We start from the raw sequence: 40,516 nt of genomic DNA, 5'->3' as shown, positions 1-40,516 counted from the left end.
CGTTCAGTTGAACTTGATAAAGATGAAATAAAACTTATCAGCTACATGAACTTCTTAACTCTTAAGCCCACTATGTACATTGCCAACGTTAACGATGATGGTTTCGAGAATAACCCATATTTAGATAAAGTTAGAGAAATTGCCCTAGCAGAAGGCGCAGTAGTCGTAGCCGTATGTGCCGAAATTGAATCTGAAATTGCTGAATTAGACGAAGAAGAAAAAGCCGAGTTTATGGCCGACCTAGGCCTAGAAGAACCCGGTCTAAACCGCGTCATCCGCAGTGGTTACGAGTTACTTACCTTAAATACCTATTTTACCGCAGGCGTGCAAGAAGTACGAGCATGGACTTACCGAGAAGGTTCTACTGCCCCCCAAACCGCAGGCGTTATTCATACCGACTTTGAAAAAGGCTTTATTCGCGCTGAAATCATCAGTTACGACCACTTCGTTGAATTTAAAGGTGAACAAGGTGCCAAAGACGCGGGTAAATGGCGTTTAGAAGGCAAAGATTACATAGTAAAAGATGGTGATGTGATCCACTTTAGGTTTAATGTGTAGCGTTTTAATCCCAGAATTAAATTAGCCCACTTCATAGTGGGCTTTTTTGTGACTGAAGGTAAGAGATTATTTATTCATGACTGATACGACCCTCCGGCTAGCTAGATATATGTCATCAGCTAACAGTCCAAATCCCATAAAAGCTGATTGAAAATCATATAATTGTGCAAAACATACTAACTCTTGCTTAGTATCTAACCAAACAGACATTTTTTGCAATAAAACGGTTGACGAAAAAATTCTAGATCAGCATAATACGCGCCACTTCGGAGACGGAGTGATTTAGTGGCTACATAGCTCAGTTGGTTAGAGCACATCACTCATAATGATGGGGTCGCAGGTTCAAATCCCGCTGTAGCCACCACTTTTATCTATTTATAGAATGAAAGTATGCGGGAGTGGTGGAATTGGTAGACACGCTGGATTTAGGTTCCAGTGCTTCACGGCGTGAGAGTTCGAGTCTCTCCTTCCGCACCATTTGTAAGACATTGTTGGGGTATAGCCAAGTGGTAAGGCAACGGGTTTTGATCCCGTCATTCGTTGGTTCGAGTCCAGCTACCCCAGCCATTCTTACAAAATAAATTGGTTTTTGTGATAGAAGGTTTTGATCCGCAGTTATATCGTTGATTCAAGTCCAGCTAACACAGCCAATCTTATAAATAAAAAAATGTCTGAGATAAATGGTTTTGATCCGCAGGAATGTCGTTGATACGAGTCCAGCTACCCCAGCCAATTCTTCTTTCAGATGTATATGGGTAACAATTGGTTTTGATCCGTGAGTTCGTCTTTGGTTCTAACCTAGCTTTCCCAGTTAACTTTTTACTAAACTGATTTAATTCAACATTTCATCAGTAAAAGTTACAAAACAATTTTTCCTGTTTTGGGGTATAGCCAAGTGGTAAGGCAACGGGTTTTGATCCCGTCATTCGTTGGTTCGAGTCCAGCTACCCCAGCCAAATTCTTATAATTCGATTTCCGATATTATTGTTTTGATCCGCAGCTATGTCGTTGGTTCGAGTCCAGCTACCCCAGCCAAATTCTTATAGTTCGATTTCCGATATTATTGTTTTGATCCGCAGTTATGTCGTTGGCTCGAGTCCAGCTACCCCAGCCATTTTCTTTCTAAATAATACGATAATTGGTTTTAATCCACAGTTATGTCGTTGGCTTGAGCTTCGAGAAACGAGCTAGATGCTTTAGGCTGAGTGAGCAAACCGGCTTAGTTCCTTTCATTCTTAGAAACCTCCTTTTGCTTTCACCTAGACATATCAGCCATTAAACGGCACACTTCTAGTATCAACTCAATAAGTTAAAGGTATCCTTTTGATTAACGAAATAGTCGCATTTATTAATAACATTCTTTGGGGCAACGGCCAGATATTGATCTACATGTTATTAGCGGCGGGCGTATGGTTCTCGGTAAAATTAGGATGTATTCAAATTCGCCACTTTGGTCATATGTTTTCGGTAATGAAAGGCAGCCTTAAAAGCGACAAGGCCGGTATAAGCTCCTTTCAAGCCTTGTGTACCAGTTTGTCTGCCCGTGTGGGCACGGGTAACTTAGCCGGTGTAGCAGTGGCGATTTCGTTAGGTGGCTCGGGCGCTATTTTTTGGATGTGGGTGATTGCGATTTTAGGCATGGCCACAGGTTTTGCAGAAAGTGTGCTTGGGCAACTGTACAAAGTGAAAGATGCCAACGGCGAGTTTCGTGGCGGCCCTGCTTATTATATTCAGCAAGGGCTAAACAAGCGCTGGTTGGCGGTGATCTTCTCGTTATTTCTATTCCTCGGTTATGGTTTTATTTTCAGTGCTGTACAAGCCAATACCATTACCGATGCCCTCAATCATGCATACAACATCCCTACCCTGTATTCAGGTTTAGTGATCATATCTTTAGCGGCGCTAATTGTGATTGGCGGATTACGGGCTATCGCAAAGTTTGCCGAGTGGGTCGTGCCTTTTATGGCGGTGAGTTACATCTTAGTGACCTTAGCTATCACCTTTTTAAATATCGATTTAGTGCCCGCTATGTTGTGGGACATCATTACCTCGGCCTTTGGCCTTCAGGAGGCCGGTGCTGGCGCTATAGGTGCGGCTTTTAAACATGGGGTGCAACGTGGGCTTTATTCTAACGAAGCTGGCTCTGGTAGCGTACCTCATGCCGCAGCAAGTGCCAGCCCTAATCCAAACCACCCAGTGTCTCAAGGATATGTGCAAATGTTGGGGGTGTTTATCGATACTATGATTTTATGCACCTGTTCTGCTGTGGTGATTTTGTTAGCGGGCGGCGCATCGGGTGAAGGTATGGAAGGCATACGCTTAACTCAAAATGCTATGAGTTCCCATTTAGGTGCCGGCGGCGGAGATTTTGTGGCCGCTGCTATTAGTTTATTTGCCTTTACTTCGGTTGTTGCCAATTATGCCTACGGCGAGAGTAACTTGCACATGTTCAAACTCGATAATAAAGCGGGCCGTGCAGCTTATACAGTTGGCTATCTGTTAATGATTTTATGGGGTTCAATGGCTGCCTTACCCGAGGTTTGGGCAGCGGCAGATATGGCGCTAGGATTAATGACAGTCATCAACATCAGCGCCATAGTGTGGATGACACCAACTATTGTTTCCATCAGTCAGGACTACTTTAAGAAACGAGAAAGTGGTAAAGAAATTACCTATAAAGCCGGGGACTGTAAAATTCAGGGTAAGTCAGAAGATGGTATTTGGTAGATTGCTATTATTCGTAGCTAGGCCGACTGTCTGCGAGCAAGTTGTCTAAGTCTTTTTGTGCTTGATGGGGATTATCCACATCCCCATCTTGTAACATTTCACATTGGTCATTGATCATTTGTTTAACGGTGACGGGGTAAAAGCGGCAATCTTCTGGTCGGTCATAGTAAATATCGCAGCTGTAAAAGGGCTTGTTGGGATGTTGGGGATTTTTTACTTCTCGTAAAAACGGGCACAAAGATAATTGTTTGCCACTTTGTGGCGAATACCAAATCAGGCCCTTTTTAACGTAAGCAGCAATATCGGGCTTGAATAACTGCCACATGTCGATATCTTGTTCAGATGCCGACAAGTCACCATTGCTGTATTTAATACAACATTTGCCGCAGGAATTACATGCTTGCATCAGCCAAGGCCATCACTAACATCATTATTTCCTGCGATTCGATTGTTTTTTCATACGCGCCGACTGCTCGGCTCTATCGTTTTGGCGTTTTTCTTTACGATCTTTTTTGTCAGGCGTCAGTGAGCCGGTTTTAAAGCGAGCTTTACGATCAACTTTATCGGCTGCTTTTTTAGCCTCCACTTTAGCCATTTCAATCACTTCAGCTTCAATCATTTGCGGCGTTTCAAGACTTACCCGCCCTAGTTTCCCCGAGCGCAATTCATTGATTAGCACCTCACAAATTTTATGCAGGTTCACCCTACCGCCTGCCATTAATGCCCCGCGGCGGGCGGCGGCGAGTTCTAAAAATTCAATTTCGGTATTGGGTATGTCGCTTAAATCAAAACGCGCTTTAAGCAACTCTGGGTAGGCTTTAATTAAATAATCGGCGGCAAAAAAGCCCACATCGTCGTATTCCATGGCGGTGTCTTTAATGGCACCTGTAGAAGCAAGGCGATAGCCGCTATTGGGATTTTCTAATTTAGGCCACAATATACCCGGTGTATCAAACAAGGTAATACCATTACCTAAGTTAATCCGTTGTTGGGTTTTAGTCACCGCCGCTTCGTTACCGGTTTTAGCAATCACCCTATCGGCTAAAATATTAATCAGTGTGGATTTACCCACATTCGGAATGCCCACTATCATAGTGTGAATCGCTTTTACGCTGGCCTCTTTTTCGGGCAACATTTTTCGGCATAATTCCAAGATTTGTTTCATCTTGGCCGGCTCTTCTGTAGTGGCGGCAAAGGTTTTTACGGATCTTTCTTTTTCAAGCGATGCTTGCCATGCTGCGGTGATCTCAGGGTCGGCCAAATCAGTCTTACTTAATACTTTGATACAAGGTTTATCGCCTCGAAGCTGAGCAATCATGGGATTTTCGCTCGAATAAGGAATACGTGCATCTAACACTTCTATCAACACATCGACTTGTGGCAATACCTCTTTTATTTCTTTTTGGGCTTTGTGCATATGCCCGGGATACCAATGAACTGCCATTTAATCTGCCTATTTAAATAATCTAAATTTCGTTAACAACACAGGTTATTCACGTTTATGTGCCGTAATGCATAACCAATTGAATAATCACCATCACAACTAACAAAGGTAGGATCCAGCGACCCAATTTGCCCATTTGTTCATTCGACATTCTAAAGTTAGAGCGTTCAACAACAGGTATAATCACCACTAAAGCTATAAATAACACCGCCAAAATAACTAATACTGTCATCTGTTTTCTGCTCTCAATTTTAAACTGTTGGAATGTATCATGCCGATTATAAGTTTACTGTATGCCCATGGCGTATTTCATGGCATTATTTTTTATGGGGCCTGCATGATTAGCTAATTTCAACCCTAGATTACGTAGCATTTTCAGGCCCAAATTATTGGTACTAAAAGTAGCATATAGACAATCCATGGCTGTCATCATGGCAAGATTATCATTACGGCGCGCTGACTCATATTGTTGTAACCAAGTTGGAACATATTGAGGATCTAAAAGCCTTGTTCTGTCGTATATTGCAAGACCATCTTTAATGACAGCAAGTAATGCACTCACATCTTTAAACCCTAAATTAACCCCCTGTCCCGCCAATGGATTGATGGTGTGGGCGGCATCGCCAATAAGTAGCGTGTTTCCCTTGAAATATTGATTAGCATGCATACGTGTAAGCGGAAAACTAGCTAATTCTAGCACCTCAAAGTCTACTAAATCAGCAGGAAAATGTTGCACTATAAGTTGTTTTACCTTTTCTTTAGACATTGATTTTAACTGCTTGATACTAGCAGGGTTGTGATACCAAACAAGGGAAGCAAAACCATCATATAAAGGTAAGAATGCCATTGGGCCATCGGGTGTGAATTGCTGCCACGTGATGTCTTGCTGTGCAACATGAGTTCTAATTTGAATACCCAATGCTTGCTGGGCATATTGCCAGCCTTGAACACCTATATTAGCGGCATCTCGCACCACCGATTGAGCACCATCAGCAGCAATCAGCATTTTGGCTTGAATAAGCTCACCATTGTCTAACCTTATCTCGGATATCTCATTAGACGCTATACCAGTAATACTCAAGTTTTCAAAAAAAGTAACGTTTTGCTTGGTGTGAATGCTCCTATGTAAACCTAATTGCACTACTCGATTTTCAATTATGTGGCCTAAATGAGGCTGGGCAATCGAGCGACTATCAAAGTTAGTACGACAAGACGGGTTATCCCATACCGAGAGTCTCTTGTAAGGGCATAACCTCATGCTCTTGATATAATCCCATGCACCTAATTCATTTAACAGGTTTTCAGAAGTCAAACTAATTGCAGACACCCGCATATCGGGAGGTTGTTCAGGCGAAAAAGGTTGGGGTATAGCAGGCTCAATAAGTGCCACGCTAAACCCCAACTTGGCTAAACCTAGCGCCATGGCAGAGCCCACCATGCCTCCTCCCACTACACAATAATCAAACACGTTATTTTTCCTTGTTACTAGTACGGCTTATTCTAACAAAAATGCCAGAGAACTTTTTCCAAAACAGCTTATCTTTGCTTGGGCCTACCTAATGCCGTCAATGCCGAACCTGCAATTACAACAGCTGCGCCTATATAGGCCCAATAGTCTAAATTGCTGGCGGTAAAATGTCCCGGTAACCATTTTACGGCCACTGTCATGCTCAAGAATGTAAAGATGGGCGACATAGCCAAAACCGCACTGACTTTAGACGCAGGCCATATATTAAGAGCTTCGGTAAAAGCGCCATAAGCAACTATGGTGTTGGCACAACAAAATAGCAAAGCCAATACATGGATCATCTGCATATCCATTAATAGCGATACCCTAGAGAAAGGCAATAACACACAAAATCCAATAATATATATGGATAAAGTTAATTGTTTTGCCGTTAGACTTCGTAATAGTGTTTTTTGCATCAAGGCGTAGGCGGCCCAAGTCGTGGCTGCAAGCAAAATGACAAATACCCCCACGCTAAACTGACTAACTGAAAGAAACAAATCTGCCAATCGATCATTAAAAAACAACATCAACCCCGAGAAAAGCAACAAGGCGCCACAGATCTCAAGGCGGGTTAAACGCTCTTTAAAAAATACCACTCCTCCTAACATCAGCATAAATGGCGCGATTTGCATTACAATCTGCGCTGTTTCGGGATTGAGGTACTCTAATCCCTTAACATTCGACACATAATTCACGACTAAAAACAAACTCGCCACAAATAACAAGGTACCTTTGCGGCCTGCAAGCGCCGCTAAACGTGGTAAAGATTGATGTTTCCACAAGACAAAAAACACAAATACCCCGGCCACAAAAAAACGGTATAAGGTAATAGTGATAGCGTCCATCTTTTCTAAACTTAGTGTTAAAAAAACGGGTAATACGCCCCACAAAATAGCAGTCGTTAGGGATAACAAAAATCCGTACCAATGTTTTGTTCTATCTAAGTTTGTAAGCTTCATAGCTTTCCCAAATAAGTCGTAATTTACCGTTAAAAAATTTCACTAACCCGCTAATTTTTATACAAATAATCTTGTTTACAAAGGAGTTGCATTCTACCCTAGGTTAAACCAATTTGTACAAGTCACATTGAAGGGAAAGTCATGAAAAAAGTTGCCATTTTAACATCTGGGGGGGATGCTCCCGGAATGAACGCCTGTATTCGCGCCATAGTGCTTACAGCCGAGCATTATGGACTTGAAGTGATTGGATACAAACATGGTTACAACGGCCTTATCGAACAAGAGTACAAACTGTTGGCTCCAGTTAATGTAAACAATATAGGTCAAAGAGGCGGCACCATATTAAAAAGTGGACGTTGCGTAGATTTTCATACCGAAGAATATGGTAGAGCCGCAGCCAAAAACCTACTGGATTTGGACATTGATGCTTTGTTTGTCATTGGTGGCAATGGCTCTTTTCGTGGCGCTCATCATCTAAGTAAATACTACAATGGACAAGTGATTGGACTACCCGGCACTATTGATAATGACATCAGTGGCACTGATGCCACTATAGGCTATTACACGGCTATTGAAACTGCCCTTGACTCTATTGATAAGGTTCGAGATACCGCTGATGCTTTTGAACGCATATTTCTCATCGAGGTAATGGGCCGACATGCAGGATTTATTGCATTAAGTGCAGCTGTGGCTTCTGCTGCAGACCGAGTCATTGTTCCTGAAGATTGCGGAGATATTGAAGTAGAAGTTGACAACTTAATCGAGCATTTGCAAGCCGTTTATCGGGTTCGAGGTCTATCCAGCTATATAGTCGTGACTAGTGAAAACTTATTACCCGGCGGTGTAATAACGCTGGCAAACATGATCTCTGAAAAAACTGAAATCGAATGTCGCCCTGTAATCTTAGGCCATGTACAACGTGGAGGCTCACCTGTGAGTCAAGACAGAATTTTAGCGGCAAAATTAGGTGCTTATGCAGTTGAACAAGCCATTGAAGGGCATAATGCTGTAATGGTGGGTGAACACAATAATCAATTAGTCACCCTGCCAATTGAAGTCAGTTGGCAACAACAAAAACCATTAGATAAATACTTACTCAAGGTCCAAAGACAGTTGTTAAATCTATAATTTAATCATTTCTTTAACGCGGTCTCTATGACTGCGACTAACCTTTAGTTCGGTATCGTTATCCAATATTAGGTGATACTCACCACTAATATGACTGACCATCTTTCGCACGAACTTAATGTTTACAATTGCCGAACGATGAGCTCGAACAAATTTTTTGGGATCTAAGTCTTTTTCTAACTCTTTCATAGTGCGGCGCATAATGTGCGTCTGCCCTATAGCGTGAACACACATATAATCACCAGCGGCATCAATCCATTGGATATCATCGACCGCTACACGGGTCACTTCTGAGCCATCTTTTATGGCTAAAACATCTGGAAACGGATTTGCAGTAATCCGCTCACCGCTGGCTAATTTTCGTAAAATGTCTTCACAATCATCGCCTGTTAAGTCAGCAACCAACCTAGTAAGCTTTAAGTTATTGCCGTCCTGTTGCTTGCGTTCCAGTGTTAAAAAGACTTTATCCACCGCGTCTTTCAAACGCCTTTCATCTACGGGCTTTAAAACATAGTCCAAGGCATGTATGTCAAAAGCTTTAATCGCATAAGAATCAAATGCGGTAACAAACACGATCAAAGGGATGGGTTGTTGCAATTCTTGTAACTTATTAATCACTTGAAAACCATTAAGCCCTGGCATTTGAATATCAAGAAAAACTAAGTCAGGTTGCAACTGCGGAATAAGCGTAACGGCTTCTAAGCCATTCTTACATTCGCCTACAATATTAATATTATCATATTCAGCTAAACGCAAAGCTAAGCCTTTACGGGCCAAAGGTTCGTCGTCAACAATTAGCGTGTTAATTTTCGGTTGTGTTGTCACTAGAGCCATCACCTTTTTCGAAAGGAATGCGGATATTAATTTTAATCCCCGCAGGATAATTATGAGATATCACAAAAGAATAGTTTTTAACATATAAAGCGGCCAATCGCTCCTGAATATTATGCAGCCCCACTCCACTACCTTTACTTATCGGTAATTGCCCATTTTTAATGTCAGCGCCGGGGCCGTTATCACTTACATTAAGCATTAAGTCTCTACCAAATGTTTTGGCAGAAATACTGATTTGCCCACCTTCTTGCATTTTGGAAATGGCAAACTTAATTGAATTTTCGATAATAGGCTGCAAAATCAAACTAGGCACTAAGGCATCTTTAGTTTCTTCTTCTATATCCCAAACCACCGTAAGGCGATCTTCAAACCTAACCTTCTCAATTTCAAGATACAACTCTAAGGCTTGGATCTCTTGGATAAGTGGAATTCGCTGAATAGGATCTTTGTCGAGGGAATACCGTAAAAAGTCACTTAAACGACTGACCATAGCCTCGGCAGTTTTGTTTTCTTTCATCAGCACAAGGGTTGAAATGGCATTTAATGTATTAAACAGAAAATGGGGATTTAATTGATATCTCAGCATTTTAATATGGGCTTGATGGGCCATTGAAGAGGCTTTCAGTACGTTTTGTTTTTCCTTTAACAACATTTGGTAATTTTTCACACCAAAATAAGCGCCTGTCCAGCACCCAATCATAATGAGTGAGTTTATGGTGCCCCTGAAATACCAATACCATTCATCTGGCCGAAAACCTTTTTTGTATATCTCCCAATGATTCACATTTTTAACCATGGCCCAAAGCAGCGCAATCACATACAGACTTATCGCAACCAACAGCAACATTTTTAATGGTGATAATGTTAGCGCTTTACGGTAGATATATCGAAGAGGAATAGTCAGTAACCAACCCGCATAGGCATTAAGTATGATGACAAACAACCAAATACTGCGCATTTCGTGCATAAATGAACCAATCCAATACACTATGGCAAAGCCGCACCAGCCCGCTGTATGCAAAGTCCAGAACAACCGCTCTCGACTATCGACTAATTTTTCCCATTTTGGCACAACTATTCTCATCCACTTATACATGGCGCCAGTATACAAAAAACAGACCAAAGAAACGCCACCTTGGTCTTAGATTTAGAGGGTTCTATCGCAACTTTCAGGTAGGATGTAATTCTTACTATTAATATTGGATGTTTAAGCGCTTTAACCAATGTACCCACCACCAAGCTGGGCCCACCAGTAGAAACTGCAGATCTTTTAGGAAACTAGGTTTTTTGCCTTCGATATGATGCCCTACAAATTGCAAAATCCACATTACAATAAATAACACCACACTGAATTTCCAAACGGATATATCTAACGCTATCAATAGCTTAATTCCAAAAAATGAAATAATTGAAAGCAGTGTCATAGCTGCGCCTATAGGACCTGACAAACGAAAGTAATAATATAAAGTTGGAATAACCAGCACATGGGCCCAAGTAACATGGAAATAATCTAAAAACGCGGGAGTAGGAATGGCCCAAACAAGTGCGAGGGTGACAAAATAAATTGCAGGAACTGCAATTGCATGGATAAGAATATTGGTTCTGTTTTTATGACTTTCACCGTATTCATTAATCAAGAACTCTATTTGGCGCATGTAAACCTCATTAGTATTTTATTAACGCCAATTTAACAATTTCATCGCCCTGCGGCAATTAAAACCTAAGGGTTAATCAATTCAACCTTTAGGCACTGACTAACAGTAAATCCTGCAGCAGTTGATTAACTTCTTCTTCGGGTGTTTCAAACTTCACCCCATAATACAAATTAACTTCATCAGACTTGCTGTTCATAATAGTGCCTGTTAGATAAGTCATCTTATCTTTAGAGGCGGCAAAATACATATTTACTACTTGCCTGAGTTTAGGCCTTGTACCTCTTGCTCTTTTATCAATACTCATCCGACAGCCATTAGTAGAAATGTCTAATACAACAGAATCGCAGATAGTCGAGTTATTACCGGCGTCGACAATATTCGTAGCAATACGAGTTTGAGCTCTAGTTTCCGCTCGTAAATCATGGCTTTGGATTGCCGTAGGAAAGCTTGTAAAAATGATGTGGCTTGGATGAGTGACCACTAAAATAACCTGTACTTTAAAGGCAATTATTTCACCGGTTTCGTCCTCTAATATGTATCGAGCAATAACAGAGTTGCCTTCGGCAACACCTTCACTTAGGGCTCCCCACTTTTCTTCATCAGGATATCGAAAAATTACACACCGGTTACTATCCATGCCTATGAACTCTGTTCTGACCCTTTTAGTTTCCGATCCAACAGTTAATTGTAAATCAACAGGACTTCCTGGACGTGTCGAACGAATTTTCCTTAATTCTTCATTAGACAAGCCTACTTTCTCTTGCAAAATAGCCATTGGATTATATATTCCTTAAAAATATCTATTGTCGTCACAGATTTCTTTATCCTTAAACTGATGTTAAATAAAGTTTAAAGAAACAACAAGATAATGCAGTATAATTATCACCTAACTACATAAAAATAATAACATTTTTACCATATAGAGACTCACCATGCTTTCAAAAACGGCCACAATTCACTATCAAGTTAGTGTTTCATCTATTGCTGGACATCTGTTTGATGTCACGTTGCATATTAAAGAGCCAGACAAAAGCGGCCAAATCCTAACCTTGCCAGCATGGATCCCAGGTAGTTATATGATCCGTGATTTTGCCAGAAACATCGTTACTATAAGCGCAAAAGACGCCAACGAGACTGAGCTATCACTGCAAAAGCTCGACAAACAAAGCTGGCAAGTTCAAGCAAGTGATTCTGCATTGACTATTCGCTATCAAGTCTATGCGTTTGACCTATCGGTAAGAGGGGCCTATATCAATGACGAAATAGCATTTTTTAATGGTACGAATATGTTTTTGGCGGTGGTTGGGCAAACCGATCAACCGTGCAGCTTAACCTTGGAAAAACCCGCTCAAGCAGAATTATCCCATTGGAAGGTTGCCACCACTATGCCAACCAAAATGCAAGCAACACATACATTTGGAGAGTTTTACGCCGAGAACTACGACGCGCTAATTGATCATCCAGTGTTACTGGGTGAATTTGATATATTACCTTTCTCAGCTTCTGGCGTTGACTTCGAATTGATACTCGCAGGCGGGCATCAAGCGGACGTCAAACGCATCACCACAGACTTAACTAAAGTCTGCCAGCACCACATTGAATTCTTTAACGATATACCTCCGATTAACCGTTACCAATTTATCACCTTATTAACAGACAACGCGTTTGGTGGGCTAGAACATATAAGCTCAACCGCACTAATGTACAGTCGAAGAGATTTACCATCTTTATCCGAAGCCGCGCAAATGACAGAGGGTTATCGAGTATTTCTAAGTTTGTGTAGCCATGAGTTTTTCCATACTTGGCATGTAAAAAGGATCAAACCTCAAGAATTATTTGGCGCTGCATTAGACCAAGAACGGTATACGGAGCAGTTATGGATTTATGAAGGCTTTACTAGCTACTACGACGACTTTAGTTTACTTCGAAGTGGACTCATTACTCAGTCAGAATATTTAAAAGTGGTAGGCCAAAACCTCACTAGGCTGTTCCGCAACAAAGGGCGCTTCAAACAGTCCATAACAGCCTCTAGTTTTGATGCATGGACCAAGTTTTATAAACAAGATGAAAGCGCCATCAATAATATAGTCAGCTACTACAACAAAGGGGCGGTTTTGGCTATGTGTTTGGATTTAACCCTAAAACATCATAGCAAAGAAAAATTTTGCCTAGACGATCTAATGCGACATTTGTGGAAACATCACGGAAAGTTAAATATTCCTACCCCAACAGACGTCATTCAACATATTATCAGCAACGAGTTCGCCATAGACTTAACTGATTTTTTCCAATCTGCACTATATTCAACCGAAGAATTACCTTTTTACGCACTACTAGAGAAATTTGGCGTTAAATGTCACTTTTCTGCCCGGGAAAGTATTGAAGACAAAGGCGGCTTGATGCCAGTTGCACCACTAAAAATTGAACTGGGTGCACAAGTAAAAGCGCGGGAAACAGGCGTACAAATCACCCAAGTGACTGAACAAAGTGCTGCATATATTGCCGGCTTACAAGTGGGCGATATATTGATCGCTTTGAATAAGTGGATTGTCAGTAAAGACAACTTAAGCTCGCACCTCAACTACCTTTCGATTGGGCAATCCGTTTTAGTTAGCATTATTCGAGACAAAAAGCTCAAGGAGCTTAACTTCACAGCCAAAGCGGCACCCAATGACACCATTGCCTTAGAGGTCATAGACCAAACACTGTGTAACGCTTGGTTAGCGTAAATACGAAACTCAACACCTAGGGTACGGGGTTATCTTTCATATTTTTAAGGCCTGCTAAAGCACAGGCTTTAAAGCTGAATTGAGTTATGAAACCTCATACCTAAGTATCGCTTTGTAGATTTTCCAACCGAAAAAAATACTATTTAATGGCCTCACTTAACGCAACAACAGTTGCACATTTACTAAAACACCGAGGAACTTAACCATGTTGAAAATAGTTAAAACTTCAATCGCAATCGCAACCGCTTCTTTAATCTTTGCTGGCAACGCACAAGCCGATGTAAGCGAAGCATTACAAAACATCTGTACTATTGTAAAAGCAGATGACAAAGGTGAACTACGTAAAAAAATGAAACGTGTTCAATCAGATTACAGCTTAAAGTTGAAAGATTACTACACAGGTGTGTCTTGTGGTGGCAACAGCCTTATCCGTACCGCTATGCTTAACAATGCAGAAAAAACCGGTACTTTGATGGTTAAGAAAATGCCTAAAGGCGACTTAAAAGCACCAGAGAAAGACGGCAAAACTGTTTTGGCTTGGGCGTCAGAGAATGGCTTAGATGCATCACCTATTGTGGCTGCACTTAACGACCGAATTTAAGCTTATAGCTTCAAAAATTGTTCATGAATGAGCTAAATGTTCAACATGGAAGGTAAGCAGTTTCTGGTTAAACAGTAAGTTGCATACCCTAGGAAAACGGCCTCTTTTGAGGCCGTTTTTTTATATAGGACTTTTTGGCTATCGCACTATAGCCGCAGACTTAATCTGAATCCATACTGTATTATTCGTTTCCAGCGCCATGTTTTTCAGAGACTTTTGAGTCAAACGCGCCAGCAAATAACACTCCCCCACTTTTAAGCGAACTATTGACATAGCGGGATCTTGATCATGGATTATATTAGTAATTGTGCCAGATAAAACATTAAGAATGCTGCTGTCGGTATGGGGAGATAGCGTTAAGCTTACATCACTTGCCAGCACTCTCACTCTTTGGCGACTCGCTTGTTCACGTTCAACATAAGGTAACCACAGCTCACCTCCGTCAAAAGCCATTTTCATTAAATGCCATTGGTTATCGGTGGCCACTAGCTTGCAATCTAGCACCGCTCCTATTTCATGACTCCCTCCTAAAGGCAGCTCGGCATCAGAAAACAGTTCCGTGACCCCGCCTTGTGCAAGCACCCGTCCTTGTTGCAAAATCACCACATGCTCAGCCAAGCGAACTATTTCATCGACGCTATGCGTCACATACACAATAGGGATATTAAAACTGCTACGTAGTTTTTCTAAGTACGGCAAAATCTCTAACTTACGTGCAGGATCTAGAGACGCCAGTGGCTCATCCATCAATAGTAATTTAGGTTGGCTTAATATAGCTCTGGCAATCGCCACCCGTTGCCTTTCGCCACCAGATAACTGTTCCGGAAACTGTATTAATACATTTTCAATACCCATCACCTGAACCACCTGAGCGAATAAATCAGGATCCCCAACACAGTTGCTACGTTTAACGGCATACAATAAATTATCTTTGGCGTTTAAATGTTCAAATAGACTGGCCTCTTGAAACACGTAGCCAAGACTACGTTGATATGTAGGTATAAAAGTTGTGCCGTTTTGCCAAATATCGCCATTCACCCTTACACAGCCAACTGCGCTTTGTTCGAGCCCAGCAATACAGCGTAACAGTGACGTTTTACCCGAGCCTGAACCGCCAAAAATCGCGGTGATCCCTTGGCCAGGTATGGCGATATCAATATCCAGTACAAAGGACCTGCTTGTCGCCCCCTTATAATTCAATTGAAACTGTAATTGAATGCCATTTGCAGGTGAGTCGCAATTGGCTGACTTTCCAACCTTATCCGCCATATAGCACACCTAAGGCTTTTCGCTTGCGCTGAACAGTATATAGCATCAGTAACACTCCAAATGAAAATGCTATCATAAGCCCAGATAACCCATGGGCTTGGCCATATTCTAATGCCTCGACATGATCATAGATCTGTACCGATACCACCCGTGTTTCATCGGGAATACTGCCACCAATCATCAAAACAATGCCAAACTCCCCGACTGTATGCGCAAAACCCAGAACGCTGGCGGTGATAAAACCCGGTTTAGCTAAAGGCAATACCACGGTAAAAAATCGGTCCATAGGCCCTGCTCCTAAGGTAGCTGCCACTTCCAAGGGCCTATGACCTATAGCTTCGATGGCATTTTGAATCGGTTGCACCACAAAAGGTAACGAATACAGCATAGAGGCTACAACTAAGCCCCAAAACGTAAAAGGTAAAGTGCCGAGTCCGAGCGCCTGAGTAAACTGACCAATGGCGCCATTTGGCCCCATAGCTACTAGTAAATAAAACCCCAACACAGTAGGCGGCAGCACTAAAGGCAATGCCACAATGGCACTGATCGGCCCTTTAAGCCAAGAGTGAGTTTTCGCTAACCACCAAGCAACAGGCGTGGCGAAAAGAAGCAACAATAATGTCACTGTAGTGGCAAGTTGTAGCGTTAAATAAATGGTAGCGATATCGGCATCTGAAAGACCCATTAGTCTGGCTCCTTTTTCATAGTATTTGCCACAAGATAGCCATATTCGGCAATAATGGCAGCGGCCTTGGTGCTATGTAAAAAATCTAAAAATGCTTTCGCCCCTTGGCTTTGGGCCGCTCTTTTCAGCACCACTACATCTTGTTTAATAGCCGGGTGCATTGCGATGGGGACTATCCAATATGCGCCCTGCGGGACTCTTTTTGCCCCTAACAGCTGGGACAATGCCACAAAGCCCAAATCCGCATTACCTGAGTCCACAAACTGGTAACTTTGTGCCACGTTTTCACCTATCACCCAATTGGCTTGGGTCGCTGTTGTTAATCCTAAATTATCCAGCACTGCAACAGCTGCCTCCCCATAAGGGGCGAGTTTCGGATTAGCTAGAGCCAACTTATTGAATGCACCTTGTTGTAATTTTTGTTCGATTTTATTTAAAAAGTCAGGGTGAGCACTCCACAGCGCTAGGCGGCCAATAGCATAAGTAAAACGGCTACCTCTACTCACTAGCCCGTCTCGTTGTAATGCCGCTGGTTTAGCTTGATCGGCAGAAAAAAATAACTCATAGGGTGCGCCGTGCTTGAGCTGGGCATAAAATTTTCCAGAGGATCCCACAGACATCACGATCCTATATTCAGAGGTTTTCTCAAATGCTGTCACTAGGCTTTGCATAGTCTTATTAAAATTTGCTGCCACCGCAATATGTACGGTTTTTGCCTCAAGATTAAGAGCTGCACCGGATAAAATAAGAGCGCCCAACCAATTTCTTATCTTCACGTACAAACTCATTTAATAAAATAGCCCCTAAAATGACGAGTTAGCTTGGGTCAAAAACAGCCGCTCTGCTTGGGTTGAGGTGCGGCCTAATATTGCGTTTCTATGAGGATAACGAGCAAACTTGCGAATAATATCACTATGCTTTATTTCAAAATCTAGAGAATTTTTTGAGCCATTTTCTGTGTATAACACTATAGCGAGATCATGGATCAACATAGACTCGCTGTGCATATAAGGCATATATAAAAAGTTCCTTTGACTTTGATTAAGTACTTTATCTGCCCCTTGGGCAATGGCTTCTTGCGCCAACGCTAGAGCCAAGGGATCTGATGCAAAAGACGCAGGCGTATCGCGAAACATATTGCGAGAAAACTGATCCAACACAATAATCTCTGCCAAGCGTCCTTCAGGGGTGCTCCGCCAATGAGATAATTCACAGCGATTTGCGGCCAAATGCAGATGGGCAAAACGTTGCTTAATCATCTGGTCAAATTGAAGATCTTTAGTCCACCACTGTGATGGCTCTATTTCTTCAAACCAAAATTTGAGTACCTCGTTACTTTCCGTCATGTTTTCTCGTACCTTATTTAGGCTTACCTAAGACACCTATTTATCTGACTCTGATAATAAAGTAACTTGCCGTTCAAGCCGCCGAATTTCACGTAATACCGACAAGCGATTGAGCTCCATAAACAGCCATAAGCGAGCAATGGCAAAAGCTACTACGGTTGATAATGTACCAGCTAGCCAGTTAATTTTTAAACTCAAATCTCCTTCGTTAACTAAGTGATAAGCACAATAAATGGCCATGGTGGCAAATATCAATTGCATACTGACAACGGCTACAAAAGTTAATCTGAATGTGCCTTTAAAGCTTTGCCCTATAAGTTGCAAGGCATTGGCTTGTTCTTCTGAAAACTCAGCTTGGGCCGATACTTTGGTTGATGACTTTGACATTTTTTACTTCTCCATACTATTTGCCTAGGCTGGCTAACACCATTGAATCCCACAGATAGTGTTATTCCAGCTGCAATAAATCTCCGGGCTGACAACCTAATGCCTCACACAAACTCAACAATGTAGAAAAGCGGATGGCTTTGGCTTTACCACATTTCAACTTAGACAAATTGGCCATAGTAATATCCACCTGTTGAGAAAGCTGCGTAAGGCTCATCTTGCGCTGTAATAGCAATAAGTCTAGGTTTATTTTTATGGTTTTATTCATTCAGTTCTACAACAAACTTAATTGGAATTTATTGATAATAGACATATATTTATCGATTATCAATAAACATATATTGCTAAATGATAAATGCATCACTATAGTTAAATCTAATTCAAACATAAGGAAGTTTACATGTACTCCATTATTCTTATTGCAGCTTTTCTACTTTTTAGCATTTTTGTTACTTGGTCAGCCTATCGTCTTGGCCAAAATAAAACAGAAAACGCCCGCACAGCGGCAATAATAGGATTTGTATTGGCCTTTTTTCCGCCCTTCGCTTTGGTATATTTGCTGATTTTGCTGCTCAAAAAAGATTCAGCCATAGTGTAAATATCTAAGACTTCACACTTTAGGCTTTATATAGGTTTGATACGCACTGGTACCCCATAAAGGAACAGTTGACAGACTGTGTTTAAAACTACCAGATGTTTCTTTGGTGGAATAGGACACATACATCAAGGTTTGACTCTGGTGATCATAAATACGGCGAATTTTCATACTTTTAAAAAAGATACTTTTGGACTTTTTAAATACCACTTCCCCCGACTTCGAGGTATCGATAGCCGCTAACATAGCTGTGGTTATTTCACCGGTTTGCCTACAGGCAATAGAGCTATCAGAAGGATCAGATAAGCTAAGATCGGCCTCGATACTGGCCACATGACAAGTCACCCCTGTAACAATAGGATCAACCAATGCATCGAGTTTAATATCCTGAGTGGTAAATGCCCCTAACGATATATCACCCACCTCATTATTATCACAACCCACTAACAACAATACCCCTACCCATACAGATTGCCACTTCATTAAGATTTCCTTTTTATTAAGTGTTAACACAGCTTGCTTGAATCACAAGTAAGCACTTATTTTATGCAATTTGCTATAGAATACTGTATATTCCGCCCTCATTTTTTAGCTTTGCACAGGATCAGTATGAAATTTTCTAACTTAGGTTTAGCCGAAGAAATCCAACAGGCACTCAAGATCTGTGGTTATACTGAAATGACCCCAGTGCAAGCACAAGCTATAGTACCAGCTCGTAGAGGCAAAGATTTATTGGTGAATGCCCAAACAGGCACGGGTAAAACTGCCGCTTTTGCCTTACCCATTTTGCAACAAATGCTGGATAAACCTAAAGATACTATATCGGGCAGCCCAAGGGCGTTAATTTTAACTCCCACACGAGAATTAGCCGAACAACTGGCCACCACTATCACTGACTACGCCCAATTTTTACCATTGAAAGTCACCGCACTTTATGGCGGCGTAAAAATGGGAGGCCAAAGCAATAAACTTAAATCTGGCGTAGATATCCTTATTTCAACTCCTGGTCGCTTACTGGAACATATAGAACTAAGTAACGTGAATTTAGCCAATGTTGAATTTGTAGTACTCGACGAAGCCGATCGCATGTTAGATATGGGCTTTATTGTTGATGTACAAAATATATTGCAATTCACCGCAAAAAAACGCCAAACCTTGTTATTTTCGGCCACTTCCTCACCTGCTGTTAACGAACTATCTCATAAACTGCTGAACAACCATGAAGTGCTGCGAGTAACTAAAATTAATGCCACAGCCGAGACAGTGTCTCATGTGATGTACCCTGTTGAAGAGTCACGGAAAATAGACTTATTTAAGGCCTTATTAAAAGAACAAAATTGGTTTCAGGTGTTGGTTTTTACTAGTACTAAACAACAATCTGATGAACTGATGGCGGCCTTAAAACGCAGTAAAATTGATGCGGCAGTATGTCATGCCGATAAAAGCCAAGGTGCACGACGCCGCGCAATTGCCGACTTTAAGTCTGGTAAACTACAAGTGTTGATTGCCACAGAAGTCGCAGCCCGAGGACTAGACATTCAAGGTTTAGATTATGTGATCAACTACAACCTGCCCTATTTACCAGAAGATTACGTACACCGCATTGGTCGTACTGGCCGTGCTGGCAACGAAGGTTATGCCATATCTTTTGTGAGCCGCGAAGAAGAAAACACAGTAGCACGGATAGAAAAGCTCATTGGCAGTAAAATAAAACGTATCGTAAAAGCCGGATTTGAAGTCAGCAACCGCGTAAGTCTATTAAAAAGTGTGGCCAAAAACACCCGACACAGCCGCAGCAATAAAGCCAGCGCCACTAAGATAAGCCGTGATAAGTCATCGCCCTATCAAGCCAAAAAATCAAAGGCGTCTAAAGCGAATAAAGCAAAAAAATAGCCGAATCCAACTTTTTATAAGAAATATCGAAAAGTGCAAGTCTCCGATTCTTTTTCAATATTGTATATCGCTCATTGTATTCATTTAAATTATGGGTAAGTAACTTACCCATAATTCGGATTAACCTATTAATTTTTTGCTACAAAGAACCTAGCAAGATCAATCGCCTTGACAAGATTTTGTTTCTTATCCCCATAACCTTTAACACTCAGGGCAAAGCGTTCGGTATCGGCGGCGACTTGCAACTCGCTTAATTTCGGTGCCCAAATCGCTTTATTGCCAAGACCTGTAATCCAATCATCAAATTTGACTTTAGTGGTATGGGCTTTCCCTTTAACGGTGACGGTCACCCCTTTAGACAGTTTAGCCACGGTATTTTCTAGACTCACAACCGCATCCTGTGCTGAAGCAAAATCTTGTTGCAATAGGGTCAAACTAACAGTGAAACTTGCCGGTGGCGGCGCGACTTGATCAAAGGGCTGCTTCATTGCCTATGCCATGGCCTTTTTTGTTTGAAATTGCAAAACTGCCCCATTCAGCGCCTCATAATCAGGTTTATTCCACGTCGCTGTACATAAGGTATGGGGAATATATTCAGAGCCTGGGCGAAAAGTGGCAGCACTGGCATGGCTGCCAAAAATACTCACTAGTGAACCCGATTTTAGCTTGTCACAAGCCTCATTCCCCATAACGTGCAGCGAACTGCTTAACAGTAAAAGGCCAACCAAACGTGAAATTAAATTATTCATATCTCCCCTCATCACTCCCTGCTAGACCCAAATATCGGTCTAGCAATCTTTACTTACCCTTTTTACATTAGCATTAATTATGTAAATGGGAATAAATCACCCGCAAGGTATTGTTTAATGAACGCTGCACCGTTGGCCATGAGATAGCAATGTTATCTACAAGGCCTTGACGGCAGTCATTCTCTAATCTAGTGACCACATCGGTCAGGGCTTCAGAATTCACCTTGTTAGCCACAATAACCAACTTGCGAGCCCCTCTTAAAATAGTGGTGACATCATCTTCGTCTACTGCAACGTCGGTTTCTTTGATGCCGTTTTCCAATTCATCCATGAGTTCATTTAAGGCAACGGGTAAAGGTTTAGTGATGTTTTGATTTTGTAAATAGGGTAATAAATCAAACCACACTGCAGGATTGCTAGGCATGGCAATTTTTTCGATCTCAGACGGCGCTTTGTTTTCTGCAACAGGCTGCTGTTCAAGGGCTTGTTGTAATTCTTCTTTGTGAGCTGTCAATAGCGCACTTTCTTGTTCTGCAAGTTTCGCCTGATTAGATTCAAGCTCTTGTTTGGCGTCTTGTAAGGCGTTTTCTTTGTCGCTTAGCTGAGATTGACTACTGTGTAAGTCTTGCTCAAGTTTTTGCAATTGTTTGGCAAGTTCTGCGTGATCGCTGTGCTGATCGCTCAGGCTTTCCTTACTGTCAGAATACTCTTTTTGTACGGCTTGCAATTGCTCGGTTAGTTGCGCTTGTTTTTCTTCTAATGAATGAATACTCTTTTCACTGCCTTGCAAGCTTTGCTGTTGCTTCTCAAGTTGTTGTTGCAACTTACGTTCATGCTCTTCCTGTTGCTGAATACGTTGTTGTAATTGCTCGGCTTCAGTGCGGGCATTATTCAATTCATCTTGCAGCTTTTGCTCGCCCGATTGGGTCTCTGACACTTGAGTTTCGGCTTCTTGAAGTTGCTCAAGGTTGCCTTCAAGCTTCTGCTTCATCTGACTATTTTGTTTTTCTGCTTCAACTAACGCTTGCTGAAGTTGTAGTTTTTGTTGTTCAATTTCTGCGTGATGTTTACGCCATTGTTCATCACTGCCTTCAATCATTTCCTTTTGCTTAACGGCGCGGCTTTCCACATCGGTCAGTTCAACCGTTAGCTGTTCAAGTTTCTGTTGCTGCTCTAAACGCGCCAATTTTTCGTTATCAGCTTGGCGTTTAATTTCATCTAAATTACCTTGAGTATTTTGTAATTCTTGACGTTTCGCTTCTACTTCATCTTGCAATGCTTGTTGTTGTTTTTGCCAATCTTGATCGCTTTGGGCAATTTTTTGTTGCTGTTGGCTGCTCTGTTTTTCCATTTCTTTGAGCTCGCCTTGGAGTTTTTCTAACAAGGCTTGTTGTTGTTCTTTTTCGGCCTTTTCAGCGGCTTTTTCTGCTTCTGTTTGTTGTTTAGTTTGCGACAATAATTGCTCAGTTTGTTGCAATTGTTCTTGTTTGGCTGTGAGCTCCTGTTGCACTTTTTGCTGTTGTAATTGCCATTCTTCGTCGCTTTTTGCCATCTGCTGTTGCTGTGCGGTATTCCTTGTTTCCATTTCAGTTAACTCGCCTTGTAATTTTTTGAACAAGGCTTTTTGTTGCTTCTTCTGAGCTTCAGTTTGCTCTTTGGCTTGACTCAGATTTTGTTCAGTTTCTTGCAATTGTTGCTGTTTGGCTTTCAGCTCTTTTTGCATAGTTTCTTGCTGTTTCTGGTATTCGCTGTCCCTCAAGGCAATTTGCTGCTGCTGTTTATTATTACGTTGTTCAACTTCCGACAATTCGGCTTGTAGTTTTTCAAATAAGGCGATTTGCTGCTCTTTCTCGGCCTTTTCTGCTTCACTTTGTTCCTTGGCCTGTTGCAAGGTGTTTTCGGTTTCTTGAAGTTGTTGCTGTTTAGCGGCTAACTCTTGTTGCACTTTTTGCTGCTGTGCTTGCCATTCTTGCTCAGTCTCAGCCATTTTTTGCTGCTGTTGCTGGCTGTTTTGCTCCATTTCAGACAACTCTTTCTGCAACACTTCTAACTGGTTTTGTTGCTGCTCTTTAGCCACTTTTTCTTGTTCGGCGGCTTGTTTAGTTTCGTCTAATGTTTGCTGAGTATCTTGCAACTGCTGTTGTTTTGCTGCTAACTCCTGCTCAAGTTGGCTTTGTTGTTTTTGCATATCGCCTTTTTGTTGATTCGACATTTCTTCGAATTTTTGCATCTCATTTTGTAAATGCTCAACATGGCGTTCTTTATTGGATAACTCCGACTCGGCTAATTTGTAGGTTTGTTCAAGGTTTCTGCGTTGCTCTTCTGCTTCTTCACTAGCTTTGCGTTGATCTATCAACAGTCGACGAAGTTTTTCACTGGTATCCCCTGAACTAGCTAACTCGGATTGCAATGTATTAATTTGTCCGCCAACTTCGTTTATCTGTAAATCTTTTTGTTCAATCGACTCCTTAAGTCCATCGATCTCAGCTACAAAGTCCTGCATTTTGGCTTCTTGACTCTGTTGTTCTTGCTTGAGATTTTCGGCATTTTTCTCACTTTCTATTAACTCTTGTTGCGCCGTTTTATATTTTTTCTCACTGCTCTGTAGGGCATCAGAAATTTCATTACGTTGCGCCTGTAAACCACTGACTTTTGCGGTTGACTCCTGTAACTGCGTCGCCAACTCGGTGTTAGCGTCTTGGGCTTCACTAAGCTGCGAGCGACTTTGATTATAATCTTGCTGAAGCTCTTGCAAGTTATCGGTCACACTCTGATGGGCTTGCTGCAAATCACTAAAGGCACTTTGTTTCTCAGATAAATCTTCTTGGGCTGCTTGTAGTCTTGATTCGGTATCGGCTAAGTTTTTCTCTTTAGAGGCGAGTTGGTCGCGACTAGAGGCAAGCTGATCACGGCTAGATTGAAGTAATTGTTGTTTCTCAGCCACTTCTTTCTCTGCCGCTTGATGTAAGTTAAGCGCTTGAATACGGGCTTCATCTGCCTGTTGTAGATCCCTAAAGTCGGTCCAAATACACAAAATTGAATCAAACTCTTGGCCCTTATACATAGGCACGTAAGTGGCTTGGCAAGGTAATAAGTCTTCCCCCACTTTATGCTCCCATTGCAGTGATTTTGCCTGTCCATCTAGCTTAACTTTTGTGACATGTCTTTCTAGCTCTGCTGATGCTTCTTGGTCTAGATTTAACGCTTCAGCATAAGGCGTACTGCCAAATAGTTCATGCTCGTCTTCTATATTGAAAAAAGCACAAGCAGCAGGGTTTAACTTACTAAAACCATCTTCACTTAATACCGCCATTGGCATACTACTGTGTTGCAACAAACCATCAAATTTGTCCTGGTGGAATTGCTCCTTGGTGCGATCGGATATCCAGCACAAGTACTCTTGGGTGTCTTTATTCAGTAAGTCAACATGGAGTTCACTAGGATGTAGTTCGTCACCCTTACCTTTTAGGTGCGCTACAAAATTACGCAACCTGCCTGACTTATGAATTTGTTTTGCCGCTTTACCAGCATTACTCGCGTCGTTAAATAATTGGTAAAAGGTGTCTTTTTTAAGCTCTCTTTCGCTTAGCCCGAGTCGGTCGGTCATGGCAATGTTGGCTCTAACAATGCGATCATCTGCATCTATTGTGGCAACAGCCACCGGAGCCAAATCTAATATAGTAATAAAATGTTTGCGTTCTTGTTCAAGTTGATTTTTGGTTTGTTTTAGTTCGGTAATATCTTGAATAACGCCCACTGAGCCGCCGCGTTTTTTATCCTTGCTCGAAAAGAATTTGAGTTTAATTTTAAGAGTATGCAATTCGCCATTTGGCAATTTTACGTCGAACTCTTTGTCGACACTGGCCTTTACTGCACTTACGTTAGTGGTTTTTTCCGAAGTCAAACGACTTAGTAATTCTTCAGGCAGTATTTCTAGCTCTTGTATGCTTTTGTTTTCAATTTTTGACAGTTTTAGTTTAAACATCATCTCAAAGGCAGCATTACAATCAGTGATTTTGCCTTGCTCATTGAGGAGATAAACGGGATTAGGACTGGTTGTGAGTAACGTTCTTACTTGTTGTTCGCTCGCCTGATGCAAGGTTTTTTGATGCGCCAGCTGTGACTGGTTATGCACCAGAAAATCTAAACGTGTGGTTTCGTCTTTATCGTTCTTTTTACGGCTAATGCCAATCAACCTTAAAGGAACTGTGTCTTGGTTTTGGGCTTCTTTGGGCGAGCTACCTTGAACGTTAGATTGGCCGGTCTGGCTCGCCAAAAACTCACAACTGATATCTACATGATGCTCTTTCTTACTGGTTTCCAGCGCATGCTCCCACTCTAGGGCGGCATTAGTGTTAAGCATTTTCTTAAGTTGATTGATTTCGCCTGTTAGCGGTTCTGGAGCTGATAACAAATCGGCAAATAGCTGGTTTGAGTTAAAGCTATTTTCTTCAAAGTCAATAGTGAGTTTAGCTATACCAGATTGCTGTAACCCTTGATTTAAGCTATTCAAATTAGCGCTTTGTTTATCTATTTGATGCTGATAATTACTGACATCGGCGAGGGAAATTACACTGGCTATCGCATTATTGACTTCAGACTGTTTACTAAACCCTAATTGCAAGTGGCGTTTACTGACGGTCACATAAGTTTGCAAGGGCACATATTGATTCGATCCTAACGCGCCACTAATGGCCTCTTGCACTTGTGCATCAAACACTTCAACTAAGGGTTTATTGATGAGTTTTTCTTCTTTACTGCCAAGTAAAAATGCCGCCACTCTATTAGCAAAAATGATCTCGCCAGCCTGATTAACATGCAGCATGCCTACTTTAAAATCGTTGAGCAGAGTTTGTTTATCGGTTAATTCTTTTTCGTGGTTAACTTGTTTTTCGAGTAATTGCCCCAGCTTAACCTTGAATATGATGACAAATGCCAGCAACAACACCAAGAGTACCGCTAGTCCTACTACCCCTATATTTATTGCAGTTGGACTTTGCGCAAGTACGGTTTGGCTTAACGCAAAACTCGCGGGGCTAACGAAAATCGACAAGATGAATAAAACCTTTAAAAACATTGTGTTCCAAACCCTGGGTGCCATTGCACATTTTCCAATTAAACTGATGACTAGTTAACAGAATATAACAGTGAAATGCAGTTAAATAGAAGAGATAGTGCAACAAAGTATCAAGATTTATACCTAGGAATGGCTATTTTTGACTAATGGCCAAAACTTGCGCATCAAGCTTGGCTAAAATGTGCATTAATATTTGATGCTCACTGTCATCTAAGGTGCTCAAAAACTGCTTCTCCCATTGTAATGCTTTAGGAGCAATATTTTGATATAGCTGCTCACCTAACGCGGTTAATGATAAGTAGGCGGCGCGGAGGTCATTTTGATCTATTTGCCGTATTAAATATCCTTTAGTTTTTAATATTTTGACTGCCCGGGACACTTTGGATTTATCCATAGAAGTAATTTGGCCGATGTCTTTAGAATACAGTTTTTGTTGTTCCGCCAGTTGCGCCAAAACCCGCCATTCGGGAATGCTGATATCAAATTCTTGTTTATATATTTTTGACAGAGACACACTAATATTGGCGGCTAAGTGCGCCATTCTATAAGGAACAAACTGCTGAAGTTGCACAACCTCTTTATCTGTCTGGTGCATATAGACCGACTCCTATTGCGTAAAGAATAAAATACAGCACAAATGAACTGAATAAAGCTTGATAATAGCACCAATATAGTTTCATATGAGACTATATTGACAAGCTATTTTACCGAGTACGCCAATGAGTGAGCCAACTGAAATTCGCTATTCCCATGGATTCAATAACGAACATGAATCTGAAGCCTTAGAAGGCGCCCTACCCAAAGGTCAATTTAATCCACAAAAATGCGCTTACGGCTTATATACCGAGCAATTTAGCAGTACCGCTTTTACCGCGCCACGGCATGAAAACCGCCGCACTTGGATGTACCGTATTCGGCCATCTATTAGCATGGGTGATTATTCACCTATTGATAAAGGGTTACTGCGCACTGCGCCTTTAAGTGGCCCGCCTTGCCCACCTAACGTGATGCGCTGGAATGCCCAGCCGATGGCGACTACCCCTACCGATTTTATCGATGGACTTACGACTGTTGCTGCTAATGGAGATGCCAATACCCAAATTGGACTAGGCATTCACCTTTATACTGCCAATCAAGCGATGGATAACCGCTACTTTTGTAATGCCGATGGCGAATTATTATTTGTGCCAGAACGAGGCGAATTGATTGCCCGCACAGAGCTTGGATTGCTACAAGTGAAACCCGGTGAGATTATGGTTATCCCTCGGGGAATTAAATTTCAAATAGAACCCCTTGATGGGCCTATTCGAGGTTACCTGTGTGAAAACTACGGAGCGCCTTTTACCTTGCCCGAAAGAGGCCCAGTAGGCGCAAATGGTTTTGCTAATCAACGTGACTTTCAATATCCAACCGCTTGGTTTGAAGATAACGATCACGCCTGTACTTTAGTCACCAAGTTTTGCGGTGAGTTGTATCAAGCGCAGTTGTCACATAGTCCATTAGACGTGGTAGCTTGGGTGGGCAATAGCGCACCGTATAAATACGATTTAGCCCACTTTAATGTGATCAACACCGTCAGTTTTGATCACCCCGACCCGTCTATTTTTACCGTACTCACCTCGCCTTCAGACACACAAGGCATGGCTAATATGGACTTTGTTATTTTTCCACCCCGCTGGATGGTGGCAGAAAATACTTTTAGACCCCCTTGGTATCATCGCAATGTGATGAGCGAATTTATGGGCTTAATTCATGGTGTGTACGATGCTAAAGAAAAAGGCTTTGAGCCCGGCGGCATGAGTTTGCACAATTGTATGACGCCACACGGCCCTGAAGCTCAGGTATTTGAGAAAGCCTCAAATGGCCAGCTTAGCCCGCAAAAATATGACAATACCTTGGCCTTTATGTTTGAATCACGTTATGTGATTGCGCCAACAGAATTTGCACTACACTCTCAAACCAGACAACAAGACTATCTAAGCTGTTGGGGCGACTTAAAAAAACACTTTAATGAAGAATTGTAGCGACGAGCAACTAGCTCAAAACTCATAATCAATAAAAAAGAGATTTCAAAATGTTAATGATCAATGAAACCCATGATGTCAATCTAACCAGTTGGGTTGAATCAGCCAATCAACAGAGCGACTTTCCCATTCAAAATTTGCCTTTTGCGATATTTAAACGCAAAGGCCAAAATGAAGCCTTTAGAGGCGGAGTCGCTATTGGCGACCAAGTGTTAGATTTGGCGGTATTAGCCAATGGCAATATTTTTTCAGGTGGCGTGCAAGTAGCGTTAGAGGCAGCCAGTCAAACAAGTCTAAATGCTTTGATGGACTTAGGGGCAGAAACCAACTCAGCCCTAAGACTGGCATTATCCAAGGCATTGCGCAGCGATTCAGAATTACAAAGCGCACTAGAGCCAGCATTAATTGACCAACAAGACATTGAATTTGGTATGCCTTGCGTGATTGGCGATTACACTGACTTTTATACCTCTATTTATCATGCCACCGCCATAGGTAAGTTATTTCGCCCAGATAACCCCTTATTACCTAATTATAAGTGGATCCCTATTGGTTATCATGGCCGCTCGTCTACTATCGGCATTTCTGGCCAAGCCTTTCCTCGTCCTGTGGGGCAAACCAAAGCACCCGACGCCACCGAGCCAAGTTTTGGCCCTTGTAAGCGTTTAGATTACGAATTGGAAATGGGCTTATTTGTGGGTAAAAGTACCGAATTAGGTGAGCTGATTAAAATTGAAAATGCCGAACAGCATTTATTTGGTGTCTGTATTTTTAATGACTGGTCGGCGCGGGATATTCAAGCCTGGGAATACCAACCACTTGGGCCATTTTTAGCCAAAAGTTTTGCCTCGACTATCTCTCCTTGGATAGTCACCATGGAAGCCTTAGCCCCTTATCGCAGCAGCTTTACGCGCCCAGACAGCGATCCACAGCCTTTGCCACATTTAAACAGTGAGCAAAATAGTCAGTCTGGTGGTTTAGATATCAATCTAAGTTGTTTTATTGAAACCCAAGCCATGCGCGACAACAATCAGCCCATGTCGCAATTGTCACAGTCTAACTTTAAATATTCCTATTGGACCCCAGCGCAACTTATCACGCACCACGCCAGTAACGGCTGTGCTATGCGCGCGGGTGACTTGTTAGGTTCGGGTACCCAATCAGGACCAACAGCTGAAGAAGCTGGCTCGTTAATCGAATTAAGCAAAGGGGGAAAATCGCCCATAGCCCTTACCAATGGCGAGCAACGAGTGTTCTTAGAAGATGGCGACAGCATCATAATGCGCGCCTCTTGTAGCAAAACAGGTGCGGCAAGAATAGGTTTTGGTGAAGTGGTGTCCACCGTATTGCCGGCCAATCTATCGTGATAAAACTATACAGTTATTATCGCTCATCTGCGGCTTATCGCGTCAGAATTGCGTTAAATCATAAGCAGATTGAGCACAGTATCGAGCCGGTTAATCTGCTTAAAAAAGAACACCAAAGTGCAGACTATAAGGCAAAGCAACCTCAAGGGCTGGTACCTTGTTTGCAAACATCTGACGGGCAATTTTTAGCCCAGTCAGGTGCCATGTTGGGTTACTTAGATGCCCTGTATGCAAACGCTCGTTTGTTGCCCGAAGATCCTTTTGAGGCCGCAAAAATTCAGAGTTTTGTGGATGTCATTGCTTGTGATATCCACCCTATCTGCAATTTGCGCATTCTTAATTATCTAACGGGTGAACTTAAAGTAGAGGCTGAACAAAAGCTAACTTGGTATCGCCACTGGATTGAACTAGGCTTTGCAGCTCTAGAAAGTATGCTTAGTAATTCACAATACTGTTTTGGCGAACAGGTCACACTTGCGGATCTGTATTTGGTCCCGCAGGTGTATAACGCTTTGCGATTCGAAGTGGATATGACCGTATTTCCTAAAATCATGCATATCTATCAAAACTGCAATCAACTGGACGCTTTTATTAACGCAGCACCAGAAAATCAAATAGACGCGCTGTAACCCCCTCAAAAATTTAAAGAACAACTCACCTGATTCATTTATCATAATGTTTATGTTACTTAAATCAGGTTGTTTATGACCATTCCATTTTCTGTGCTAGATCTCGCGCCCATTGCTGAAGGCTCTAGCGCTTCTGACGCTTTTAAAAATTCCCGTAGTTTGGCAATACAAGCAGAACAATTAGGTTATAAGCGGGTGTGGTTGGCCGAACATCATGGCATGCATGGTGTAGCGAGCTCAGCGACTGCCGTTGTTTTAGGGCATATTGCAGCCGCCACAGATAAAATTAGGGTTGGCTCGGGCGGCGTAATGTTACCCAACCATTCACCTTTGGTCATAGCCGAACAATTTGGCACCTTAGCCACCTTGTTTCCGGATAGAGTCGATTTAGGCCTAGGCCGAGCGCCGGGAACCGATATGGCGACCGCCCGCGCTCTGAGACGCAACTTCACGTCAGAAGTCGATAATTACCCAGAAGATATCAAAGAGTTACAAGGTTACTTTGGCGCGCCTCAAGCTGGGCAAAATATTCTTGCCGTGCCCGGCGCCAATACCCATGTACCCATTTGGTTGTTAGGTTCGAGTTTGTACAGTGCCCAGTTATCGGGGCAAATGGGCTTGCCCTACTCTTTTGCCTCTCATTTTGCGCCGGAGCAATTATTCGATGCGATAAGTTTGTATCGCTCTTCTTTCAAGGCATCTGCACAAGCGCAGTCTCCCTATGTTATGGCGGGCGTCATGGCAGTGGTCGCTGATACTGATGCAGAAGCCGAATATCTTTTCAGCTCTGTTCAGCAACAGTTTATGAACTTAAGGCGCGGGGTTAATCGTCCATTTGCCAGACCAGTCGATGACATTACGGCTATTTGCACGGCAGCCGACTTGGCCATGTTGAACCATATTTTGCGTTACGCCGTTGTGGGCTCTAAACAAACTGTGACCGATAAACTCAGCCAATTCATTGAGACCACTAAGATAGATGAGCTGATTGTCTCTACGCCAATCCATGATGTTCAGGCACGTTTAAAAAGCGTACAAATGTTGGCTGATACTGGGCTGATGCTAGGGTGTTAAGTTATTTATATTTATTAAATGAACATAATAATTAATTAGTCAAACTCGCTTCAAAGTACGCTAACCTTGACTAGCCTTTAAAATTGGATATATAGATGGCTTTACAATCCGTTATTTTACAAGATGAATATGTTGCGCTTAAACCTATGGAAATGTGCCATACCGACGGTTTGTTTGCAGCAGGAAATGATTTATCTATTTGGCAATGGACCACAGCTAATTATTGCGAAACCCTAGACATCACTAAAAAATGGGTTGAGTCATGCATAAAAAAGTTCGCGAAAAAGCAACTACAACCCTTTGTGATTGTTGATAAAACCCAAGATAAAATTGTTGGCTCTACCAGTTACCTTAATATTTCTCTTGAGCACAAAGCCATTGAAATAGGCTTTACTTTTTTACATCCTAGTGTGCAAAGAAGCTTTGTAAACCGTCGTTGCAAATTTCTACTTTTAAGTCATGCCTTTGAAACACTCAAGTTAAACAGAGTCGCCTTTCAAACCCATGAGAAAAATCAGAGGTCCAGAGCCGCAATTTTGGCTTTAGGGGCAACTTTTGAAGGTATTCATAGACACTGTAGAATTCAACAAAATGGCAGCATTCGTAGTAGTGCCGTTTACAGTATCATTAAACCAGAATGGCCGCAGACCAAGACGGATCTGTTGGAAAAGTTATCAACGCCAACCCACAAACAGGACTAAAGATGTTTGTTCCAGAACAATTTGAAATGCCCGAATTAGCCACGCAACATAACTTTATTAGAGAGTTTGGTTTTGGTGTAGTGGTATCGCATTCAGGCTCATTATCGGCTACTCATCTGCCTTTCGTTCTTGATGCTAATGAAGGTGACTTGGGGGTGTTATACGCACACTGCGCTAAAGCTAATCCATTTTGGAAAAACCTCGAAGGACAAAATGTATTAGTAATATTTACTGGTCCTCATGGTTATATATCACCTAGTTGGTACCTCAATAAGCCTGCTGTGCCAACTTGGAATTATACAGCTGTGCATGCCTCAGGTACCGCGACTTTACTGGACTCAAAAAATACCCTTAAAGCTGTCGATAAAGTAGTTGAACAATACGAACCCCAACTTCTAATTAACGGCGACATAGTTACCGACTCAATCAAGCAAAAGTTATTAGCTGGTATAGTGGGGTTTAAGATTGAACTAAACAAACTCGAAGGAAAACTGAAGCTTGGACAAAACAAAAATAATCTCGATCAACAAGCCGTTTATCAAGCGCTAAGTACATCCAATAGCTTCGATGACCTAGCCCTTGCCAACTATATGAACCAATTGAATATGATAGGTACCTAATAACGCCTCAACAGTTAGCGACTCACATGGTAATAAAGCGTTCAAAATATCGCCTGACACGGGCCTTAGCACTCAATGTATAATCAAGTTTTAGGAATATTTGATATAACAATAAGTCTATTCGGTAAAATTTATACTCTAGCCCAACATGAAATACTGGTGACAAAATAATGATATTAATTAAGATAGAACAAAAAGTGGCTGCCACATCTATTCAAGTGAGAGATACCTTGCTTGATCATGAGCAATTAAATCGCTTTTTTAATGCCGAATTTTTGCTTGTTCAGGCTGAAGACCAAGGTGAAATACAAGGTGGCAAAGGTGCAATCAGGCAAGTCAGTATGCTGGGCAATAGATTTCAAGAGCGTATTATTAGCGCCAATGAACAGCATATTAGTTATCAAATAATAGGTAATAAGCCTGTTGCCAATCATCAGGGTGATATTTACTTAAGCGAAGATACATCTAGCCCTCAACCTATCACCCACATTCAGTATCACATAAGTTGTACTGCACCTTGGTGGCAACCTAATTTCTTGGTGAAACATTTTATAACCAAGGATATCTCTCAAGCCCTTAACAAAATTGCCACGCTATTTTCCGGAGACAAGACATGAATGTAGAAACTATATTACTGGCGTTAAGCCCCGTTTTTACGATTTTTGTGATCTACGAATTTATTAAACATAAACACCATTACGATATTAAGGACAGCTTGGCCAATACGGTTTTAGCCTTGCTACACCAAGGTGCTGACGCCATCGCTTTAATCTTACTAATGCCATTTTTTTATTGGCTGTATGAATATCGACTATTTGATATTGAGCTATCTGTAGGTACCATTTTTATTGCCTTCCTAGTACAAGATTTTTTGTACTATTGGTTTCATAAGGCATCTCATCATGTGCATTGGTTATGGGCCGCCCATGTGGTACACCACAGCTCCACACATATGAATTTTTCTACTGCATTTAGGCAAAGTTTGATGTATCCCATCGCCGGTATGTGGGTGTTTTGGATGCCGATGATATTACTTGGTTTTGATCCCATCACAGTTTTTGCCACTGTGGCCCTAAATTTGGCCTATCAATTTTTTGTTCACACCCAAATAGTGAATAAATTAGGCTGGTTTGAGAAAATATTTAATACCCCTTCACACCATAGGGTTCACCACGCCATTAACAAAGGCTATTTAGATAAAAATTTTGCAGGCGTGCTGATTATTTGGGATAAGTTATTTGGCACTTATGCTGAAGAAGAGGCATCAAAGCCCTGCAAGTTTGGCATTATCGGACAGATAGACAGTTACAACCCCCTTACCATTACCTTTCATCAATGGGCACATTTAATGAAAAGCACTTTCTCTGCGAAAGGCTTTAGGGCAAAGGCGAAGGTATTATTTAGCTACCCCACCAGCTCCTTAAAACCAAGGTAGTTGTCATAATGAATAATGAAATACCGGCTCAAATAGTGATAAAAGCCTACAACCCAGCTTTAGCTAAACACTTTGAAACCATAAACAAAGAATGGATTGAAGACATGTTTGTGTTAGAGCCAGTGGATAAACAGGTGCTGGAAGATCCACAAAGCCACATCATCGATAAGGGTGGTAAAATATGGTTTGCCGAACATTCAACGCTAGGTATTGTTGGCACCTGCGCTTTTTGGAATAAAGGCAACAACAGTTTTGAGCTGACCAAAATGGGTGTGTTAAAATCAGCAAGAGGCCTTAAAATAGGCGAAATTTTGCTACAACATGTGCTCACAGAAGCGCAGACTTTAGGCATTAAAAAGCTATTTTTACTGACCAACGCAAAATGCGAGTCCGCTATTCATCTATACCAAAAAAACGGTTTTAGGCACGATCGAAGCATTATGCGAGAATACGGACAAAACTACGCCCGTTGTGATGTGGCTATGTTATATGCAGGCCCAAGGTAGACTAGGCAAACATAACAGTCACGTTTATGACACAAAGTTCAGTGAAATTATTTGCAATTAAGTAGAAACAATTTATTCTAGGATTTCGTAGTTGCCCATCAAACACATGGCTAAGAGGCAACGATGATGATTAAGTATGTCACTACTCACTCTAGGAGTGTTATGCCAGGTTCACCACTCCACAAAGATATTCAAAATAAAAACCATTCTAAGATTAGACTCACCATTTTGATGCTGCTTTTGATTGGCGGAGCAGCCATTGGTTTTACCACGCTCATTATTCAAGTCCAGTCAGGCACCGCAGGATATTTGGGGGCGGTGGGTATATGGTCAAGAGGACAACTTGACACCGTTAGGCAGGGTGATATTTACGCTCGTACCGGAGACCCTACTGCGTTAACCTTGGCTCGAAAACATTACCAAATACCGTTGCAGCATCTAAAAGCTCGAGTCATTTTGGAAAGTGATGATATAGATTATGATTCAGTTCGTCATCACTTTGCCAAAGGCGGCAACCACCCTGATGATATTCCTCGCATGGTTTGGTTATTTCGTTTTTTTGAAGACACACCTTATTTCCGCGATGCATTGCAGGCATGGCGCAACAGCGATATCGACGTCCTCACGTTAGGGGACACCCTCAACCAACTAGAAACTGTCTGGCAAAATCAACCGGTTGATGTGGTGAAAATCCAACAATTGCGACGTCAGTTAGATAACACTAATAATCGACTGGATGCCTTGCAAATCAATTTTCGAAATAAAATGATTTTTGCTAGCCGAATTATGACAACCATTCTGTCATTTTCTACCGTGATATTCTTTTTACTGTTGTCCGGTATTGCCACTTATGTGGTCTATAGATTAACCGCCGCGATCCGAATATCAGAATCGAAATTCCGTTCTACCTTTGAAAAGGCCGCTATGGGAATTGCCCAGTTGGACTCACAAGGCCATATTCTGGATGCTAACCTCGCTTTTTGTGAAATTTTGAATTACCCGCACCACGATCTATTAAAGTTACAATTCGAGCAAATCATTCATGAAGAAGATCGCGACATATCCAAGATGCAGCGACAAGCTTTAGATCAAAAAGATTATGACAGCGTCAGTTTTAAACAACGATTGCATACCAGCGACAATAGCCTAGTCTGGGCTAAAACCACTATGTCCCGATTTGATTGGCAACATCCTAGTGCCCAACGTTATATTTGTATTCTGGAAGATGTCTCAGAGCATCATTATCTTACCGAAGAATTAAGCTATCAGGCGCGGCATGATAACTTAACCGGTTTGATTAATCGTAGAGCCTTCGAAGGATACTTAGCAGATGCATTACTCAAAGCCCGCAGTGAAAATCGAATGCATTGTCTTTGCTTCATTGACTTGGACCAATTTAAAGTCATTAATGACACGCTCGGACACTTTGCCGGTGATCAACTTTTACTTCAAGTCACCCAGCTTTTTACTCGGCATTTAAGAAAGAGTGATTTATTGGCCCGTCTCGGTGGCGACGAATTCGGTTTGATCCTCGATTGTTGCGAACCAGATGAAGCGATGAAATTGGTAGACGTGCTGCGCAAAAACTTAACTGAATTTCCCTTTGTATGGAACGGAAGAGGGTTTAACATTGGTTGTAGCATTGGCGTTGTTCCCATTATGGCGGCCAGTTCTGACGAGGCTGAGTTATTACAAGCCGCAGATTCGGCTTGCCACATGGCCAAAGAACAAGGTCGTAACCGCGTAGTATTGACCTACCAAGACGATAAGGAATTATTAGCTCGACGTGAACAAATGGAATGGATTGAACGGATCAAGCATGCTGTTGAACACGATAAACTGTATTTAGACGCACAGCTTATCGATTCTTTAAACGAGACCATCAAGCCACGGATAGAAGTGTTAGTGCGCATGCTTGGCGAACATAATGAGATAATCTCCCCAGCCGCTTTTTTACCCGCCGCCGAACGTTTTGGACTGGCACATTTGGTGGACCGATGGGTCATTGAAAAAGTCTGTGATCATCTTATGAAGCATTCACAAGCGTCAAACCAATTTGATGCCTATCACATCAATATTTCGGGCCGCTCTTTTGACCACGACGACTTTACCGATTTCACGTTAAGAACGATCAAACGTTATAAGATCCCCGCACACAAACTGTGCTTTGAAATCACTGAAACTGCAGCTATTAATAATTTGGCTGTTGTGCAAACCTTTATGACACAGCTTAGGGAAATTGGCTGTACCTTTGCCTTGGATGACTTTGGTGCAGGTTTCTCTTCCTTTGCTTATCTAAAACAATTATCTGTAGAGTACCTTAAAATTGATGGGGCTTTTGTCAAAAACATGGCCAGCGACGACACCGATAGAGCGATGGTAAGAGCCATTACCGATATTGGTCACACCTTAGGAAAAATCATGGTGGCTGAATTTGTTGAAGATCAACAAACAGTAGAGTGGTTGCAAAAAATGGGCATTGAGCTTGCTCAGGGATATCATTTACATCGTCCACAGCGCCTTGAGGATGTGGTAAAAAAAACAAGTATCGAATCCCCAATTGCACCTAGTTAAGCTAAAAAATGCTGAGTAAAATTCGCAAGTTAATCATCCATGCTCAATGTGAGTGCCACAAGGATAACTCAACCGCTAGTAGGGTCACTAATCAAGACTCGGAAACGTCCATCGTAAAAATATGCGCTTCTTGACCATGAAAGATCTTATTGACGTAGTGATCTTGATTGATAGTCGTCGCTGGCATATCGCGAGCAGAAGAATTTTGCATCAAAAAAGACGCATACACCTTTCGAACAGGCGAGATAAATTACGCAGTGCGCGTTGTGCCACGAAAAGCTGAAATAACACAGGCAACCACAACAAAGCCCAAAGACATAGTAAAAGCCATTTCTACAGTTTGGATCAGTGCTGGATTTTGCGCCTGAGTAAACTGAGCATCACCTAAATAGTAATGCACCATAAGATTTACCAGACTCATGCCAAACAGATTGCCTATGGTACGGGATAAGTTCATCGAGGCTGAAGCCACCCCGACTTCGTGTAACTTTACGCCTCTCATGATGGCATTGTTATTAGGCGTAGAGAACAGTCCAAAACCAACGCCAATAAGTAGCAACGAACTTGCAATATAGACAATACTGGTTGTGCTGTTCATCAGGCTCAACACCAACAGCCCGCAGGCAACAATGACGCATCCAAGCGTGGCGATAAGTCTAGCCTGAAATTTGTCGGCTAACTTACCAGAAAATGGCGCCATAATTGCCATAGATAAGGCCTGCACCAGTAAAACCTGCCCTGCGTGCGAAGGACTTAGGCCTTTGACATATTGCAAATACAAACTCATTATAAAAATTAGCGGAAAATTACTGGCATACATCAACAGCGACGTAGCCAATGACATCGAAAACATCCGACTTTCGCGAAACATTTGCACTCGGATAAGCGGCCGACGACTGCGGCTCTGATGCACAATAAAAAACGCCAAACTAAGTGCCGACAGTCCTAACATCAGCACCCCAAAAATATCCGGCAACAGACTTAATCCATATACCAATGACGTTGAAAACACCGCAAAAATACTGGTTCCCCACCAGTCGTATCTGGTTTTTTCAGCATTTCTCCATTCCCCTTTTAGGCGCATCTTAATAAGTAATAACAGCGCCATCACTATGGGTACCTGAAACAAAAATACCGAACGCCACCCCCATAGGTCTGTTAACCAGCCTCCAACGGCTGGTGCGACGGTTAACCCAATATAAATACATGCCGCAGTCATCCCCAGCGCGGCACCGCGTTTATGGGAAGGCGTAACTGAAGTGATAATCGCCACTCCTGTGCCAAAAATCATTGCCGATGCCCCGCCTTGCACAAACCGCCAAAACAGCACCCACTCAATATTAGTACCCAACCCGCACATAAATGAGGAAAACGCATTTAAGGCCAAGCCGTAGGCATAGACGCGTTTTCTTCCATAGTTGTCTGCCAATTTGCTAGCGGGTAACATAAATATTACGCTGCTTAAGATAAACAATGTCGGTAGCCACGACACCATCTTGGCATTGGCTTGCAGATCAGCTGCGAGATCAGGGATAGCGATATTCACAGACGCCATGCCAAGCGGCCCAATTATTGACCCCATACAGACAATAATTAAAGCAAATTTGGCAACGGCAGGAGTTTTAGTGGAAGTTTCTGGCAAAACAGCGGGGAGTCCTTGTTACTAAGTTAAATAATTGTCATAGCCACGATATAGAGTCAGCACAGGGATAACATCACTTTGATCGTTTTTACGCTGGTTTAGCACGCTACAGCCTCATAATGCAGCGACACCAAAGTGCAATAATACCTCAATGTATTATTTCACGGCTATGCATATTACTGCTAATAAATAAACGGGATCACTCTTTTAACGCGTTGCATATAATCTAAGTAAGTGTCACCAAATTCTTTGATCAGGTCTTTTTCTTCAAAATACAAACCGACAAAAATGTAAGCGCTAATGCCTGCAGCAAAAACCAAATGACTAGCAGTTGACAACGGCACAGCCCACACACCAATCAGCACCCCCGTCTGAATAGGATGGCGAACAATTTTGTAAAATCCCGACATTTTAAATGTCGCATCAGGCACAGGTTTACCTTGCATGGGATCAAAGGTTTGACGTAATCCAAATAGTTCAAAATGGTTGATCATAAATGTCGCCAAAAATAGAAAGCCCCATCCAAAAAATGCGATACCGCGAAGTAAACTGATACCCATGTCAGACTCTATCTGCCAAACAATTGGACCAAATGGTATCCATATATAACACATGCCTGAAATAGCCAGCGCTGTTGCAAGGACATAGTTTGCGCGTTCGACACTGGGATCAATAAAACCAGCAAACCAGCGTTTAAAGGCGGGACGGGCCATAACGCTATGTTGTACGCCAAACAGCAAAAGTGCCAAAGTATTGATGATAATGACATGGGCCAAAGATGAAGATGGCACTATGCTATTGACTGTCTGCGGTAGCCAAAGATCGTTAACAAACAATATAAAATAAATTAAAGACGCCACACCTGCGCCATAACAAACTAGGGAGTAAATAAAACGTCCTGTGTTTTTCATTGAAGCCATGAGCCTACCTTTATCTATATCGTTTGAGGGAGTGTTTGTAGCTTTTATATTGACAGTTATAGCAGCTTGCACGGTTTTCATACTGTTAATCTTAATTTGTTCTACGAAGCCAATACTGACTCTGAATGCCTCACTGTTGGTTTTTTCATTTTTAGGCGGTGAAGTCACACATTGATGTGTACAAAGGTTAGATAATGGAGAATAACATCTTATGCGTTTTGGAGGTGATGAGTTTATGTTACTGGCACCTTTTACCCATAATTGCGAACAATTAGACCGCTTAGCTGAAACCTTGATACTGCAATATGCGTCTGTATTCGAAATCATACAAAATCAAGTCGTCATTTCAGCATCATTGGGGGGTCGCATGCGCCCCCCAAGATGGTACAGACCTTAAACAATTGTGCCGTAAAGCTGACATTGCCATGTATCAAGCCAAACAAGATGGCCGCAAGCCTAGGGCTAAAAACCATAGCCGAAGGTATAGAAGATGAAGCAATTCTTAACAAACTGCTGGCACTGGGTTGTGATATTGGCCAAGGATATTACTGGTCAAAACCCATCCCACAAGATGCATTACCTGAACTACTACGCAATCACCAACAAAACGCATGGCTTTCGGCTTAAAGTGAGTGTCAGAAAGTATTGAGCATGTACGAGGCTAACTTCTAAATGGTTAATTTAAATCGGGAGATAAAGCATTAATTGGTCGGAGTGATAGAAACCGAACCTACAACCCCTTCGCCCCAGCCAAAAATGCCGCTACCAAGTAGCGCAGAGATAAAATTTGAAATTGGTCGGTGTGATAGGATTCGAACCTACGACCCCTTCGCCCCCAGCGAAGTGCGCTACCAAGCTGCGCTACACACCGACCGAAG

41 protein-coding genes and 5 tRNA genes are annotated in these 40,516 nt (G+C 42.0%); 23 read left to right on the top strand and 23 right to left on the bottom strand.

The window, feature by feature from the left end:
* From Q0688_RS21500 to Q0688_RS21475, 6 genes are all read left to right on the top strand, one after another.
* Positions 1-558 (top strand): DUF933 domain-containing protein (locus tag Q0688_RS21500; protein ID WP_299082272.1); only part of this gene is annotated, 558 nt, incomplete at its 5' end.
* 287 nt (positions 559-845) lie between these two features.
* Positions 846-922: transfer RNA gene (locus tag Q0688_RS21495), tRNA-Met, on the top strand.
* Positions 923-950: 28 nt separating this feature from the next.
* Positions 951-1,035, top strand: a tRNA-Leu gene (locus Q0688_RS21490).
* 15 nt (positions 1,036-1,050) lie between these two features.
* A tRNA-Gln gene (locus Q0688_RS21485) sits at positions 1,051-1,125 on the top strand.
* A gap of 314 nt (positions 1,126-1,439) precedes the next feature.
* A tRNA-Gln gene (locus tag Q0688_RS21480) sits at positions 1,440-1,514 on the top strand.
* Between the two features lie 367 nt (positions 1,515-1,881).
* Positions 1,882-3,285 (top strand): sodium:alanine symporter family protein, encoded by a 1,404-nt coding sequence (locus Q0688_RS21475; protein WP_299082271.1) that lies wholly within the window; start codon positions 1,882-1,884, stop codon positions 3,283-3,285.
* Between the two features lie 7 nt (positions 3,286-3,292).
* Here the strand turns inward: Q0688_RS21475 and Q0688_RS21470 are convergent, their stop codons facing one another.
* The 5 genes from Q0688_RS21470 to Q0688_RS21450 all read right to left on the bottom strand — a co-directional run bounded on the left by Q0688_RS21470 (position 3,293) and on the right by Q0688_RS21450 (position 7,198).
* On the bottom strand, positions 3,293-3,691 hold the full coding sequence (locus tag Q0688_RS21470) for a YkgJ family cysteine cluster protein (protein WP_299082270.1): 399 nt from the start codon (positions 3,689-3,691) through the stop codon (positions 3,293-3,295).
* Positions 3,692-3,715: 24 nt separating this feature from the next.
* Positions 3,716-4,729 (bottom strand): ribosome biogenesis GTPase YlqF, encoded by a 1,014-nt coding sequence (gene ylqF / locus Q0688_RS21465; RefSeq protein ID WP_299082269.1) that lies wholly within the window; start codon positions 4,727-4,729, stop codon positions 3,716-3,718.
* Between the two features lie 55 nt (positions 4,730-4,784).
* Positions 4,785-4,961, bottom strand: coding sequence for a hypothetical protein (locus tag Q0688_RS21460; protein WP_299082268.1), 177 nt, complete (start codon positions 4,959-4,961; stop codon positions 4,785-4,787).
* A gap of 54 nt (positions 4,962-5,015) precedes the next feature.
* Entirely contained in the window at positions 5,016-6,197 is a 1,182-nt protein-coding gene (locus Q0688_RS21455; protein WP_299082267.1) for an FAD-dependent monooxygenase, read from the bottom strand.
* Positions 6,198-6,265: 68 nt separating this feature from the next.
* Positions 6,266-7,198, bottom strand: a complete 933-nt coding sequence (locus Q0688_RS21450; RefSeq protein WP_299082266.1) for a DMT family transporter — start codon at positions 7,196-7,198, stop codon at positions 6,266-6,268.
* A gap of 141 nt (positions 7,199-7,339) precedes the next feature.
* Between Q0688_RS21450 and Q0688_RS21445 the strand changes: the two genes are divergently transcribed.
* Positions 7,340-8,326, top strand: a complete 987-nt coding sequence (locus Q0688_RS21445; protein WP_299082265.1) for an ATP-dependent 6-phosphofructokinase — start codon at positions 7,340-7,342, stop codon at positions 8,324-8,326.
* On the opposite strand, the gene Q0688_RS21440 is transcribed toward Q0688_RS21445, so the two are convergent.
* From Q0688_RS21440 to Q0688_RS21425, 4 genes are all read right to left on the bottom strand, one after another.
* A complete protein-coding gene (locus Q0688_RS21440) occupies positions 8,321-9,160 on the bottom strand; it encodes a LytTR family DNA-binding domain-containing protein (RefSeq protein ID WP_299082264.1) in 840 nt (279 codons plus the stop codon). The two genes, Q0688_RS21445 and Q0688_RS21440, sit on opposite strands and share 6 nt — an antisense overlap.
* Positions 9,129-10,232, bottom strand: coding sequence for a sensor histidine kinase (locus Q0688_RS21435; protein WP_299082263.1), 1,104 nt, complete (start codon positions 10,230-10,232; stop codon positions 9,129-9,131). Before Q0688_RS21435 ends, Q0688_RS21440 begins: the two co-directional genes overlap by 32 nt.
* 121 nt (positions 10,233-10,353) lie before the next feature.
* The gene (locus Q0688_RS21430; RefSeq protein ID WP_299082262.1) at positions 10,354-10,815 is read right to left on the bottom strand and encodes a DUF962 domain-containing protein; all 462 of its coding nucleotides are present in this window, start codon (positions 10,813-10,815) and stop codon (positions 10,354-10,356) included.
* Positions 10,816-10,903: 88 nt separating this feature from the next.
* Positions 10,904-11,590, bottom strand: coding sequence for a flagellar brake protein (locus tag Q0688_RS21425; RefSeq protein ID WP_299082261.1), 687 nt, complete (start codon positions 11,588-11,590; stop codon positions 10,904-10,906).
* 157 nt (positions 11,591-11,747) lie between these two features.
* On the opposite strand from Q0688_RS21425, the gene Q0688_RS21420 reads away from it, so the two are divergent.
* Together Q0688_RS21420 and Q0688_RS21415 are read left to right on the top strand one after the other, a co-directional pair.
* A complete protein-coding gene (locus tag Q0688_RS21420) occupies positions 11,748-13,544 on the top strand; it encodes a M61 family metallopeptidase (RefSeq protein WP_299082260.1) in 1,797 nt (598 codons plus the stop codon).
* 205 nt (positions 13,545-13,749) lie between these two features.
* Positions 13,750-14,145 carry a DUF3718 domain-containing protein gene (locus Q0688_RS21415; protein ID WP_299082259.1) on the top strand — a complete coding sequence of 132 codons (396 nt, stop codon included), beginning with the start codon at positions 13,750-13,752 and terminating at the stop codon, positions 14,143-14,145.
* A 138-nt stretch (positions 14,146-14,283) separates the two neighbouring features.
* Here the strand turns inward: Q0688_RS21415 and modC are convergent, their stop codons facing one another.
* From modC to Q0688_RS21385, 6 genes are all read right to left on the bottom strand, one after another.
* Positions 14,284-15,414 carry a molybdenum ABC transporter ATP-binding protein gene (gene modC, locus Q0688_RS21410; RefSeq protein WP_299082258.1) on the bottom strand — a complete coding sequence of 377 codons (1,131 nt, stop codon included), beginning with the start codon at positions 15,412-15,414 and terminating at the stop codon, positions 14,284-14,286.
* Entirely contained in the window at positions 15,404-16,099 is a 696-nt protein-coding gene (modB, locus tag Q0688_RS21405) for a molybdate ABC transporter permease subunit (protein WP_299082257.1), read from the bottom strand. The genes modC and modB overlap by 11 nt, the downstream gene beginning before the upstream one ends.
* Positions 16,099-16,875 (bottom strand): molybdate ABC transporter substrate-binding protein, encoded by a 777-nt coding sequence (gene modA, locus Q0688_RS21400; RefSeq protein WP_299082256.1) that lies wholly within the window; start codon positions 16,873-16,875, stop codon positions 16,099-16,101. The genes modB and modA overlap by 1 nt, the downstream gene beginning before the upstream one ends.
* Positions 16,876-16,902: 27 nt before the next feature.
* Positions 16,903-17,445: a DUF924 family protein gene (locus tag Q0688_RS21395; protein ID WP_299082255.1), complete on the bottom strand. Its 543-nt coding sequence runs from the start codon at positions 17,443-17,445 to the stop codon at positions 16,903-16,905.
* A 36-nt stretch (positions 17,446-17,481) separates the two neighbouring features.
* On the bottom strand, positions 17,482-17,832 hold the full coding sequence (locus Q0688_RS21390; protein ID WP_299082254.1) for a DUF6768 family protein: 351 nt from the start codon (positions 17,830-17,832) through the stop codon (positions 17,482-17,484).
* 61 nt (positions 17,833-17,893) lie between these two features.
* Positions 17,894-18,100, bottom strand: coding sequence for a helix-turn-helix transcriptional regulator (locus Q0688_RS21385; RefSeq protein ID WP_299082252.1), 207 nt, complete (start codon positions 18,098-18,100; stop codon positions 17,894-17,896).
* A 132-nt stretch (positions 18,101-18,232) separates the two neighbouring features.
* Here Q0688_RS21385 and Q0688_RS21380 point away from each other — a divergent pair, with 132 nt between their 5' ends.
* Entirely contained in the window at positions 18,233-18,430 is a 198-nt protein-coding gene (locus Q0688_RS21380; protein ID WP_299082250.1) for a hypothetical protein, read from the top strand.
* 12 nt (positions 18,431-18,442) lie between these two features.
* On the opposite strand, the gene Q0688_RS21375 is transcribed toward Q0688_RS21380, so the two are convergent.
* The gene (locus Q0688_RS21375) at positions 18,443-18,910 is read right to left on the bottom strand and encodes a CreA family protein (protein ID WP_299082248.1); all 468 of its coding nucleotides are present in this window, start codon (positions 18,908-18,910) and stop codon (positions 18,443-18,445) included.
* Between the two features lie 126 nt (positions 18,911-19,036).
* Between Q0688_RS21375 and Q0688_RS21370 the strand changes: the two genes are divergently transcribed.
* Positions 19,037-20,320, top strand: a complete 1,284-nt coding sequence (locus Q0688_RS21370) for a DEAD/DEAH box helicase (RefSeq protein ID WP_299082246.1) — start codon at positions 19,037-19,039, stop codon at positions 20,318-20,320.
* A gap of 128 nt (positions 20,321-20,448) precedes the next feature.
* On the opposite strand, the gene Q0688_RS21365 is transcribed toward Q0688_RS21370, so the two are convergent.
* From Q0688_RS21365 to Q0688_RS21350, 4 genes are all read right to left on the bottom strand, one after another.
* Positions 20,449-20,808: a hypothetical protein gene (locus Q0688_RS21365; protein WP_299082244.1), complete on the bottom strand. Its 360-nt coding sequence runs from the start codon at positions 20,806-20,808 to the stop codon at positions 20,449-20,451.
* A 3-nt stretch (positions 20,809-20,811) separates the two neighbouring features.
* The gene (locus Q0688_RS21360; protein WP_299082242.1) at positions 20,812-21,069 is read right to left on the bottom strand and encodes a hypothetical protein; all 258 of its coding nucleotides are present in this window, start codon (positions 21,067-21,069) and stop codon (positions 20,812-20,814) included.
* 73 nt (positions 21,070-21,142) lie between these two features.
* Positions 21,143-26,146, bottom strand: a complete 5,004-nt coding sequence (locus Q0688_RS21355) for a PAS domain-containing protein (protein WP_299082240.1) — start codon at positions 26,144-26,146, stop codon at positions 21,143-21,145.
* A 133-nt stretch (positions 26,147-26,279) separates the two neighbouring features.
* Positions 26,280-26,741, bottom strand: a complete 462-nt coding sequence (locus Q0688_RS21350) for a MarR family transcriptional regulator (RefSeq protein ID WP_299082238.1) — start codon at positions 26,739-26,741, stop codon at positions 26,280-26,282.
* Between the two features lie 124 nt (positions 26,742-26,865).
* On the opposite strand from Q0688_RS21350, the gene hmgA reads away from it, so the two are divergent.
* The 10 genes from hmgA (at position 26,866) to Q0688_RS21300 (ending at position 37,076) form a co-directional block, all read left to right on the top strand.
* A complete protein-coding gene (gene hmgA, locus Q0688_RS21345; RefSeq protein WP_299082236.1) occupies positions 26,866-28,170 on the top strand; it encodes a homogentisate 1,2-dioxygenase in 1,305 nt (434 codons plus the stop codon).
* Between the two features lie 50 nt (positions 28,171-28,220).
* Positions 28,221-29,537 carry a fumarylacetoacetase gene (gene fahA, locus Q0688_RS21340; RefSeq protein ID WP_299082234.1) on the top strand — a complete coding sequence of 439 codons (1,317 nt, stop codon included), beginning with the start codon at positions 28,221-28,223 and terminating at the stop codon, positions 29,535-29,537.
* Positions 29,537-30,166 carry a maleylacetoacetate isomerase gene (gene maiA / locus Q0688_RS21335; protein ID WP_299082274.1) on the top strand — a complete coding sequence of 210 codons (630 nt, stop codon included), beginning with the start codon at positions 29,537-29,539 and terminating at the stop codon, positions 30,164-30,166. Before fahA ends, maiA begins: the two co-directional genes overlap by 1 nt.
* Positions 30,167-30,241: 75 nt before the next feature.
* Complete coding sequence (locus Q0688_RS21330; protein ID WP_299082232.1) at positions 30,242-31,240, top strand: LLM class flavin-dependent oxidoreductase; 999 nt, start codon at positions 30,242-30,244, stop codon at positions 31,238-31,240.
* A 95-nt stretch (positions 31,241-31,335) separates the two neighbouring features.
* Positions 31,336-31,941, top strand: coding sequence for a GNAT family protein (locus tag Q0688_RS21325; RefSeq protein ID WP_299082229.1), 606 nt, complete (start codon positions 31,336-31,338; stop codon positions 31,939-31,941).
* Positions 31,878-32,561 (top strand): FMN-binding negative transcriptional regulator, encoded by a 684-nt coding sequence (locus Q0688_RS21320; RefSeq protein WP_299082227.1) that lies wholly within the window; start codon positions 31,878-31,880, stop codon positions 32,559-32,561. The genes Q0688_RS21325 and Q0688_RS21320 overlap by 64 nt, the downstream gene beginning before the upstream one ends.
* Before the next feature lie 170 nt (positions 32,562-32,731).
* A complete protein-coding gene (locus tag Q0688_RS21315) occupies positions 32,732-33,178 on the top strand; it encodes an SRPBCC family protein (protein ID WP_299082225.1) in 447 nt (148 codons plus the stop codon).
* A complete protein-coding gene (locus tag Q0688_RS21310) occupies positions 33,175-33,996 on the top strand; it encodes a sterol desaturase family protein (protein WP_299082223.1) in 822 nt (273 codons plus the stop codon). Before Q0688_RS21315 ends, Q0688_RS21310 begins: the two co-directional genes overlap by 4 nt.
* Before the next feature lie 8 nt (positions 33,997-34,004).
* Positions 34,005-34,502: a GNAT family N-acetyltransferase gene (locus tag Q0688_RS21305; RefSeq protein ID WP_299082221.1), complete on the top strand. Its 498-nt coding sequence runs from the start codon at positions 34,005-34,007 to the stop codon at positions 34,500-34,502.
* A gap of 162 nt (positions 34,503-34,664) precedes the next feature.
* A complete protein-coding gene (locus Q0688_RS21300; RefSeq protein ID WP_299082219.1) occupies positions 34,665-37,076 on the top strand; it encodes an EAL domain-containing protein in 2,412 nt (803 codons plus the stop codon).
* A 250-nt stretch (positions 37,077-37,326) separates the two neighbouring features.
* Here the strand turns inward: Q0688_RS21300 and Q0688_RS21295 are convergent, their stop codons facing one another.
* Both Q0688_RS21295 and Q0688_RS21290 read right to left on the bottom strand, forming a co-directional pair.
* Entirely contained in the window at positions 37,327-38,658 is a 1,332-nt protein-coding gene (locus tag Q0688_RS21295; RefSeq protein WP_299082273.1) for an MFS transporter, read from the bottom strand.
* Between the two features lie 242 nt (positions 38,659-38,900).
* Positions 38,901-39,719 (bottom strand): isoprenylcysteine carboxylmethyltransferase family protein, encoded by an 819-nt coding sequence (locus tag Q0688_RS21290; RefSeq protein ID WP_299082217.1) that lies wholly within the window; start codon positions 39,717-39,719, stop codon positions 38,901-38,903.
* A 224-nt stretch (positions 39,720-39,943) separates the two neighbouring features.
* Here Q0688_RS21290 and Q0688_RS21285 point away from each other — a divergent pair, with 224 nt between their 5' ends.
* Positions 39,944-40,132 (top strand): diguanylate cyclase, encoded by a 189-nt coding sequence (locus tag Q0688_RS21285; RefSeq protein WP_299082215.1) that lies wholly within the window; start codon positions 39,944-39,946, stop codon positions 40,130-40,132.
* Positions 40,083-40,265 carry an EAL domain-containing protein gene (locus Q0688_RS21280; RefSeq protein WP_299082213.1) on the top strand — a complete coding sequence of 61 codons (183 nt, stop codon included), beginning with the start codon at positions 40,083-40,085 and terminating at the stop codon, positions 40,263-40,265. Before Q0688_RS21285 ends, Q0688_RS21280 begins: the two co-directional genes overlap by 50 nt.
* Positions 40,266-40,432: 167 nt before the next feature.
* On the opposite strand, the gene Q0688_RS21275 is transcribed toward Q0688_RS21280, so the two are convergent.
* Positions 40,433-40,509: transfer RNA gene (locus Q0688_RS21275), tRNA-Pro, on the bottom strand.
* Positions 40,510-40,516 lie beyond the last annotated feature (7 nt).

It is taken from the genome of uncultured Paraglaciecola sp., assembly GCF_937123705.1.
Lineage (GTDB): Bacteria > Pseudomonadota > Gammaproteobacteria > Enterobacterales > Alteromonadaceae > Paraglaciecola.
This window is presented reverse-complemented; position numbering and strand designations above follow the sequence as displayed.

What these genes read in the sequence shown, in the direction of transcription:
- Q0688_RS21380 (WP_299082250.1), top strand. Translation starts at nt 18,233, where the DNA reads ATGTACTCCATTATTCTTATTGCAGCTTTTCTACTTTTTAGCATTTTT.
- Q0688_RS21310 (WP_299082223.1), top strand. Translation starts at nt 33,175, where the DNA reads ATGAATGTAGAAACTATATTACTGGCGTTAAGCCCCGTTTTTACGATT.
- fahA (WP_299082234.1), top strand. Translation starts at nt 28,221, where the DNA reads ATGTTAATGATCAATGAAACCCATGATGTCAATCTAACCAGTTGGGTT.
- hmgA (WP_299082236.1), top strand. Translation starts at nt 26,866, where the DNA reads ATGAGTGAGCCAACTGAAATTCGCTATTCCCATGGATTCAATAACGAA.
- Q0688_RS21425 (WP_299082261.1), bottom strand. Translation starts at nt 11,590, where the DNA reads ATGGCTATTTTGCAAGAGAAAGTAGGCTTGTCTAATGAAGAATTAAGG.
- Q0688_RS21365 (WP_299082244.1), bottom strand. Translation starts at nt 20,808, where the DNA reads ATGAAGCAGCCCTTTGATCAAGTCGCGCCGCCACCGGCAAGTTTCACT.
- modB (WP_299082257.1), bottom strand. Translation starts at nt 16,099, where the DNA reads ATGGGTCTTTCAGATGCCGATATCGCTACCATTTATTTAACGCTACAA.
- Q0688_RS21330 (WP_299082232.1), top strand. Translation starts at nt 30,242, where the DNA reads ATGACCATTCCATTTTCTGTGCTAGATCTCGCGCCCATTGCTGAAGGC.
- Q0688_RS21415 (WP_299082259.1), top strand. Translation starts at nt 13,750, where the DNA reads ATGTTGAAAATAGTTAAAACTTCAATCGCAATCGCAACCGCTTCTTTA.
- Q0688_RS21290 (WP_299082217.1), bottom strand. Translation starts at nt 39,719, where the DNA reads ATGAAAACCGTGCAAGCTGCTATAACTGTCAATATAAAAGCTACAAAC.
- Q0688_RS21430 (WP_299082262.1), bottom strand. Translation starts at nt 10,815, where the DNA reads ATGCGCCAAATAGAGTTCTTGATTAATGAATACGGTGAAAGTCATAAA.
- ylqF (WP_299082269.1), bottom strand. Translation starts at nt 4,729, where the DNA reads ATGGCAGTTCATTGGTATCCCGGGCATATGCACAAAGCCCAAAAAGAA.
- Q0688_RS21440 (WP_299082264.1), bottom strand. Translation starts at nt 9,160, where the DNA reads ATGGCTCTAGTGACAACACAACCGAAAATTAACACGCTAATTGTTGAC.
- Q0688_RS21350 (WP_299082238.1), bottom strand. Translation starts at nt 26,741, where the DNA reads ATGCACCAGACAGATAAAGAGGTTGTGCAACTTCAGCAGTTTGTTCCT.
- Q0688_RS21395 (WP_299082255.1), bottom strand. Translation starts at nt 17,445, where the DNA reads ATGACGGAAAGTAACGAGGTACTCAAATTTTGGTTTGAAGAAATAGAG.
- modC (WP_299082258.1), bottom strand. Translation starts at nt 15,414, where the DNA reads ATGGCGGATAAGGTTGGAAAGTCAGCCAATTGCGACTCACCTGCAAAT.
- Q0688_RS21445 (WP_299082265.1), top strand. Translation starts at nt 7,340, where the DNA reads ATGAAAAAAGTTGCCATTTTAACATCTGGGGGGGATGCTCCCGGAATG.
- Q0688_RS21355 (WP_299082240.1), bottom strand. Translation starts at nt 26,146, where the DNA reads ATGTTTTTAAAGGTTTTATTCATCTTGTCGATTTTCGTTAGCCCCGCG.
- Q0688_RS21280 (WP_299082213.1), top strand. Translation starts at nt 40,083, where the DNA reads ATGGCCGCAAGCCTAGGGCTAAAAACCATAGCCGAAGGTATAGAAGAT.
- Q0688_RS21390 (WP_299082254.1), bottom strand. Translation starts at nt 17,832, where the DNA reads ATGTCAAAGTCATCAACCAAAGTATCGGCCCAAGCTGAGTTTTCAGAA.
- Q0688_RS21320 (WP_299082227.1), top strand. Translation starts at nt 31,878, where the DNA reads ATGGCCGCAGACCAAGACGGATCTGTTGGAAAAGTTATCAACGCCAAC.
- Q0688_RS21450 (WP_299082266.1), bottom strand. Translation starts at nt 7,198, where the DNA reads ATGAAGCTTACAAACTTAGATAGAACAAAACATTGGTACGGATTTTTG.
- Q0688_RS21305 (WP_299082221.1), top strand. Translation starts at nt 34,005, where the DNA reads ATGAATAATGAAATACCGGCTCAAATAGTGATAAAAGCCTACAACCCA.
- Q0688_RS21460 (WP_299082268.1), bottom strand. Translation starts at nt 4,961, where the DNA reads ATGACAGTATTAGTTATTTTGGCGGTGTTATTTATAGCTTTAGTGGTG.
- Q0688_RS21470 (WP_299082270.1), bottom strand. Translation starts at nt 3,691, where the DNA reads ATGCAAGCATGTAATTCCTGCGGCAAATGTTGTATTAAATACAGCAAT.
- Q0688_RS21360 (WP_299082242.1), bottom strand. Translation starts at nt 21,069, where the DNA reads ATGAATAATTTAATTTCACGTTTGGTTGGCCTTTTACTGTTAAGCAGT.
- Q0688_RS21375 (WP_299082248.1), bottom strand. Translation starts at nt 18,910, where the DNA reads ATGAAGTGGCAATCTGTATGGGTAGGGGTATTGTTGTTAGTGGGTTGT.
- Q0688_RS21315 (WP_299082225.1), top strand. Translation starts at nt 32,732, where the DNA reads ATGATATTAATTAAGATAGAACAAAAAGTGGCTGCCACATCTATTCAA.
- Q0688_RS21420 (WP_299082260.1), top strand. Translation starts at nt 11,748, where the DNA reads ATGCTTTCAAAAACGGCCACAATTCACTATCAAGTTAGTGTTTCATCT.
- Q0688_RS21285 (WP_299082215.1), top strand. Translation starts at nt 39,944, where the DNA reads ATGCGTCTGTATTCGAAATCATACAAAATCAAGTCGTCATTTCAGCAT.
- Q0688_RS21385 (WP_299082252.1), bottom strand. Translation starts at nt 18,100, where the DNA reads ATGAATAAAACCATAAAAATAAACCTAGACTTATTGCTATTACAGCGC.
- Q0688_RS21300 (WP_299082219.1), top strand. Translation starts at nt 34,665, where the DNA reads ATGCCAGGTTCACCACTCCACAAAGATATTCAAAATAAAAACCATTCT.
- Q0688_RS21295 (WP_299082273.1), bottom strand. Translation starts at nt 38,658, where the DNA reads ATGGGGTCAATAATTGGGCCGCTTGGCATGGCGTCTGTGAATATCGCT.
- Q0688_RS21325 (WP_299082229.1), top strand. Translation starts at nt 31,336, where the DNA reads ATGGCTTTACAATCCGTTATTTTACAAGATGAATATGTTGCGCTTAAA.
- Q0688_RS21370 (WP_299082246.1), top strand. Translation starts at nt 19,037, where the DNA reads ATGAAATTTTCTAACTTAGGTTTAGCCGAAGAAATCCAACAGGCACTC.